The sequence below is a fragment of the Promicromonospora citrea genome, assembly GCF_013004695.1.
GTDB lineage: Bacteria > Actinomycetota > Actinomycetes > Actinomycetales > Cellulomonadaceae > Promicromonospora > Promicromonospora citrea.
In genome coordinates this window covers 1-50,333 of record NZ_JABEMG010000019.1, presented here as the reverse complement: position 1 = coordinate 50,333, position 50,333 = coordinate 1, and the positions used below count along the sequence as shown (strand labels likewise).

The 50,333-nt window shown below is 70.0% G+C and carries 56 protein-coding genes; 30 read left to right on the top strand and 26 right to left on the bottom strand.

The genetic code is table 11. The annotated features are described in order from the left end of the window. The 3 genes from HLB15_RS06135 to HLB15_RS06125 all read right to left on the bottom strand — a co-directional run. On the bottom strand, nucleotides 1-658 hold a 658-nt coding region (locus HLB15_RS06135), incomplete at its 3' end, for a PH domain-containing protein (protein WP_171104422.1). Nucleotides 659-708: 50 nt separating this feature from the next. After that, a complete protein-coding gene (locus HLB15_RS06130; protein ID WP_020013705.1) occupies nucleotides 709-879 on the bottom strand; it encodes a hypothetical protein in 171 nt (56 codons plus the stop codon). 95 nt (nucleotides 880-974) lie between these two features. Further along, a complete protein-coding gene (locus HLB15_RS06125; RefSeq protein ID WP_171104421.1) occupies nucleotides 975-1,751 on the bottom strand; it encodes an IclR family transcriptional regulator in 777 nt (258 codons plus the stop codon). Between the two features lie 87 nt (nucleotides 1,752-1,838). Between HLB15_RS06125 and leuC the strand changes: the two genes are divergently transcribed. Beyond that, entirely contained in the window at nucleotides 1,839-3,353 is a 1,515-nt protein-coding gene (leuC, locus tag HLB15_RS06120) for a 3-isopropylmalate dehydratase large subunit (RefSeq protein ID WP_171104420.1), read from the top strand. A gap of 14 nt (nucleotides 3,354-3,367) precedes the next feature. After that, nucleotides 3,368-4,003, top strand: a complete 636-nt coding sequence (gene leuD / locus HLB15_RS06115) for a 3-isopropylmalate dehydratase small subunit (protein WP_171104419.1) — start codon at nucleotides 3,368-3,370, stop codon at nucleotides 4,001-4,003. An 89-nt stretch (nucleotides 4,004-4,092) separates the two neighbouring features. On the opposite strand, the gene HLB15_RS06110 is transcribed toward leuD, so the two are convergent. Both HLB15_RS06110 and HLB15_RS06105 read right to left on the bottom strand, forming a co-directional pair. Beyond that, complete coding sequence (locus tag HLB15_RS06110; RefSeq protein ID WP_171104418.1) at nucleotides 4,093-6,240, bottom strand: acyltransferase family protein; 2,148 nt, start codon at nucleotides 6,238-6,240, stop codon at nucleotides 4,093-4,095. A gap of 58 nt (nucleotides 6,241-6,298) precedes the next feature. Beyond that, the gene (locus tag HLB15_RS06105; RefSeq protein WP_171104417.1) at nucleotides 6,299-7,150 is read right to left on the bottom strand and encodes an LLM class flavin-dependent oxidoreductase; all 852 of its coding nucleotides are present in this window, start codon (nucleotides 7,148-7,150) and stop codon (nucleotides 6,299-6,301) included. Nucleotides 7,151-7,269: 119 nt separating this feature from the next. Here HLB15_RS06105 and rnhA point away from each other — a divergent pair, with 119 nt between their 5' ends. From rnhA to HLB15_RS06085, 4 genes are all read left to right on the top strand, one after another. After that, nucleotides 7,270-7,719, top strand: coding sequence for a ribonuclease HI (gene rnhA, locus HLB15_RS06100; RefSeq protein WP_171104425.1), 450 nt, complete (start codon nucleotides 7,270-7,272; stop codon nucleotides 7,717-7,719). 76 nt (nucleotides 7,720-7,795) lie between these two features. Further along, nucleotides 7,796-9,199: a dihydrolipoyl dehydrogenase gene (lpdA, locus tag HLB15_RS06095; protein WP_171104416.1), complete on the top strand. Its 1,404-nt coding sequence runs from the start codon at nucleotides 7,796-7,798 to the stop codon at nucleotides 9,197-9,199. Between the two features lie 253 nt (nucleotides 9,200-9,452). Further along, nucleotides 9,453-10,004: a hypothetical protein gene (locus HLB15_RS06090; protein WP_171104415.1), complete on the top strand. Its 552-nt coding sequence runs from the start codon at nucleotides 9,453-9,455 to the stop codon at nucleotides 10,002-10,004. Continuing rightward, nucleotides 10,004-10,393 carry a hypothetical protein gene (locus HLB15_RS06085; RefSeq protein ID WP_171104414.1) on the top strand — a complete coding sequence of 130 codons (390 nt, stop codon included), beginning with the start codon at nucleotides 10,004-10,006 and terminating at the stop codon, nucleotides 10,391-10,393. Before HLB15_RS06090 ends, HLB15_RS06085 begins: the two co-directional genes overlap by 1 nt. On the opposite strand, the gene HLB15_RS25055 is transcribed toward HLB15_RS06085, so the two are convergent. The 4 genes from HLB15_RS25055 to HLB15_RS06070 all read right to left on the bottom strand — a co-directional run bounded on the left by HLB15_RS25055 (nucleotide 10,332) and on the right by HLB15_RS06070 (nucleotide 14,934). After that, nucleotides 10,332-10,799: a restriction endonuclease fold toxin-2 domain-containing protein gene (locus HLB15_RS25055; protein WP_505909235.1), complete on the bottom strand. Its 468-nt coding sequence runs from the start codon at nucleotides 10,797-10,799 to the stop codon at nucleotides 10,332-10,334. The two genes, HLB15_RS06085 and HLB15_RS25055, sit on opposite strands and share 62 nt — an antisense overlap. 62 nt (nucleotides 10,800-10,861) lie before the next feature. Then, a complete protein-coding gene (locus HLB15_RS06080; protein ID WP_171104413.1) occupies nucleotides 10,862-11,392 on the bottom strand; it encodes an SMI1/KNR4 family protein in 531 nt (176 codons plus the stop codon). After that, complete coding sequence (locus HLB15_RS24730) at nucleotides 11,389-13,968, bottom strand: DNA/RNA non-specific endonuclease (protein WP_171104412.1); 2,580 nt, start codon at nucleotides 13,966-13,968, stop codon at nucleotides 11,389-11,391. The genes HLB15_RS06080 and HLB15_RS24730 overlap by 4 nt, the downstream gene beginning before the upstream one ends. Before the next feature lie 372 nt (nucleotides 13,969-14,340). Beyond that, entirely contained in the window at nucleotides 14,341-14,934 is a 594-nt protein-coding gene (locus HLB15_RS06070; protein WP_171104411.1) for an N-acetyltransferase, read from the bottom strand. A 145-nt stretch (nucleotides 14,935-15,079) separates the two neighbouring features. Between HLB15_RS06070 and HLB15_RS06065 the strand changes: the two genes are divergently transcribed. Further along, nucleotides 15,080-15,730: an ankyrin repeat domain-containing protein gene (locus HLB15_RS06065; protein WP_171104410.1), complete on the top strand. Its 651-nt coding sequence runs from the start codon at nucleotides 15,080-15,082 to the stop codon at nucleotides 15,728-15,730. 102 nt (nucleotides 15,731-15,832) lie between these two features. Here HLB15_RS06065 and HLB15_RS06060 read toward each other — a convergent pair whose 3' ends face one another. The 6 genes from HLB15_RS06060 to HLB15_RS06035 are packed head-to-tail and all read right to left on the bottom strand — an operon-like array spanning nucleotide 15,833 to nucleotide 24,723. Beyond that, the gene (locus HLB15_RS06060) at nucleotides 15,833-17,143 is read right to left on the bottom strand and encodes a plasmid pRiA4b ORF-3 family protein (RefSeq protein WP_171104409.1); all 1,311 of its coding nucleotides are present in this window, start codon (nucleotides 17,141-17,143) and stop codon (nucleotides 15,833-15,835) included. Nucleotides 17,144-17,185: 42 nt separating this feature from the next. Then, entirely contained in the window at nucleotides 17,186-18,043 is an 858-nt protein-coding gene (locus tag HLB15_RS06055; RefSeq protein WP_171104408.1) for a hypothetical protein, read from the bottom strand. 57 nt (nucleotides 18,044-18,100) lie between these two features. Then, nucleotides 18,101-19,324, bottom strand: a complete 1,224-nt coding sequence (locus HLB15_RS24725) for a Wadjet anti-phage system protein JetD domain-containing protein (RefSeq protein ID WP_212759553.1) — start codon at nucleotides 19,322-19,324, stop codon at nucleotides 18,101-18,103. Beyond that, nucleotides 19,321-22,701, bottom strand: coding sequence for an ATP-binding protein (locus HLB15_RS06045; RefSeq protein ID WP_171104407.1), 3,381 nt, complete (start codon nucleotides 22,699-22,701; stop codon nucleotides 19,321-19,323). Before HLB15_RS06045 ends, HLB15_RS24725 begins: the two co-directional genes overlap by 4 nt. After that, entirely contained in the window at nucleotides 22,694-23,287 is a 594-nt protein-coding gene (locus HLB15_RS06040; protein ID WP_171104406.1) for a DUF4194 domain-containing protein, read from the bottom strand. The genes HLB15_RS06045 and HLB15_RS06040 overlap by 8 nt, the downstream gene beginning before the upstream one ends. Further along, nucleotides 23,284-24,723: a DUF3375 domain-containing protein gene (locus HLB15_RS06035; protein ID WP_171104405.1), complete on the bottom strand. Its 1,440-nt coding sequence runs from the start codon at nucleotides 24,721-24,723 to the stop codon at nucleotides 23,284-23,286. Before HLB15_RS06035 ends, HLB15_RS06040 begins: the two co-directional genes overlap by 4 nt. 396 nt (nucleotides 24,724-25,119) lie before the next feature. Here HLB15_RS06035 and HLB15_RS06030 point away from each other — a divergent pair, with 396 nt between their 5' ends. Genes HLB15_RS06030 through HLB15_RS06010 form a run of 5 tightly spaced genes read left to right on the top strand, consistent with a single transcriptional unit; the run spans nucleotide 25,120 to nucleotide 28,782 of the window. Further along, nucleotides 25,120-26,208 (top strand): tetratricopeptide repeat protein, encoded by a 1,089-nt coding sequence (locus HLB15_RS06030; RefSeq protein ID WP_171104404.1) that lies wholly within the window; start codon nucleotides 25,120-25,122, stop codon nucleotides 26,206-26,208. Continuing rightward, a complete protein-coding gene (locus tag HLB15_RS06025; protein ID WP_171104403.1) occupies nucleotides 26,205-26,870 on the top strand; it encodes a hypothetical protein in 666 nt (221 codons plus the stop codon). Before HLB15_RS06030 ends, HLB15_RS06025 begins: the two co-directional genes overlap by 4 nt. Beyond that, the gene (locus tag HLB15_RS06020; protein WP_171104402.1) at nucleotides 26,867-27,346 is read left to right on the top strand and encodes an adenylyltransferase/cytidyltransferase family protein; all 480 of its coding nucleotides are present in this window, start codon (nucleotides 26,867-26,869) and stop codon (nucleotides 27,344-27,346) included. Before HLB15_RS06025 ends, HLB15_RS06020 begins: the two co-directional genes overlap by 4 nt. Continuing rightward, a complete protein-coding gene (locus HLB15_RS06015) occupies nucleotides 27,343-27,900 on the top strand; it encodes a 2'-5' RNA ligase family protein (protein ID WP_171104401.1) in 558 nt (185 codons plus the stop codon). The genes HLB15_RS06020 and HLB15_RS06015 overlap by 4 nt, the downstream gene beginning before the upstream one ends. A 36-nt stretch (nucleotides 27,901-27,936) precedes the next feature. Beyond that, nucleotides 27,937-28,782 (top strand): class I SAM-dependent methyltransferase, encoded by an 846-nt coding sequence (locus tag HLB15_RS06010; RefSeq protein ID WP_171104400.1) that lies wholly within the window; start codon nucleotides 27,937-27,939, stop codon nucleotides 28,780-28,782. Between the two features lie 5 nt (nucleotides 28,783-28,787). On the opposite strand, the gene HLB15_RS06005 is transcribed toward HLB15_RS06010, so the two are convergent. Beyond that, on the bottom strand, nucleotides 28,788-29,789 hold the full coding sequence (locus tag HLB15_RS06005; protein ID WP_171104399.1) for a class I SAM-dependent methyltransferase: 1,002 nt from the start codon (nucleotides 29,787-29,789) through the stop codon (nucleotides 28,788-28,790). Between the two features lie 54 nt (nucleotides 29,790-29,843). On the opposite strand from HLB15_RS06005, the gene HLB15_RS06000 reads away from it, so the two are divergent. The 4 genes from HLB15_RS06000 to HLB15_RS05985 all read left to right on the top strand — a co-directional run bounded on the left by HLB15_RS06000 (nucleotide 29,844) and on the right by HLB15_RS05985 (nucleotide 33,499). Beyond that, entirely contained in the window at nucleotides 29,844-31,112 is a 1,269-nt protein-coding gene (locus tag HLB15_RS06000) for a tyrosine-type recombinase/integrase (RefSeq protein WP_171104398.1), read from the top strand. A gap of 29 nt (nucleotides 31,113-31,141) precedes the next feature. Next, nucleotides 31,142-31,750, top strand: a complete 609-nt coding sequence (locus HLB15_RS05995) for a hypothetical protein (RefSeq protein WP_171104397.1) — start codon at nucleotides 31,142-31,144, stop codon at nucleotides 31,748-31,750. 481 nt (nucleotides 31,751-32,231) lie between these two features. Then, nucleotides 32,232-33,122 (top strand): hypothetical protein, encoded by an 891-nt coding sequence (locus HLB15_RS05990; protein ID WP_171104396.1) that lies wholly within the window; start codon nucleotides 32,232-32,234, stop codon nucleotides 33,120-33,122. Nucleotides 33,123-33,292: 170 nt separating this feature from the next. After that, a complete protein-coding gene (locus tag HLB15_RS05985) occupies nucleotides 33,293-33,499 on the top strand; it encodes a hypothetical protein (protein ID WP_171104395.1) in 207 nt (68 codons plus the stop codon). Nucleotides 33,500-33,516: 17 nt separating this feature from the next. Here the strand turns inward: HLB15_RS05985 and HLB15_RS05980 are convergent, their stop codons facing one another. Beyond that, nucleotides 33,517-33,870 (bottom strand): class I SAM-dependent methyltransferase, encoded by a 354-nt coding sequence (locus tag HLB15_RS05980; protein ID WP_171104394.1) that lies wholly within the window; start codon nucleotides 33,868-33,870, stop codon nucleotides 33,517-33,519. Between HLB15_RS05980 and HLB15_RS05975 the strand changes: the two genes are divergently transcribed. Next, complete coding sequence (locus tag HLB15_RS05975; RefSeq protein ID WP_171104393.1) at nucleotides 33,864-34,268, top strand: hypothetical protein; 405 nt, start codon at nucleotides 33,864-33,866, stop codon at nucleotides 34,266-34,268. The genes HLB15_RS05980 and HLB15_RS05975 overlap by 7 nt on opposite strands. Here HLB15_RS05975 and HLB15_RS05970 read toward each other — a convergent pair. From HLB15_RS05970 to HLB15_RS05950, 5 genes are all read right to left on the bottom strand, one after another. Further along, the gene (locus tag HLB15_RS05970) at nucleotides 34,265-35,506 is read right to left on the bottom strand and encodes an MFS transporter (RefSeq protein ID WP_229785624.1); all 1,242 of its coding nucleotides are present in this window, start codon (nucleotides 35,504-35,506) and stop codon (nucleotides 34,265-34,267) included. The two genes, HLB15_RS05975 and HLB15_RS05970, sit on opposite strands and share 4 nt — an antisense overlap. Before the next feature lie 118 nt (nucleotides 35,507-35,624). Continuing rightward, entirely contained in the window at nucleotides 35,625-36,002 is a 378-nt protein-coding gene (locus tag HLB15_RS05965) for a hypothetical protein (RefSeq protein ID WP_171104392.1), read from the bottom strand. A gap of 10 nt (nucleotides 36,003-36,012) precedes the next feature. Continuing rightward, a complete protein-coding gene (locus HLB15_RS05960) occupies nucleotides 36,013-36,174 on the bottom strand; it encodes a hypothetical protein (RefSeq protein ID WP_171104391.1) in 162 nt (53 codons plus the stop codon). Nucleotides 36,175-36,378: 204 nt separating this feature from the next. Further along, nucleotides 36,379-37,092 (bottom strand): hypothetical protein, encoded by a 714-nt coding sequence (locus tag HLB15_RS05955; RefSeq protein WP_171104390.1) that lies wholly within the window; start codon nucleotides 37,090-37,092, stop codon nucleotides 36,379-36,381. Beyond that, a complete protein-coding gene (locus HLB15_RS05950; RefSeq protein ID WP_171104389.1) occupies nucleotides 37,089-37,829 on the bottom strand; it encodes an ATP-binding cassette domain-containing protein in 741 nt (246 codons plus the stop codon). The genes HLB15_RS05955 and HLB15_RS05950 overlap by 4 nt, the downstream gene beginning before the upstream one ends. A gap of 129 nt (nucleotides 37,830-37,958) precedes the next feature. On the opposite strand from HLB15_RS05950, the gene HLB15_RS24720 reads away from it, so the two are divergent. Next, nucleotides 37,959-39,137 carry a sensor histidine kinase gene (locus tag HLB15_RS24720; RefSeq protein ID WP_171104388.1) on the top strand — a complete coding sequence of 393 codons (1,179 nt, stop codon included), beginning with the start codon at nucleotides 37,959-37,961 and terminating at the stop codon, nucleotides 39,135-39,137. After that, on the top strand, nucleotides 39,134-39,820 hold the full coding sequence (locus HLB15_RS05940; protein ID WP_229785623.1) for a response regulator: 687 nt from the start codon (nucleotides 39,134-39,136) through the stop codon (nucleotides 39,818-39,820). Before HLB15_RS24720 ends, HLB15_RS05940 begins: the two co-directional genes overlap by 4 nt. 6 nt (nucleotides 39,821-39,826) lie before the next feature. Here HLB15_RS05940 and HLB15_RS05935 read toward each other — a convergent pair whose 3' ends face one another. After that, nucleotides 39,827-40,363, bottom strand: coding sequence for an SMI1/KNR4 family protein (locus tag HLB15_RS05935; RefSeq protein ID WP_171104387.1), 537 nt, complete (start codon nucleotides 40,361-40,363; stop codon nucleotides 39,827-39,829). Between the two features lie 18 nt (nucleotides 40,364-40,381). Continuing rightward, a complete protein-coding gene (locus HLB15_RS05930) occupies nucleotides 40,382-40,936 on the bottom strand; it encodes a YbhB/YbcL family Raf kinase inhibitor-like protein (protein WP_171104386.1) in 555 nt (184 codons plus the stop codon). Here HLB15_RS05930 and HLB15_RS05925 point away from each other — a divergent pair. The 7 genes from HLB15_RS05925 to HLB15_RS05895 all read left to right on the top strand — a co-directional run bounded on the left by HLB15_RS05925 (nucleotide 40,935) and on the right by HLB15_RS05895 (nucleotide 46,010). Further along, on the top strand, nucleotides 40,935-41,381 hold the full coding sequence (locus tag HLB15_RS05925; protein ID WP_171104385.1) for a MarR family winged helix-turn-helix transcriptional regulator: 447 nt from the start codon (nucleotides 40,935-40,937) through the stop codon (nucleotides 41,379-41,381). The genes HLB15_RS05930 and HLB15_RS05925 overlap by 2 nt on opposite strands. Beyond that, nucleotides 41,378-42,766, top strand: a complete 1,389-nt coding sequence (locus HLB15_RS05920) for an MFS transporter (RefSeq protein WP_171104384.1) — start codon at nucleotides 41,378-41,380, stop codon at nucleotides 42,764-42,766. The genes HLB15_RS05925 and HLB15_RS05920 overlap by 4 nt, the downstream gene beginning before the upstream one ends. Nucleotides 42,767-43,024: 258 nt before the next feature. After that, nucleotides 43,025-43,240, top strand: a complete 216-nt coding sequence (locus HLB15_RS05915; RefSeq protein WP_171104383.1) for a hypervirulence associated TUDOR domain-containing protein — start codon at nucleotides 43,025-43,027, stop codon at nucleotides 43,238-43,240. Continuing rightward, the gene (locus tag HLB15_RS05910; protein WP_171104382.1) at nucleotides 43,237-43,557 is read left to right on the top strand and encodes a DUF3140 domain-containing protein; all 321 of its coding nucleotides are present in this window, start codon (nucleotides 43,237-43,239) and stop codon (nucleotides 43,555-43,557) included. The genes HLB15_RS05915 and HLB15_RS05910 overlap by 4 nt, the downstream gene beginning before the upstream one ends. 506 nt (nucleotides 43,558-44,063) lie before the next feature. Beyond that, nucleotides 44,064-44,555 (top strand): GNAT family N-acetyltransferase, encoded by a 492-nt coding sequence (locus HLB15_RS05905; RefSeq protein WP_171104381.1) that lies wholly within the window; start codon nucleotides 44,064-44,066, stop codon nucleotides 44,553-44,555. Between the two features lie 218 nt (nucleotides 44,556-44,773). Further along, nucleotides 44,774-45,346: a hypothetical protein gene (locus HLB15_RS05900; RefSeq protein ID WP_171104380.1), complete on the top strand. Its 573-nt coding sequence runs from the start codon at nucleotides 44,774-44,776 to the stop codon at nucleotides 45,344-45,346. Nucleotides 45,347-45,467: 121 nt separating this feature from the next. Then, nucleotides 45,468-46,010: a histidine phosphatase family protein gene (locus tag HLB15_RS05895; protein ID WP_171104379.1), complete on the top strand. Its 543-nt coding sequence runs from the start codon at nucleotides 45,468-45,470 to the stop codon at nucleotides 46,008-46,010. A 43-nt stretch (nucleotides 46,011-46,053) separates the two neighbouring features. Here the strand turns inward: HLB15_RS05895 and HLB15_RS05890 are convergent, their stop codons facing one another. Then, the gene (locus HLB15_RS05890; RefSeq protein ID WP_171104378.1) at nucleotides 46,054-47,037 is read right to left on the bottom strand and encodes an HNH endonuclease; all 984 of its coding nucleotides are present in this window, start codon (nucleotides 47,035-47,037) and stop codon (nucleotides 46,054-46,056) included. Between the two features lie 104 nt (nucleotides 47,038-47,141). On the opposite strand from HLB15_RS05890, the gene HLB15_RS05885 reads away from it, so the two are divergent. From HLB15_RS05885 to HLB15_RS05875, 3 genes are all read left to right on the top strand, one after another. Then, nucleotides 47,142-47,681 (top strand): hypothetical protein, encoded by a 540-nt coding sequence (locus HLB15_RS05885; RefSeq protein WP_171104377.1) that lies wholly within the window; start codon nucleotides 47,142-47,144, stop codon nucleotides 47,679-47,681. Then, nucleotides 47,681-48,316, top strand: a complete 636-nt coding sequence (locus HLB15_RS05880; RefSeq protein WP_171104376.1) for an ankyrin repeat domain-containing protein — start codon at nucleotides 47,681-47,683, stop codon at nucleotides 48,314-48,316. Before HLB15_RS05885 ends, HLB15_RS05880 begins: the two co-directional genes overlap by 1 nt. A gap of 106 nt (nucleotides 48,317-48,422) precedes the next feature. After that, entirely contained in the window at nucleotides 48,423-48,977 is a 555-nt protein-coding gene (locus HLB15_RS05875) for a GNAT family N-acetyltransferase (RefSeq protein ID WP_171104375.1), read from the top strand. Between the two features lie 44 nt (nucleotides 48,978-49,021). Here HLB15_RS05875 and HLB15_RS05870 read toward each other — a convergent pair whose 3' ends face one another. Further along, on the bottom strand, nucleotides 49,022-49,228 hold the full coding sequence (locus HLB15_RS05870) for a tautomerase family protein (protein WP_171104374.1): 207 nt from the start codon (nucleotides 49,226-49,228) through the stop codon (nucleotides 49,022-49,024). A 114-nt stretch (nucleotides 49,229-49,342) separates the two neighbouring features. Here HLB15_RS05870 and HLB15_RS05865 point away from each other — a divergent pair, with 114 nt between their 5' ends. Then, nucleotides 49,343-50,203 (top strand): helix-turn-helix transcriptional regulator, encoded by an 861-nt coding sequence (locus tag HLB15_RS05865; protein WP_171104373.1) that lies wholly within the window; start codon nucleotides 49,343-49,345, stop codon nucleotides 50,201-50,203. Nucleotides 50,204-50,333: the final 130 nt, after the last annotated feature.

Genomic DNA, 50,333 nt, shown 5'->3' with positions numbered 1-50,333 from the left:
GGAGCTCGATGCGCTGGGTGGGCGGGTTGCTGCGTCGGCCGATGCGCGGCATGAGCGCGGGCGGCGCCGCGGCGGGCGCGGGCTCCGACGGCGGCACCACGATCGGCCGGCTCGACGTGCCGGCCTGGGCGGCGGCCTCGGCCTCGGCGGCGTCGGGGTGGAAGAGGGTCGCGATGATGAGGCGGTAGCGCGCGTCGGGCCGGGGCATCCAGGCGACGCGGTCGAGCGCCTGGTCCTGGCCCGCCGTCTCGAAGATGAAGGTGCCGTAGCCGAGCACCTGGCCGACGGGGGTCCGCTCGTAGCCGAGGTCGGTGACCTTCTCCGAGGGCATCATCGCCACCCGGTGCACGAGGAACCCGTCGAGCAGCAGCAGGCGGCGGTCCGTCATGACGAACCACTCCGACCGCCACTCCAGCCACTTCCACAGCAGCCGCGCGCCGAGCACGAGGAACGGGAGCCAGACCCAGCCCATCGAGTCGCGGACGCCGGGGTCGACGTTCACGAGGATGGCCAGGGCCAGGACGAACGCGGCCGACGTCGTGAGGATCGGCTCCCAGAGCCGGGCCCAGTGCCGGTGGGTCGCGACGACGACGCGCTCGTCGGCCAGGATGTACCGCCGCAGGGCGCGGTTCGGGACGAAGTCCGCTGCGACGCTCATGCGGGCCTCCCGAGGGGTGCGGTCGGTTGCTCGACGCCGACCCTACGTGGTCACCGGCCGATCGACCCGGTGAAGAGCTCCTCGAAGAAGGTGCCGATGTTGGCGATGGCACCCCAGATCACGTCCCAGAGGGCGAGCACGACGTCGGCGGAGCGCTCGGGGTCGTTGATGACCGAGTAGAGCAAGAAGATCACCACGACCCAGATGATGATGAGTCTCACCTTAGGCGGCATCAGATTCCTCCGACGTAGGCGCGTGCGCACCCGGCGTGCACACGTCCCGGACGACACTACTGACGCGACCCCGACCTGGGGAATCACCAGGCCCGGCGTGGCGGCCCAACACTCACGGACCGCTCACGGCGCACACACGTCGTCCGCACGGCGCGGTGCAGCACCTCGGTGAGCTTGTTCGCCGCGGCGACGACGGCGGCCGAGTGCAGGCGACCCGGCTGCCGCGACAGGCGCTCGACGGGTCCGGAGACGCTCACGGCGGCGACGACGCGACCCGACGGGCCACGGACCGGGGCCGAGACGGACGCCACGCCGAGCTCACGTTCCGAGACGGACTGGGCCCAGCCGCGGCGTCGGACGCCGGACAGGATCGTGGCCGTGAACGTCGCGTCGCGCAGCCCGCGGTGCAGGCGGTCCGGCTCCTCCCAGGCGAGGAGCACGTGGGCCGCCGAGCCCGCGCTCATGCTGAGCGTCGCGCCCACGGGGATGGAGTCGCGCAGGCCGACCGGGCGCTCGGCCGCGGCGACGCACACGCGGTGGTCGCCCTGCCTGCGGTAGAGCTGCGCGCTCTCGCCCGTGTGGTCGCGCAGCGCGATGAGCACCGGGTTCGCTGCCGCCAGGAGGCGGTCCTCACCGGCGGCCGTGGCCAGCTCGTTGAGGCGCGGACCCAGCACGAAACGGCCCTGCATGTCTCGTGCCACCAGCCGGTGGTGCTCGAGGGCGACCGCGAGGCGGTGCGCCGTCGGACGGGCCAGACCGGTGGAGGAGACGAGCTGCGCCAGGGTGGCAGGGCCGGCCTCGAGAGCCCCGAGGACGGACGCCGCCTTGTCCAAGACGCCGACTCCGCTAGTATCGTCCATACCGCGATATTGCCGTCTCGGAACGTGAGATTGCAAGTCGAGGCCCCAAGTTGTTTCTGGCAGAGGTAATCACAGGAGGCGAACCGCATGGCCGGCACGCTGGCGGAGAAGGTCTGGGAAGCGCACCTCGTGCGCCGAGGCAAGGATGGCTCGCCCGACCTTCTCTACATCGACCTGCACCTGGTGCACGAGGTCACGAGCCCGCAGGCGTTCGAGGGGCTCCGCCTCGCCGGGCGGCAGGTACGGCGACCGGACCTGACGATCGCCACCGAGGACCACAACACCCCCACGCTCGACATCGACCGGCCGATCGCCGACGAGACGAGCCGTACCCAGATCGAGACGCTGCGCCGCAACGCGCGCGAGTTCGGCGTCCGCCTGCACAGCCTCGGCGACGCCGACCAGGGCATCGTGCACCAGGTGGGTCCGCAGCTCGGCCTGACGATGCCGGGCCTGACCGTCGTGTGCGGCGACTCGCACACGTCCACGCACGGCGCGTTCGGCGCGCTGGCGTTCGGCATCGGCACGTCCGAGGTCGAGCACGTGCTCGCCACGCAGACGCTGCCGCTCGCGCCGTTCAAGACCATGGCGATCACGGTCAACGGCACGCTGCCCCCTGGCACGACGTCGAAGGACATCATCCTGGCGATCATCGCCAAGATCGGCACCGGCGGCGGTCAGGGCTACGTGCTCGAGTACCGCGGCGAGGCCATCCGGAACCTGTCGATGGAAGCCCGGATGACCATCTGCAACATGTCGATCGAGGCCGGTGCCCGCGCGGGCATGATCGCGCCCGACGAGACCACGTTCGAGTACCTCAAGGGCCGCCCGCACGCGCCCGAGGGCGCGGACTGGGACGAGGCGGTCGAGTACTGGAGGACGCTGCGCTCGGACGACGACGCGCAGTTCGACGCCGAGGTCGTGCTCGAGGCGGCCGACCTCGAGCCCTTCGTCACGTGGGGCACGAACCCGGGCCAGGGCCTGCCGCTGTCGGCGTCCGTGCCCGTGCCCGCCGAGATCGCGGACGAGGGCGAGCGCTCCGCCGCCGAGCGCGCCCTGGAGTACATGGGCCTGGACGCCGGCACGCCGCTGCGCGACATCAAGGTCGACACGGTGTTCATCGGCTCCTGCACCAACGGCCGCATCGAGGACCTGCGGTCGGTGGCCAAGGTCGTCAAGGGCCGGACCAAGGCGGAGGACGTGCGCGTGCTCGTCGTGCCGTCGTCGGCCCGGGTGCGCCTGCAGGCCGAGGCCGAGGGGCTGGACGTGATCTTCAAGGAGTTCGGCGCCGAGTGGCGCAACGCCGGCTGCTCGATGTGTCTGGGCATGAACCCCGACCAGCTCGCGCCGGGGGAGCGGTCCGCGTCGACGTCGAACCGCAACTTCGAGGGCCGCCAGGGCAAGGGCGGGCGCACGCACCTGGTGTCGCCGCTGGTCGCCGCGGCGACGGCGATCCGCGGGACGCTCTCGAGCGTCGCCGACCTGGACCTGCCCGAGGGCGTCGACATCACCACGTTCGACGGGTCGCCGCTCGACGGCGTGGGGGCCCCGTCGGTGGGCGAGTCCGTCGTCGTCGACCTGCCGCTGCCCGTCGCACGCTGAGAGGACTGCTGACCATGGAGAAGTTCACCACCCACACCGGCGTCGGCGTGCCGCTGCGGCGCAGCAACGTGGACACCGACCAGATCATCCCGGCCGTGTACCTCAAGCGGGTCACGCGCACCGGCTTCGAGGACGCGCTGTTCGCCGCCTGGCGCGGCGACCCGTCGTTCGTGCTCAACCAGGAGGCGTACTCGGCCGGCTCGGTGCTCGTCGCCGGCCCGGACTTCGGCACCGGCTCCTCGCGCGAGCACGCCGTCTGGGCGCTCAAGGACTACGGCTTCCGCGTCGTGCTGTCCTCGCGGTTCGCCGACATCTTCCGCGGCAACTCGGGCAAGCAGGGCCTCGTGACGGGCGTCGTCTCGCCCGAGGACATCGAGATCCTGTGGAAGATCCTCGAGACCAAGCCGGGCACCGAGGTGACCGTCGACCTCGACGCGAAGACGGCGACCGCCGACGACGTCACCGTCCCCTTCCAGATCGACGACTACACGCGCTGGCGCCTCATGGAGGGCCTCGACGACATCGGCCTCACGCTGCAGAACGAGGCCGACATCACGGCGTTCGAGCAGACCCGTGCGGCCTGGCGGCCGAAGACGCTGCCGGCGAAGCACCTGCCGTCCGTCGAGATCGAGGCGGCGCGGCCGGTCTGACCTGACGCCGCCTGCCCGCCCGAGCCCGCCGAGACCTGGTCCCGGGGGGCTCGGCCGTTTTCCGGCCGTTTCCCGGCCGGGGCCGGGCGTCAGGCGTCCGCGAGCAGGGGCGTGATCGCGTCGGCGAGGTAGGGCGCGAGGGTGGCCGCGAAGGTGTCGGTGAGGTGGTCGTCGTCGCGGTAGACCGTGGCGCCGCCGATGACGGGGAAGCACTCCGTCGCGTCGCAGAACACGTCCGTGAGGTCGACCAGCCGCACGTCCGGCCGGTCCAGGCGCGCGGCGGCGCCGCGCTGCGGGTCGACCGGGCGGGTGGCCTCGTCGCGCGGCACGCGGCAGTCGGTGGCCGGGTCGGCGCCGGGCTCGCTCAGGCAGTCGATGACCTTCGGGTCCGGCCGTGGCGTGTCCGCGAGGGCGAGCACGGGCAGCCCGGCGTCGGCGAGCCGGCCCCACAGCGTGACGAGGCCGTCCTCCGCGATCCGCTCCTGGCTCGTGCCCGGCGCCGTGCCCTCCGGCGGCACCCACTCCTTGCCGCTGATCTGCGACGTGACGACGACGTCGTAGTCGCCGTCGAGCAGGAGCTGCTCGGCCCGGTCGACCCACGCGATGCAGGCCGGGGTGATGACCTCGTCCTGGACCCGCATGACGTCCGAGAACGCGCAGCCCTCCTTGGTGTAGAGGTCGAGCAGCCAGCCGTTGGCCTCGGCCGCCTCGACGAGGCCGCTCGCCCAGTGGGCGGCGTGCGAGTCGCCGACCAGGGCGACCCGGACGTCGCCGCCGCGGTCGCCCCGCTCGCAGCGCGCCGGGTCGGGGCTCTTCCGGGTGGTCCAGCGGCACTGGTCGGGGCCCTCGGCGTAGGGCTCGGGCGTGTCGTCGTCGGCGGCCTCCGGCGCGGGGACCGCGAGCCCGGCGAGGTCCGGGTTGACGCAGGGCGCGCCGTCCGGCGGGCGCGCCGCGGCGCCGAAGCACTCGGCGCTCCGGGCGCTGTCGGCGGCGGCGAGGGCGGCGGCGGCCTGCTGCCGCGCCGTCTGCACCCCGGCGAGGCTCGCGCCGACCACGAGCGAGCCGACGACCGCCGCGGCCACGAACGTCGTCCGGGGTGCGAACCGCTGCCGGTGCCGCAGGACAGGGCGCTCGACCCAGCGCCGGGTGGCCCATGCCAGCAGGAGGGTGACGGCAGCGATCGCGAGCTTGTCCAGCGTGCGCAGGCTGTGCCCGGTCGCGGACGGGAGCAGGACGATCAGGGGCCAGTGCCACAGGTAGACGGCGTAGGAGACGTCCCCGACGAGCTGGACCGGCGGCAGGCCGGCGAGCCGCTCGGTGAACCGGTCGGTCGCCTGCGCCCAGATGACCAGCGCGGTACCGACGACGGGCAGCGCGGCCCAGGCACCCGGGAACGGCGTCGCCTCGGTGAGCACGAGCGCCGAGACGACGATCAGGCCCAGGCCCGCCCAGGCCGCGACGGCAGGAAGGATCGTGGCGCGCCCGCCCGTGGTGCCCGCGGGGGCGAGGTACCGGCTCAGGCTCGGGACGAAGGCCAGCAGGGCTCCCGCGCCGAACTCCCAGGCGCGCGTGGGCGTCACGAAGTACGCGTACGCCTGGTCGGAGCTCGTCCACACGACCGAGGCGACCAGCGAGGCGACGACGACGAGGGTCAGCAGCGCCGCGGCGACCGGCCGCCACGGCGCGCGCCCGGCGCCGTGCGCGCCGTGCCGTGAGCGCGCCGCGCGGCGGGCCCGCCCGGACGTCACGAGCAGCGCCGCCCCGATGAGCAGCGGCCAGACGAGGTAGAACTGCTCCTCCGCCGACAGCGACCAGTAGTGCTGCACGGGGGAGGGCTCGTTGTCCGCCGCGAGGTAGTCGACCGCGTCGGTGGCCAGGAGCCAGTTCTGCGCGTACAGCCCCGAGGCGGCGATCTCGCGGAACCACTGCTCCCAGTACTGGCCGGGTGCCAGCCACCACACGGCCGCCGCCGTGACGGCGAGCACCAGCAGGGAGGCGGGCAGCAGGCGCAGGATCCGCCGTGCCCAGAACGACGTGACGGAGAACCGCCCGGCCTCGGCGTCGCGCAGGATGTGCGACGTGATGAGGAAGCCCGAGATCACGAAGAACACGTCGACGCCGACGTAGCCGCCGCCCAGCCGGTTCGGCCACAGGTGGAACAGCACGACCAGGAGCACGGCGACGGCCCGCAGCGCCTGGATGTCGGCCCGCAGCGCTGTCGGGCGGTCGCTCGTCACATCGTCTCCTGTCAGGGAGTGCTGCCGTGCCTGCCTCGCGTCGGTGCGGGGCAGCCGGTCAGATCTGCGGCGGCCCCTGACGCACCTTGTCCCGCAGGGACGCCGCCGTGTCCGTGGCCGGGTCCCACCACGACTCGATCCACCACGTCACGCCCGCCTCCGCCATCGCGGCGACCTGCTCGGTGGCCTTCCCGGCGTCGGGCGAGAGCTTGCCCTGCAGGATGACCTCGAACGGGCGGCCGGTGTCGCCGTCACGGTGCTCGGTGAGCCAGGCGACCAGACCGGCGACGTCCTCCGGCGTCAGGTCGTCCGCCGTGCCGCGCAGCTGCGGCACGATCCCGTCCCACCGTAGCGCGCGGCGCAGGTTCTTGGCGGGCGGACGCTCGGCGTCCCACACCCCGACCGGCCAGACCGGGATGCGCCCGCCGACGGGGCGCTCGGGGAACCGGAACGGGCCGGTGCGCACGTGCTCGCCCGCGTACTCGAACTCCTCGCCGGACCACGACCGCTCGAGCCACTCCAGCGTCTCGTCGAGCAGGGCTGCCCGCTCCTTGAGGCCCGTCTCCTGACCCGGCACCGAGGTGAAGCCGCGGTCGTCGGTCACGCCGATGCCGACGGGCAGCACGAGGCGCCCGCCCGACAGCCGGTCGACCGTCAGGGCGCGCTGCGCGAGCTCCCACGGGCGGTGCCGCGGGACGGCGAACACCATGGCGCCGAGGGTCACGCGCTCGGTCCGCGCCGCGACGGCCGCCAGAATCGAGAACGGGTCGTAGACCGGCATGGCCCACGCGCCGTCCATGCTGACCGCGTCCCACGTGAAGAAGCCGTCCCAGCCGTGCTCCTCGACCTCGCCCGCCAGGGCGACGTGCTCGTCGATGGTGCCGAAGCTGCTGATGAAACCGAACTTCATACCGTTCCTCCGAGAGTGGTGCTGGGGCTCGTCCGACGTCTGCCCGCAACGCTACGCGGCACCACTGACACGGCTAGGGTGAGGCCGTGACCGACAGCAGCACCGTGCAGGCGGACGAGATGCCGACGCCCCTCCAGGGCACCGTCGAGATGTGGACCGACGGCGCCTGCAAGGGCAACCCGGGCCTGGGCGGCTGGGGCGCGCTGCTGCGGTTCGGCGAGCACGAGAAGGAGCTGTTCGGCGGCGAGAAGGTCACGACGAACAACCGCATGGAGCTCACCGCCGTCGTCGAGGCGCTGCGGGCGCTGACGCGGCCGAGCACGGTGATCATCCACGTCGACTCGTCGTACGTCATGAACGGCATGAAGAGCTGGATCGCCGGCTGGAAGCGCAACGGCTGGAAGACGGCGTCCAAGCAGCCCGTGAAGAACGTGGACCTCTGGCAGGCGCTGGACGCCGAGGTCGCGCGGCACCAGGTGAGCTGGGTGTGGGTCAAGGGGCACGCCGGCGACCCGGGCAACGAGCGGGCGGACGCCCTGGCCAACAAGGGTGTCGACACCGTGCGTTGACGTGCGTTCCCGCGTGTCCACGCAACGAGACCGACGTCACGTCACCGGGGTTGGCGCGCCCTAATACCCTTGACCCATGGCTTCCCACTACGACGTCGTTCTCCTCGGCGCGGGACCTGGTGGCTACGTCGCCGCCATCCGCGCTGCCCAGCTCGGTAAGTCCGTCGCGATCATCGAGGAGAAGTACTGGGGTGGTGTCTGCCTGAACGTGGGCTGCATCCCCTCCAAGGCTCTCCTGCGCAACGCGGAGCTGGCCCACATCTTCAACCACCAGAAGGACTTCTTCGGCATGTCCGGGGACGTCTCGTTCGACTTCGGGAAGGCCTTCGACCGGTCGCGCTCGGTCGCGGACGGGCGCGTCAAGGGCGTGCACTTCCTCATGAAGAAGAACAAGATCACCGAGTACGACGGCCGCGGCACCTTCCGCGACGCGAACACCATCGAGGTGGCCCTCAACAAGGGCGGCACCGAGACGGTGACGTTCGACAACGCGATCATCGCGACCGGCTCGCAGGTGCGCCTGCTGCCCGGCGTCGAGCTGTCGGAGAACGTGGTCACCTACGAGAAGCAGATCCTCACGCGCGAGCTGCCGAAGTCGATCGCCATCGTCGGCGCCGGCGCCATCGGCATGGAGTTCGGCTACGTCCTCAAGAACTACGGCGTGGACGTCACCATCATCGAGTTCCTCGACCGTGCCCTGCCGAACGAGGACGCTGACGTCTCCAAGGAGATCGCCAAGCAGTACAAGAAGCTCGGCATCAAGGTGCTGACCTCGACCGCCGTCCAGACCGTGAAGGACGACGGCTCCTCGGTCACCGTCTCCTACAAGGGCGTCAAGGACGACAAGCCGGGCGAGCTCGTCGTCGACAAGGTGCTCATGGCCGTCGGTTTCGCACCCAACGTCAGCGGCTTCGGCCTCGAGAACACGGGCGTGCAGCTCACCGACCGCGGCGCCATCGACATCGACGACTACATGCGCACCAACGTGCCGCACATCTACGCGATCGGCGACGTCACCGCCAAGCTCATGCTGGCGCACGTCGCGGAGGCGCAGGGCGTCGTCGCCGCCGAGACCATCGGCGGGGCCGAGACCCAGACCCTGGGCGACTACCGCATGATGCCGCGCGCGACCTTCTGCTCGCCGCAGATCGGCTCGTTCGGCCTCACCGAGCAGCAGGCCAAGGACGAGGGCTACGACGTCAAGGTCGCGACCTTCCCGTTCATGGCCAACGGCAAGGCCCACGGCCTGGGCGACCCGACGGGCTTCGTGAAGCTCGTCGCGGACGCCAAGTACAACGAGATCCTCGGCGCGCACATGATCGGGCCGGACGTCTCGGAGCTGCTGCCGGAGCTGACGCTGGCGCAGAAGTGGGACCTGACCGCCGACGAGATGGCGCGGAACGTGCACACGCACCCGACGCTGTCGGAGGCGCTGCAGGAGTCGATTCATGGGATTGCTGGGCACATGATCAACTTCTAGGTTCGTCCGCCCGGATTTTCGGGCGTCGTGGCTGGTGAGAGGCCCGGACTCGCGGAGTTTCGTGGGTTCGGGCCTCTTCGCGTGTCGTGATGTCCTGATGTCGTGATGTTGACCCATGAGTGGAAAAATTCTGCAGTTGCGTCCGGTACCTACGCCCGGTAGATGTTGGTGCGGGCGGATGGGGCGTCGTGTTGGAGGGAATGTGCGCCTGAGAGTTGCTCGATGCACTGTCGCGGTCTTCGCGACCGTATCGATGCTTGCTGTCGGTGGCACTACTGCGGTCGCATCGACGCAAAGTGACAGCGCGGCGCTGATGGTCGAGGAGGGTTCGAGCCACAGTTGGGTCGCCGATGTGAGCGATGCCGATAGTGACAAAGGGCTGGCGCCTCAGGCCACCTGGGGTGCTTGCGGGATCTTCGACGAGAACCTCAAAGTCGTTCGAACGTTCACGAACCGAGCACCAGGAGCAGGGCTGCCGGGCGGTTCGTCCACTCTCAACTGCGGCAGCGAGAACTGGGGTTATCGGCACACCGTAAAGAATCATCTGAGTCAGTGGCAAGCAAAAGCGGCCCTGGCCCGGGAGAACTGGCGCGACATCGCGGACTATGGAATTTTGTGGGCCTTCAAGGATCCTGACAAGGTCACGTACAGGGGCTCGAACGACACGTACTGCTATTCGCGAAAGATCAATCTGGTGAACGAAGATACCGGCGAGGTTGTGGGAAACTACTATCCAGACGTTGCAATCGCGCGTGTCAGTAAGCGGATTATCACCGCCATCCCGGCAAGTGCACAGTGCCGCTGATGCCAGACACTGCTGCGATTGAGATCGCCGTCCGCCTTGCATCGAGAGTCGGAACGCCGGTAGCGGATGCCGAGGTCGACGGCGCGATGGTTCGCCAGACGGTTCGGCTCGGAGACGATGAGATCCCTGTCGAGTTGCTGCTCGACGCAAGGGGAATGGATCCGCTGATCCGGTCGAGGCAGGCCGACGCTCGTGACGTGTTTCCTGACGTCGACGAGAACGAAGGAGCCCTGAGAGTCGCAGCAGAGAACCTCATGGCAACGATCGTTGCCGGACCTGCTTTTCGCGCGGGTGTTGACCAGCACGGCAGGATCTGGCGAAGCGACGTCAGCGACCCGCCGACATCCGATGCGTTGGAGGGAAACTTCCGATGGGAATCGGGCGGGTGATGCGGCGCCCGTCGAGTTGCCGCTGATCCGACGTCGTTCGCTGTGCACCGATCGAGGGGGCGCCACACGTATGACCGGGTGTAGTCGCAATAGTCGTGTCCCCTGCTCCAGGTCCTGCAAGGATCTCCGTTATGGAGACGGTGCAAGGATCACCAACCGCTACACCACTACCGGGGACTTGACCCACCGCGTACCCGCGGAGGAACTTCGGGAGCGTGTCAAGAATGTAGGAGTTGGTCGTTGTGCCGATGTGCTTTGCGTCTCCGACGGCGCCGTACTGTGAGGTGAAGCCGTCCGGGTGGGCATGAGCCACCTTGCCCTTGGCGTTCGTGCCGATGGGGATGCTTCGTTGGTTCTCGCCGTAGATCTTGATCCGGTAATCCTCAGCGGCGCTTGACCTGTTCACGGTCGTGGAAGCATACGAGTCATGTCGGACGGCTGCGACTGCTTGGTTCGTCTGCTTGGCCGTCACGCTTGCTGGGTGTACGGGCGGAATACCTGTTCTGTATCCATGAAGAGGTCCGAGAAAAGCTGGCTCTTGACTGTTCCGTGCAGGATGCCGAGCAGAAGATCAGTGGTCGACAAGTCGAATCTCTCCCACCGCGCACCGTCGCCGTCCTCGACGTAGATCGGATACACGCCGGAGGAGTTCCCGGCATCGACGCGCCAGAAGAGCGTCTCACCGTGACCGGTGGTTGCCCAGGCAATCAGCCGGGCGTCCTCGGGTAGGTCCGCGGGACGGAGCTCCGGGTCGTCTTCCCAGAGGAGCAAGAGATCTTCGAAGACGCCGTTCGATTCCAGTAGGTCATGACTCCGCAGGGGATCGCCGGGCGAGTAGAGCCGTAGGTCGTCGAACCAGACGCCCGCCCCGCCCGCGGAGACGAGTTCACGGTAGTCCGCAGGCAGCCGCAGATTGAGGTGTTGCTCGGCATGCACCCAGTCCACCGGCTGTACGGGGGGCCTGAGGTGGGCAGCGTCGATCAAGTTCTGTGTGCTCATGCTCGGTCCCTTGTGCCGAAGCGGAAGCCGTGCTCGTTCTTTGGAAGATTTCCGGCCTTGACCTCGGCCGAGTAGAGGGGCAGGTCCTTGTTCGGGAGAGTGTAGTCAAGCCGGTACCCGTCCGAGCCCTCGGCCCGGATGTGGATAGTCGAGGGGACGACGGCGTCGCCGTCGTAGGCCGGGGTGACCTTGTAGGTGACGTCTTCACCTGCCTTGACCACCCTGGATACTTCCCGCTCGATCATGCGCTGCCACGGATTGTTCGACCGTTCGTACTGTGCGACGAAGTTCGCGGCGTGATCGTTGGACCCACCGAGCAGCGCGCCATGAAGGTGGCCGGCGTGCAATCCATCCGCAGCACCGAGAGGTGTGACCTTCGGATCGGTCGCGCCGCCGATCGTGTCCTTGGTCAGCTTTGCCTCGATCCCAGCGGGTCGGCCGAAGTCGTCGACGCGGTACAGGGCTCCATCCAGGTCGTAGGTGTGGCCCTTGATCAGGTCGGCGGGGTTCCGTGGATGTCGTTTGAGGAGGAGCGCCGGGTTGATCGCGCCGGTCTCGTCCGCCCAGTCGAAAGCGTCGCGGCGTGCAGCCCACCACAAGCCGGGGTCGGCGACCAGGTCGTCCGCGGAGTTGCGCACGATCCGTCCGGCCGCGGCGCCGGCGAAGTTGCCGGGCGCGAACGTCAGGGCGACGCCGAGCGTGTCGGCAGCGAGCTGGGCCGGCGTCGCGGTCGCGAAGTAGTCGCGGGTGGCCTGCCGCGGGTCGCGGACGAAGGTCGCGATCCCTGCTGACTTGTCCAGGCCCCAGGTCAGGACGCCGGAGATGCCCAGGGCAAGTCCGAGCGACCCTCCGGACAGGACGATGAGCGCGGCGATCCCTGCGCCGATCGCAAGCTGGGTGAGCAGGGGCTGGTCGTGCCACCAGTCGGCGAGCGCGTCGAGCACGCCGGCCAGCCACTCACCGGTGTCGGGGCTTGGCGGCAGGCTCGGGAACACGAAGTCCGGGTCGAGGGACGGGAAGTCGTCCGGATCGAAGGTCGGCTGGGTGCTCGGTAGGTCGGTCGGAAGCCCGGTCGGGAAGCCGCTGGGCAGATTCGTCGGCAGATCTGTGGGCATCTGCGGGGGCAGGTCCAACGGCGGGACCGACGGAAAGTCCGAGGGCAGCCCGGTCGGCCGGCCCGTCGGGACACCGGACGGCGCGTCCGTGGGGTTGGGGCCCGGCAGCTGGAACTGGTCGTTCGTGGAAGTGCCGATCTCGCGGGCCGTGGCCGGCGCCGCGGCGAAGACCAGCCAGCCGAGTCCGGCCAGGACGGCGACGGCCGCGAGCCGTCGCGTCCACGGGTGGACACGTGCCGAGGCGTGCTCGTAGGCCAGCTCGCGTAGCGCTCGTTGCCCCGAGACGAGTGCCGCACCACGTGCCGCGGCGACCCGCCGGGGCTCGGCCGGCTCGTTGCCGTCCGTTCGACGTCGGGCGTGCCCGGCGATGGCCTGTGCGAGGTCGCGTCCGATGATCCAGACCAGACTGGTGATCGCGCCGGCGATCGCGCTCACGACAACCGGTCCACCCGGGACCAGCCGGGCGACCCAGGCGGGTACGGGCCGCCCGGTGAGGTTTGCGGCAGGGCGGGCCGCGAGCCGGGCTGCGTCGACCAGGAGGCACACCAGCACCAGGAGCAGGAAGACCGGGACGCGCCCGTGCCCCTGGCCCAGGAACGACCAGGGGACGCGCAGCCACCAGGGGATGGTCGTGGAGTCGGGATCCAGCCAGGCGGGGGTGTCGCCGTCGCCGGGCAGAGCGCTGAACAGCTCCATGCCGGCGTTGTACATGGCGTGGTCGGCGATCGCGGACCACAGCACCACCACGGAGGACGCCGCCAGGGCAACCCCGGTGAGCCGACGGCGAGCCTGCCAGGCCGCGACAGCGAGCCCGGCCACGCTGGTGACCAGAGCGGTCATGATCGCGTGCCCGCCGAACTCCCCGGCCGACGTCGGCGCCAGCAGCGCTCCCTCCGCGCTCATCGGGGTCGGGATCGGCGTCAGCCCGAACTGGACGTACCCCGGCGGCAGGACGGCGTCGGGTGCGAGGCCGAGCAAGGAACCCAAGCCCGCGTTGCCGGTCGCCAGCGCTGTGCGTCGGACGGCTTCCTCCACGGCGAGGAACGCCGTGCCGGACGCCAGGCCCAGCAAGAGCCAGTCGACGGCCGCGAACCGGGCGGCCCGCCGTGGCGCGAGCAAAGCCAGGACCACGATGGGCACGAGCTTGCCGGCCTCCTCGACGATGCCGGCGATGGCGACCTGGGCGCCGGTCTCCGAGACGGCGAGCAGATCGATCTGTGCGACCTGGCCCGCCATGATCGTCGTGACCAGGCCGATGCCGACCGACCACGGAACGCACAGCGCGAAGAATCCCAGGAACCCGGACCAGGTCAGCGTCTTGGTCCGCGCGAGGGCGAACCAGGCGACCACGACCCACAGACAGCCGAGATAGGCGCGCATCCCCAGGCGCAGCTCGGGGAGGAACAACCACAGCCCGAGCAGCCAGAGCAGCGACCCGGCCAGCACGACGGTCCGGGCCACCGCCCACACCCGGGCAGCACGCGGGTGCGAGCCGAGCCAGCGGGAGCGCCAGACGGCCAGGTGCTGCCACCATTCCCTGGGTGCGGGACGAGAGCTCGCGATCGGTGGCGAGGTCGGTGCATGCCCTAGCGGTGTCGCAGTCATCCTCAGCCCTCTACCCCCCGTAACCCGGGCAAACCGTACGGTGGAGGCGGGCGTGGCGGCAAGGAAGACCATGACGACGACGCGGGGAATCCGTCGGCGCTCGGGCGGTCTGGGCAGCTAGGGGCGCGGCCCAGCTGGTTCGGAGGACGAGTCCCGCGGGACGCACTCCGGCATCCCTCTCCGCGCCAACCTCTGCCGTGTCACCCGTTGACGGCCGTTCGGCCTGTCTCAGCCGTACACCAGGTAGACCCCGGACTTACCAGGCTCGACCAGCTCGAACCTGCGCGTCAGGTCGGTGCGCTCGATGAGGTCGACCTGCTGCGTGAACTGCTCGTTGGTGACGAAGACGGTGCGCTCGAGCTTCCAGGCCTCGGCGAACCAGGCGCGCAGCGCGTCGAGCAGGCGTCCGTCCAAGCCGGTCTCCATGCGCGACCGGCGCACCCAGAAGTAGACGACGGCCTGCACGTCTGCCCACACGTCGGCGCCCGCCGGCGTCACCATCGCCTTGGCGAGGAAGGTGGCGTCCGTGGGGAAGACGTAGACGCAGCCCAGGCACGCGCTGCCGAGCGGGTCCAGCACCGTGTACGCGTCGGCGCGACCCGCCGTGTGGCGCTGCTCGAGGTCGACAAGATCCTTGCGGTTCGCCTCGACGGTGAAGTCGTCCTCCGGCCGCGACGACTGCTCCCACAACCGCAGATCCTCGCGCGTCTCCATGACGGCGGCGTGATCCATCGCGGCGTCGTCGCCGGTGATCGGGCGCAGGACGAACTCCCTGGTGCCCAGCTCGGCAGGCACGGGCTCACGTAGGCTGACCGCCGACATGCATGCCTCCTCGTGCGTGCGTTCGTGGCGTCGTCGAGCGTGCCATGCGGGATGGTGCCGCACCACGTGATTTCCGCGTCGCGCACGCGAGCCTCGACCAGCTGGCCATCACCGCGGCACCGTGAACCGGTGCAAGACTCCTGCGATGGAACCTCTCCACTGGCATGCGTCGATGGACCGCGACGCGTACGCCGAGCCCTTCCTCGCAAGGATCGACGCGATCGCCGACGCCGCACGCACCGGGCAGTGGCGTGACGTGATCGCCACGTTGGACAGCGAGCCCTCGGACGGAACCATGTTCCATCCGAACGTCTGGCGGATCGGTGGGGACTCCGGATTCACGTCGCTGCACCAGGCCGCGTGGCACGGGGCTTCGCCCGAGGTCGTCAGGGAGCTCGTCCGACGAGGCGCCTGGCGGACGCTTCGTGCCGCGGACGGCCGGGACGCAGCGACTATCGCGCGTGAGCGGGGGCACGAGGAGCTCGTATCAGAACTGCAGTCACCAGGCCCCGCGCGCGACCTCCAGTTCTCCGTGCTGGACGGGCACCTCATGGGCCTGATCGAGGCACGCGTACGCCCGGCGCTCGCGATCAAGCTGCGGTACCCGCAGGCCGCCGTCGTCCATGAGGCGGGCACGATCTGGTACCCGGTCCCGGGGATGTACGGAGGGTTCCTGCTCAAGGCGATTCCGGAAGGCGTGAAGGCGGAGAGCTGGATCCGGGTCGTGGGCGGCTCCGGTCAACGGCACGTCATCAGCCGCAACGGTTGTCAGCTGGTGGAGGAGGGGTTTGTGTGAGCCTCCGGCTTGCGTGACAAGTGCAGCGGCCCTCTGGTGAACGGGTGCTGCGAAAGGCCTCGTTCACGCGGCCGGTAGCGAGGTGGACGAGGTCGCTGGACCTCAATGCTGCAGAGCCGCGTTGGCCAGTGCGGCCGCGACTGCACTGATCTGACTCCGCGCTCGACGCCCGGATGGCGGTTCGGCGATGTTGACGAGCGCGTGGTGGACGGTGGACTCGTACAGGCGAAGGTCGCGTCTGGCGACCGGCTGTCCGTCGTCGTGCTCGTAGCCGAGGTCGGTCAGGTGGGCCGCAATCCGGTCCAGGGGCAGTTCGCCGCCGGGTGTGACCGCCGCGTAGGCGAGGACGAGCAGGTCGGCGTCGACGGTGAACCGTCCGCGCTCGTGTGGCGGGGCGATCGACACCGCGATCCGGTCGAACAGCACGGCGGGACGGTCGCGCGCGGCGGCGCCGGCGCGGGTCAGGTGCAGCGCTCCCTTGAACTTGCGCAGGAGCTTGAGCTTCTTGACCAGCGCCTCGCGGAAGGCCGCTACCGGGTAGGTGAGGTCCTCGCGGTTCGCCTTGCCGATCCAGTCCGCCATCGTGGGGATCCAGGTGGCTGCTTCTTCCACCAACGCTGGGCGCAGGTAGCCCGCCGCGGTGAGCGGGATGCCGCCGCCGCCGGCCTGGTCGAGGAACCACAGGTGAGCACCGAGCGCGGTACGGAGGTCGTCGTCGGACGGGCGGGTGGGTTCGTCCGGGAGGGCGGCGAGCCGGGTGCCGAGCTCGGCGCCGTCGTCGGTGAGCGAGAGCATGTTCACCAGTTCCAGCAGGCGTGGGTGCAGGCCGCGAGCGCGCAGCATGTACCAGGGCCGGCCGAGCCGCTCGTTCACCTCGGCGGGGTTGAACCGGTCCGGGTCGTCGACGAGTGCGGCCAGGCCGTCATTCATGTACTCGAACCGGGAGTCCTCCGGCGGCGCGGCGCGCTCTCCGTCCACGCACACCGCCGGGGGTGTGCCCGGCTCGGTGGGCAGGGTCTGCTCCAGGCGGAGCGTGAGCTGCCAGTCGTCGCCGTAGTCATACACGTACCGCAGCACGTCGCCGGGCTCGCTCAGCACCTGGTCGAGGCGGACCTGTTCCTCCGGGGTGCCTTCGTCCTCGCCCTCGGCGACGTCGAACGGGCACAGGAAGAGCTGGGCGTAGCGGTCCCACACGCTGCCGCCGACCGCGAACCGGTGCAGGTGGGCGTCCTCCCACCCGAAGGCGTCCTGGATGACCTGGTGCACGACGTCGAGCGTGAGGTCGGATCGCAGATCGAGTCGGCGCCAGATGGGTGGGTGTGCGTCGACGAGGTCGATCCGGATCCGGAGCACGGTCGGGGAAGCTCCCGCCGTGGTCCCGGGGGTTGGCGAGGGGGCGGGGTGATCGCTCACCCGGTCACGGTACCGACCACGGTGGAGAGGTGCTCCACACGGTCAGAGCTCGTCTCTTTCCTGCTTGCGCTTCGCGGCAGCGTCCAGGAGCTCACCGATCGTGCGCGTACCTTCGGCCGCCGTGTTCGAGGCAGTACCGCCGAGCCGGCGCAGCAGCCTGGCTCTCGCCGCGGCATGGTCGCCCGCCAGCAGCGCGACCAGCGCGTCGTCCTTCACCTTCGTGGGCAGCGCGGTCACCCATTCCCGCGGGGCGGGCTGCCCGACGGCGTCGCGGGGCCGGCTCGTGCTTGCCGCCTCGGCCAGGAGGTCGGTGTCCAGGCGGAGGAAGGCGGCCAGTGCCTGCTGCGCCCCGGTCAGCTCTCCGAGTCCATCTGGGACAGGAGGTTCAAGGACGTCCCCGTCGGCGTAGTCGAACGCGTCCTCGTCGATCGCCCACACGCCGATCGCGGCAAGGAACACGAGGTACAGAGGCCGGAGGTCGCCGTCGAGCAGCTCGGCCCGCAACGCCGCGAAGCCGCCGATCGTCCATTCCTCGTCCTCGTCCCAGTAGTCCTCGGTATCGCCCTCGGAGCCGAGGTCCAGGATCAGGTTCTTCCCGGACCGGCGGGCGTCCATGTGCTCGCCGACGACGTACTGGTCCAGATCCACCCCGGACAGCGCGACCGCCGGGATCTTGAGCACCAGGCGTCGCGTGCCCCAGTTCGCGTAGTACAGGTGGAGGTCGTAGTACTTGCGCACGAGCTCGTCCGGAGAGCCCTTGAAGTCGCCCCATTCGTACTCGTTCACGAACGAGGTGGACGTGATCCGTGCCCGCGTCGACAACGCCCGCACCGAGGCCTGTTGGTCAGCAGTCAGCGGCCTGTCGACCGCGAGGAACTCGTAGAACTGGTACTCGCTCACTGTGGAAGGCTCCGGTTCGGGGGGCATCGAGAGCCGAAACCTTATCGGCAGGGGCCGTCACCTGCGCAGACGGAGTTCCCCGGGTACCCCGCCGGTGTGTCCGGCCGGCAGCCGGTGGGACGCCCACGCCCAGTCGATCCGCTCCTGCTCCAGCCGAACCCGTGCCCCGTACCGGTCGCTGACGAGGTCGGCATAGACCGCCGCTTCGGCGTCGGTCAGGCGGGTGAGCGCGGCCGACGTCGGACGTTCTTCCCGTCCCCAGCGGCCCTCGTGGGCCAGGAGGGTGTCCCGGTCCATCAGCACCGAGCGCGCCTGCGGGAGCCACGCGCGCAAGCGGTCGAGGATCGCGAACCCGTGGGTGTCGAGGTCGCCCCAGTAGGTCACGTCGGTGTTCCGGAGCCAGGGGAGCGAGGCTGGCTGGTCGACGTCGAACCCCTTGCCCCACAGGACCAGCCCGCCGCGAGGGACCGGCACGCTCAGGTAGGTGATCTCGTTCTCCACGATCAGTGCCTGCGTAACGACACGGGGAGCGAGTTGCCGGGCCTCGTCCAGGCGCAGCGTCACGTCCGTCACGACGTCGGGCAGGCCGAGTAGGCCGGGTGCGCAGCGCAGCCGGACCACCGTGGGCTTGCCGGACAGGCCGAGGTCGGCGATGAAGCCGGCGGCCCGCGAGCTGACGCCGAGCAGCTCCGCGAGGACAGCCCGGTGTCGCTCGACCAGCTTGGTGTCCACGCCAGGTGCGTCGACCTGGCGCAGGTACCTGCCGGAGCCGCGGTTGTCCCGTAGCCACCGGTAGGCGGCGGTGATCGCCGGCCACTCTGGTTCCAGTGCCAGGGCCCGCAGAGGCTTGTCCAGCACCCAGGTGCGGACGGCGGCGTCGGGCAGGAGGGCGTCGGCGGTCGTGAGCACGCGGCCGAATGCGGCGACGTCGTCGAGGACGCCGAGCAGGCGCCAGGCCTGGTCGAACGACGTGACCACCGCGCGTCCCGGAACTTCGGTGCGGCCGAGATCCCGGCCGCCGACGCTCGTGCTGACCAGGTCGTACGCCCGGCCGCCACGTGAGCCGGCGTCCAAGGCCGCCAGCCAGTCGCGCGCCTCGTCGAAGCGCTCACCGAGGTCTGCGGCGGACGGGCCGTGGACCGGGACATCGAGCACCGGGAACGGGTCGCCCGCCGCGAAGGCGCGCAACAGCGCGCCGTCGTCCCACCGGCGCCGCACCTTCGCCGCGATGTCCGACGGCGCCGTCCAGCGCTTGGCCGGACGCACCGCCCGGCCGCTCACGCGCCTCCCTGCCCGGCGTGCTCGCGCCGCCGCTCGTGGTACTCCTCGATGGTGAGGGTGTGCACGCGGGAGGAGGCACCGGTCGGGTTGTCGACGAATCCGATGGAGTGCACGTACGGCTCGATCACGTGCACCTTCTGCAGCGGGGTCACGATCAGCAGCTGGAGGCCGAGCTTGGCGAACAGCCCGAGCGCGTACCGGGTCGAGGCATCCGAGCCACGGCCGAACGCCTCGTCGATGACGGCAAAGCGAAAGTCGCGCGAGGCCTCGGCGCCCCACTCCAGGCCGAACTGGTAGGCGAGCGACGCGGCCAGGATCGTGTAGGCGAGCTTCTCCTTCTGCCCGCCGGACTTTCCGTCGGAGTCGGTGTAGTGCTCGTGCTCGACACCCGTCTCCCGGTCCTGCTCGGAGGCGGCGAACGTGAACCAGTTGCGCACGTCCGTCACCCGTCGGGTCCACGCCTTGTCGCTGTCGGCGTGGTTCTCTCGGCCGCGGAACCGTTCGATGATGCGGCGCACTTCCTCGAACCGCTGCTCCGTGTACGCGTCGTCCGGGCTGAGCACGTTCGTGGTCGCGGCACGCAGGTCGAACCGGAACTGCTTGATCTCCTGGTTCGGCGTGGGTTCCGCGACCAGGCGCACGATCCGGCCGGGGCTGTAGTCGATCGCCGAGAGTGCCTCGTTGATCCGCTCCACCCGGTCACCGATCTGCTCGGCCTGCCGGCGCAGCCAGGAGAAGAACTGGGTCAGCTCGCGGACGGCGTTGGTGTTGAGCTGGTGCTTGAACTCGGCCTCGAACCGCGGCAGGTCGTCCCGGCGCACCCGGTCCCGCAGGCTCCGGTACTCGCCGATCGCCGCGACGTTGGCGTCCATCTCTGTGGTCGCCTCGGGCCAGCGTCGGCGGACCTCGGACATCTGCTGCTGGATGCTGGTCACGTAGCCGTTCATCTGGCGCTGTGCGTCGTCGACGGCCGCGTTGATGGCGCGCGGGAGCGTCGCGGCGGTCGCGTCGCACTCGTCGATCGTGGCCGGCACCTTGCGACCCAGCCGCTCCTCGAGCAACGGGTAGCAGGCGCGGGCATCCGCGAGAGCGGCCTCGTCGAGCGCGTCGAGGGTGGAGCGTTCCCGGTCGAGGCGGCGCTGCGCGGCCGTGACGTCGCTCTTGAGGCCGCCGATCGTCTCGCCGACGCTGCCGATTCGCTGGGTCAGCTTGTCTTCCCGCTCGGCGAGCTCGCTGAGCTGTCGGTCGATCTCCGTCAGCCGCGACGATCCGGCCACCAGACGGTCGCGCTCGCCGGTGAGAGCCGTCAGGGCGTCGCGGGCCTCGTCCACGTCGACCTCGCGCCAGGTCGTGTACTGGGCCAGGCCAGCGAGCGCGGCGGCGCTGTCGTCAAGGGCGTTCCGCCGCGTGTCCAGCGCAGTGAGCTGGCCGTTGATGCCGGTCAGCTCTCCCTGGAGCGTGCGGGCCTCGGCGTTGAGCGCCTTGATCTTCTGCTCGCTGCCGCGACCGAGCACCCAGGTGCGGGGGTCGTCCGCGCGGCTGCGATCGTCCTTCTCGTGCCGGTCGCGGTCCCTGACCAGACCCTCACGTGTGACGGCACGATCCTCCCGGCGCAGCTGGCCGACGTCGTCGACGCACCGGTGGTCGGCCCGGTGCGCCAGCTCGGCCGCCAGGTAGCCGGCGAAGCCGCCGTCCTCGACCTCCAGGACGTCGTACAGGCGGAGCCCCGGCCCGCGGTCCGCCGGCCGGGAGGGGACCCGGCGCTCCGCGACGCGCAGGTAGACCAGCCGGGTGCCGAGGTGGTTGGCGTTGACCCAGCCGGTCACGTCTTCATACAGGCGCTGGGGCACCAGGAGGTTCTGCGCGAAACCACGCAGGACCCGCTCCGCGGCACCGCGCCACTGCGCGTGCTGGTCGCGCACGTCGACGAGCTCGCCCGCGAACGGCAGGTCCGCCTCGTCGAGGCCCAGCTCGGTGCACAGCCGTTCGCGCAGCTCGACCAGGCGGCCGGGAAGGTTGTTGCGCCGGCGCTCCAGCCCGGAGATCTCCTTGAGCAACGCAGCGCCCCTGCGGTTGATCTCGGAGTGGCGCTCCAGCAGGGGCCGCCTGTCACCGTCGATCCGGCCACGCTCGTCCTTGAGCCCTTCGCGGCGGGCTGCGACGTCGGCCATGCGGCCCGCGAAGTCCGCCGCCGTCGTGACGTCGTCGAGGCTCGCCTGGTCGAGCAGGAGCGCGTAGGCCTGACGACGGACGGTGCGGTCCTGGAGCATCTGCTTGGCCTTCGGGATCGCCTCCTCCAGCTCGCCGAGGCGGTCACCGCCCGCGTTCTGCCGCTCGCCCACGAGGCGGTCCCGCTGCGGGGCGAGCGACCGCCGCTCACGTTCCAGGTCCCGCTGCTCGCCCTCGCGGGCGGTCAGAGTGGTGCGATCACGGTCAAGTGTGGCCGTGAGGATTGCTGCGGCCCGTTCGGCGAGGTAGGGGGCGACGGCGTCCCGCTGGCGGACGTGGGACCTGTGCCGTTCGACGGCTTCCTCGTAGCGGTCGCAGGAGTCGATCAACGGGTCGAGAGCAGCGAGCTGCTCGGTCGCTCGGCGGACGGCCTCGTGCGCCTTCGTGAGGTTCTCGAAGTGGTCGACCATGCCGCTCACACGGCTGGCGGCGTCGGCAGGCTCCAGCATGTGGCCGCGGACGAACTCGTTGAGGTTGCCCACCGACTTCATCGAGACCGTCTGGTGGAACAGCTCCATCGCCTGCTCCGAACGGATCCCGAGCAGCCGTCGTACCCGCCGGGAGTACTCGGGGAACGTCGTGTCGACGTGCGCACCCGCCGCGCGCAGCCGGGATCTGAGGGCCTTCAGGTCGGCGCCGAAACCGCTGAAGTCGGGGTCGACCGAGAGGTCTGCCTGCGCGGTGACGAAGAACCGGTCGGGCTGACCGGTGCGGTCCCGCTGGTGGAAGACCTGAGCGATCGTCACGGTCTCGTCGAACCCGGCGTTGCCGAAGACACCCAGGATCACCGAGTACGACGTGTGATCGCGCAGGCCGACGGGTCGCGATGCACCAGTGGTCTCGTTGCGCTCCGACTTGTAGTGGCCCAGCACGTACGACCGCAGCGTGCGCTCCTTGCTGTCGGCCCCCGCCGCCTTGTTGTACGCGATGCGGTTGGCCGGCAGCAGCAGGGTCGTCACGGCGTCGACCAGGGTGGACTTGCCGCTGCCGATGTCGCCGGTCAGCAGGGACGTCTGCCCTGCCGGCGAGAGCGACCACACGTGCTTGTGGAACGTTCCCCAGTTGTAGACCTCGATGCGTTGCAGGCGGTAGCCGGTGAGCTTGTCCGTCGACTCGACCTCCACCGCCGAGAACAGTGCGTCAGTCATCGGACCCGCTTCCCGTCTGAGCGTTCGCGTACTCGGTGAGCTTCGCGTCGAAGTCGCCCATGGTCGATGCGTCGACATATGCCTTCAGGACGCGGCGCACCTCCCACAGGTCTGTCTGGCCTCGCAGCTCGCGGAGGAAGCCCAGGTCCCTGACCTGGCCGATCGTCCGCACCGCCTGGTCCAGGACACGTGCTTCGTTGGTCGACTCCGCGAGGAAGACACGCAGCATCTCGACGATCTGGTCGCGGCTCAGGACGAGGCGACCCTCGCCGCCCGTCGCCTCGAACTCGGCGAGGCGCTTGCGCAGCAGCACGAGCAGCAGGCTCACGTTGTAGGTCAGGGCACGCCGGTTGACCAGGCGGGGGAGCGGCTCCTCGCCATCCTCCGCCTCTCGGGCGCGCAGGTAGGCGTAACCCTCGACGTCGTCGATCACCACATCGACGCCGATGGCAGCGAAGTGGTCGCGCACCGGCCCCGCATGACGGCCCAGCGCCACCCACCTGGTCTCGTCCGACTCGCGGTACACGACGCCACGCATCAGGCCGATCACGGCCGTGCCGATCGCCTGCTCCTCCGGGGTCCTCATCGGCGGGTCACCGTCACCTTCGGCATCGTGACCCGGCGCGGGACGCCGTCCGGGTCGGTGTACTCGACGACCATCTGCTCGGTGTCGTCCACGTCGACCGCGACCTGCTCCTGGTCGCCGAGCGACAGGTAGCCCACGATCTCGGCGACGCCCTGCTCGACCGGGTACATCAGCACGACGTCGCTGAGGACGGCGGTGCTACGCGGCGGCACCACGGCAAGGATGTTGTCGACCAGGCGCGCGGTGTCCACGAACCGCTGCTCCAGCAGGGCGTCGATCTCGACGGGGTCGGGCTCCTCGGGTGCGATCAGGCTGTCCACTGCCGACGCCGGGACCGTGTCGTACAGGGGGCGTTCGAACGGGAGCGCGACGGCGACCCCGGGCTGGTCGACCTCGAGGCCGACCCCTGATGAGTCCGGCGGAGGCGCGTTGCGGACCGCTATGGCGGTCGCCTCGATGGAGCGGACGAGGTCGAGGACGCGCCGGTTCTCCAGCCAGACGCGGTCCTCGAGGAACCTGCGCAGCTGCTCGGACAGGTTGCGGACGGTCTGCTGAGTGCGCTCGGCGGCGTCGGACCAGTCGTGGTGCACGGTGCGCAGCCGCTGGTCCGCGCCGATCCTCGGGATCGCCTGCACCTGGGCGAGAAGGCCGGCCAGCTCGTCCTGGCGGTCCTCGCTGAGCAGGAAGTCGTAGAACGCCTGGAAGCTGCGCCCCTGGTCGGAGGCGGCGATGTCGGTGCGGCTGCCGACCAGCTCGGCGAGCAGCCCGCCCTTGCCGCCGTCCCAGCTCGCGATCTTCTCGCGCGCCGACCGGTCCAGGGCCCGGAAGTTCTCCTCCACCTCGCGGAAGTCGGACAGCAGCTCGCGAGCAGTCGAGGAGAACTGCTGGTACCGGTCGCGGACCGCAGTCTCGTCCATGACCGCGACGTTCCCCGCCTCGACCTGTGCGATCTCCTCGTCGATCTCCGTCCGGCGCCGCTGCAGCTCGGCGAGCCGGACGGCCGGGTCCTCCTGCGTGCCGTGGACGATCTGCCGCAACAGCTCCACCAGGGTGTGCAGGCGGGACTCGGTGCCCACGAAGGACCGCGCCTGCAAGCCCTCGACCCACCGGTAGGCCCGTTCGAGCGCGGGCGTCGCGTCGTAGTGGATCTCGTCCGAGTCCGCCGGGTAGTAGCGCCGCAGCCAGCCAGACTCGGTGCCGGACCAGTCGTCGAGGTATGCCTGGGGCTCCGAAGGGTAGCGGTCGGGATCCGTGCGATGCAGGTCCAGTAGGACGTCGTCCAGGGCGGCCGTCAGATGACCGGCTGGGGTCGGGCCGCGGTTGGCGTCGATGAAGTGCGCGCCGAGGAAAGACAGGATGAGAGGGGCGTTGCGGGCGCGCAGCAGGCGCCACGCGGGGTGGCGCTCCCGGAGCTGATCGACGAGGTCAAGATCCATCGGGAGACAGAGTAGACGCGGCCACTGACAGTGGTATTGCGCGCGCAGATGGACCTGCGTGCAGGTCATCCACGGTCGCCAAGGAAACTGCCGGGGCCGAGACTCGTGCGGACCGCAAGCCAGGATTCTGGGGTCGCCGATGAATCCCGTTTCGATGATCTCGTTGGCGCAGTTGGCACCTCGAGCGGAGTGCCGATGGCCACCACGAAGTTCGCAACGTGGTAGGGGCGGGACGTACCTCTCTGGTGGCATCGCCGCCCAACTCACAGGGCCGCCAGCGGCCGACCTGGCCGACCAGACGGTGGCGACGTGGAGTCCATCGCAACATCATTGCGACTCGTGCGGGGCCGTCACCAGCCCAGGAGGGCATAGACGTGTTGACCGCCGACGTCGGCGGTGTCGTCCGAGCGACGAGTACCGGCGCGGCCGCGCGTAAAGCAGATCCCTGGAGTTGTCGACGCTACGCCGGGCGCCTCGGAGCCGGGCTTTGATCCATCGGGATACATCGACTTCGCGAACCTGACGATCGCCGTCGCCCTCGCGGCCATCACCGTGATCACGTTCGTCCTGGCGGTCGGGGCGGTGGTTGGGCTACGGACGCTCAATGAGGCGCGGCGCGACCGTGATGCCCTGCGGGCCGAGCTCGTGGAGGCGGCTCGGAGACGGTGGGAGCTGGATGATCGGTTGCGCGCGTTCGAGCAGGAGTCGGAGCGGATCGTCCTGGCGGCCCACCTCTACAACGAGGGGCAGTCGGCGTACATCGAGGCGGACTACGACCGGGCTGTCACCTACTACCAGCAGGCTCTGGAGATCCAGCCAGGCAACGGGCGGATCAGGGTGCGGCTGGCTCGCTCCTACATCAACAAGGGGTTGAACAGGCTCGCCGAGGCGATCCTCGAGGCAGCGGATCCGGTTGACGCCGACTCGGCCGGCACGTGGCGTGCGCTCGCGACGGCCTACCGATACGAGGCGCCGGATCGCGCGATGGACCACATCAAGAAGGCGATCCGTGCGGACGAGTCGTCGTACGAAAGCTGGGACTACCTCGGTTTGCTGCTGCGTGACCAGGGCAGGTGGGACGAGTCGCTCCAAGCGCACCGGACGGCGATGTCGCTGGCGCCGATGGAGCCGACATCGTTGTTCTTCGCCGCGCTGATGGCGCTGAGGGTGGGTGAGACCGCGGAGTCGAAGACGCTGCTCGTGGAGGCCGTGAAGTGCGTCCAGCTCAAGCGTCGGACCGGGCAGATGAAGAGGGCATGGGCCGACGTCATCGAGTGGGCTCACGAGTACTCGCGGGGCACGGTGTCATCACGGGCGAAGGCGCTGCGGATCGCCAAACAGATGCCACAGTACAGCGAGGCGCGGAATCGACAGGCCGTGCTCGGCCACATGGAGTTCTACCTGGTCGCGGGCGGGGAGAACCCGTCTGAGGACCTCTGCCTGCGAGCGTTCCGCCCGCCTGATCCGGAGGAGAGTCCTGCGTGAGCGTGTTGCCCCGCGATGTCGTGATCGAGTTCGCAGGCATGCCCAAGAGCGGCAAGACGACGGTGCTGGACGTGGTGTCGCACCGGATCCGGCGTGCGGGCTGGGCGGTGGGTGACTTCCATGGCGGCGGACGCTATGCGCCGATCGACAAGAACGACCTGGCGAGCCTCAATCTGTATCTGGCCGGCAGCGCGTTGCAGTACCTCGCCGCCGTCGGTGCCGACGAGCGGCCGCCGCGCTTCCATCTCCTGGACCGTGGCCTGAACGACCGGATCATCTTCTCCCGCGCGCTCAACGCCCTCGGCCTCGTCACCGATTCCCACCTTGCGGCTGTCGAGGCCATCGCGAGTGAGCCGGGCGTGCGGAGTCGCGTCCATGCGTGCTTCGTCTTCGTCACGACACCGGAGATAAGCCTGCAACGCGAGGCGGCCAACCGACTCACCACTGCGGAGGGTCGCATCATGAACACCACCAAGCTGGAGGCGCTCCGCGACGCCGCTCGAACGTTCGTGAAGGAGCCGACAACAGACGGCCTGCTGATCATCGAGCTCGACACGGCGCTCCTGGACGGGCGGGTCCAGGACACGGCCCGGTCCGTGTTGGCCACGATCGCGAGCCTGTTGGCTCCCGAGGTCGCCTCCACCCTGGAGGCCGCAGAATGAGGACGAAGCTGGCTCCTGCATCCCTGTTCGGTGACGAGGACTTCCGCAAGACGCTCGGCACAGTCGCCCTGACCAAAGGTGTCTACGACCTGACGCACGCCCGCCACGTCCGCTCCCTGCAAGCCGCACGCAGTCTTGGCGACAGCCTTGTGGTCGGCCTCGCCACGGACGAGTCGGTGCGGCAAGCGAAAGGTGCTGGCCGTCCGGTGCTGTCCTTCGAGGAGCGCGTGGAGATCCTCAGTGCCTTCGCGTGCGTGGACTACGTCGTTGCCTACGACGTCGGAGCCGTGGCCGAGGCGGTCCATGCCGTGCGGCCGAGCTACCTCTGCGCGAGCCGCTTCACCTTCCTCAGTGCTGCGGAGCGCGCCGACCTCGAGTCACTGGGGACGGAGCTGTGCACCGTGGAACGACCACCTGTCCGTTCGACGTCGGACCTCATCGCCTCGATCCTCGATCACGGGAAGGCCCGATCGTGACTGAACCGCTGAAGATCGGCGTGAGCTTCGCCGTCGAGGGACCAGCTGCCGATGACTGCGCCCTCATCAACGCCACGATCGATCAACGGCATGGGTCGCTCGTGCGTTACGGCGAGACGGGTAACAGCCGGCCCCACGTCACCATCGCGCTCGGGACCATCGACATCGGCGACCTCGACGCGGTCATCGCGATCCTTGCCGAGGCTGTGCCGCGCCTCAAGCCGTTCGTCCTGCGGTTCGGCGCACCTGTGCGCGAGACGGTCACGGGCCAGTACGTACTTGCCGACGTGAGCGCGCCCGTGGCCGTGCTGTCCTGGCGTGCCAGTGTGAGCGCGGCGATCGTCACGCTCATGAGCAGCCTCAGCCGGACCACCGGAGAACCGCATCTCACCCTGGCCGTCGTCGAGGACCATTTCGACGACGTCGACCGGCTTCTGGCTCGGTCCACCGCCAGAGTCCGGGACTGCGCCGTCCGATCCATCGACGTCGCGCATGCCGGGGCGAAGGGCATCAAGGGTGATCTCATCCAGCGGTTCAGGCTCAATGACGCCTGACCTCCTGTCGGCCAAGGGCGAGATGGTTCCTGGGCCGTGGGCGACACCATGAGATTCATCGCGCACGGCTCGCTGCTTCTTCTGGACGGCGATATGCTCGGGCCCCGAGCCATTGAGCACGGCGGACGGACCTTGTACCGGTTCATGGACTATCTCTATGTGCCCGTTCCTCCGGCCGATATGGATCCGCACCTCGTGCAGGAAGTGTGCGAGCTCCGGCTCAGCGAACGGGCACGTGTACTGGACCGCCGCATCCACGCCAGAGTCCAGGCAGCGATGATCAAGGTCGTCCGTGAATGCGGTCTGGCCCCGGGGAATGTCCTGGACTTTGGCACCGGCACTGGTGAGTCTGCCGAGACACTGCGGACCGAACTCACACCGCGCGTCGCCGGATGTGACATGAGCTGGGCGTCGCTGGCCGCGGCGCGCCCCCGGAACGCCGTCACGGTCGCGCCGCATGGCCCGCTGCCGTTTGCCTCCGGCACGTTCGACCTCGTGCACGCGCTGTTCGTCATGCACTTCAAGATTCCTGCCCCGATGCTCACCGAACTGCACCGCTGCACCGCATCGGGCGGAGGGCACCTTGTCGCCAACTGCTACGGCGACAGCATCGAGCCGTACCGCGAGCGGATGCGCGCAGCGAACTGGGGACTTGCCATGTCCGTACCGGTAACGGGGGTCGCGGGGCACGTGATCGACCTGTGGGAACGGGTTCGCCGTGTCGAACGGCCGCACTGTCGGGTCGATCAGATCGCTGGCACGAAGTCGGCTGGGGATGGCGGCTCCCGCATGGACGTCGAAAGGGCCGTGCCGAACTGCGACGCGAAACCTGTCACGGAGTCAGAAGGGCGGAGTCGCATCGATTGCTCCACTCCAGAGTGACCACATCAGCCGATTCCCGTCCCGAGCCACCCGATGGTGAGCGTGCCGTGCGGTCGTGGCAGAACCGCAACGGACGGTGGGACGTCGCCGGGATCGGTGCCGGTGGGCCACCATTGGAAGAGCGGTTCGGCGCCACGGTGGCGGGCTCCATAGTGGGCGATCGTATCCGCGAGCCGCTTGGTGAGGCGGGTTGCGTCGGGTCCCTTACCGATCGCGCCGACCTCGACTGTGCTCTCTGAGGCCGGACGACGGTGCAGGGCTGCGAACGAAGTCCCGTCGACCAGGGCCGGGTAGAACGACATGTCCGAGCCGCGGTCGGCCGGCTCCTCGGCCTCCATCGCGCATGCGCCCGGTTGGATGAGGAGGTAGGTGAGCAGGTCGAGCCAGATGGTGCGGTTCTTGTAGATCACGCCGGACCACGCGTCGATCGGGTCGGTCGCCAGTACGTCGTCCGACACCCCAAAGCGCTCGGGGACCTCACTGCCGGGAAACTTGAACGCGACCGGCTTGCCTGACGGGCCTGTCAGCAGGGCAGAGGCCGGGTTGAACAACCCCGAGCCCTGCAGCGGCACGAACCCGCCCGGCACGGTCGACTCCGTGACGAGCCGTCCATCCTTCTTGCGGAAGCCGATGATGCGCCGGAGCCCTGGGGCGATCTGGAGGGGGACGACCAGGATTCCGTCGGGTGCGAGCTGTTCGACCCACGTCTCGGGCAGAGACCAGGGGGAGACGGTGACCATGATCCGGTCGAACACACCGCGGCCGAGCGGTTCGGACGCGTCGGCGGTGACAACTTCGACACTTTTGGTGAGGCCGAGCAGTTCGAGTCCGGTGCGTGTGCGGGTAGCGACTCCCTTGTCGATGTCGACGCTCACCACTGTTCCTGTAGGTCCGACGAGGTGAGCGAGCATCGCCGCGTTCGGGCCTCCGGACCCGATCTCCAGCACACGCTGGCCTTCCTGGATCCGGGCCTGGTGCAGGTTCCCCGCGTGTCTTGTTGACCGCACTACTGGCGTGTCGTCCCCTCGGTGTGCGATGTCGGCCCTGACGCTGATGCCCTCTTGATCGATCGTGAGGGGGCGGCATCGATGATGCAGAGTGACGTCGATGGTGAGGGTGGCGGCCGTTCGGTCGCAGAACTCGTAGTGGTGCGCAGCGGCGCGGTCCGGTCGACGGGCGCGGCGGATCTGCCATGGGTCGTGATCGACGGTGCGGGCGTAGCGATCGAGCCGGTCAGTGAGTTCTTGCGCGAGCTTCTGGCGTGCGGGAACGGGGCATCTTCGTGTCGTTCGTACGGCTACGACCTGCTGCGCTGGTTCCGGTTCCTGGCCGCGGTCGAGGTGCCCTGGGACCGTGCGCAACGCGACGAAGTGCGCGACTTCGTGCTGTGGCTGCGCACGAGTGACAACCCCGCCCGAGTGCGAACCCGGCCGGATGCGCCTTCGCCGGGGTCGATCAACGCCAGGACCGGGAAGCCGTCGCTGTCGGCTGGGTACGCGCCGGCGACGATCAATCATGCACTGTCGGTGGTCGCGGCGTTCTACGCCTTCCACGTCCGGACCGGCAAGGGGCCGATCGTCTCGCCCGTTCCGCCGCAGTCTCGTCGCGGCGGGCGAGTCCACGCCCATCACAACCCGACGGAACCGTTCAGGCTGCACAAGCGGGGCAGCTACCGTCAGAAGCAGCCTGACCTGCCGCCTCGCGCGGTGCCCGACGACGTCCTGGACGACACGTTCTCCCGGCTGGAGTGCAACAGGGACCGGGCCATGTTCAGCATGTTTCTGTCCTCTGGTGCCCGGGCCTCGGAACTGCTGGGCATGAGTGTCGGGGATGCGTGCCCAGGCGAGGGGCGCATCTACGTGGCGACCAAGGGACTGGGCGGGATGAAGCAGGCCTGCCCGGCGGCGCCGGAGGCCTTCACGTGGCTTGCTCTCTACCTCGGCGAGCTCGCAGGTGAGGGGCACCGGCCCGAACCGGACGAGCCGTTGTGGTGGACCCGGCGCAATCCGTTGCGGCCGCTGACCTACACCGCTGTGCGCGCGGTGCTGCGACGCATCAACGACTCGATCGGCGCCAACATCACGCTGCACGACCTGCGGCATACCTTGGGGCTCCGGCTGATCGCCGACCCGCAGGTCACTCTCGTCGATGTCCAGCAGGTCTTGCGGCACCGGCAGGTCACCACGACGGGCCGCTACCTGCGGCCTCGCGTGGATGAGGTGATCGCCAGGGTTCATGAGCACTACCCCCGCCCGCGGCCCAGGCCGCGTCCGCTGGCGGGCTGGACGTATGACGAGCAGGACCTGTCCGACGTGTTCGGGGTGGACTGATGGTCGGCCGACACGGGCAGACGACTCGCGTGACGCGGGTCAGCCGCCGCGAGCCCGCCGTTCTCACCGCGCCCGCCGGTCCCGCCTACGTTCCCGCGGTGCCCGGCCGAGAGCATGAGACGCGGCGGGCGCTTGCCGAGGCCATGGTCACCCTGCTGGACGAGCAGCCGACCCACGCTGAGCGGCATTTGCACGAGCTGGCGCTCACGCGCGTGTTGGACTGGCTGGAGACCTTCGCCGGCGAGGACTGGCAGGACCGGTGGCTGCACAGCGCTTCCGACCAGCGTGGTCATGGTTGGTTGCCGGACGTTCCCACCGCGCATCGCTACTCGCTGACCCGAGGTATCAGGATCCTGATCGTCCTGCGCGTGATCCGTCCCAGCTACGCATGGTTCTCCGCCAGCCGTCTGCTCGGGGTCTACTCCCAGTTCCGCCGGCACAACCACGCCGCCGCCTTCGTTGCCATCGAGGCGCGCACGGCTCGCGCGGACGCTGCCACCTACGGCACCTACGCATTGAACCTGCTGACGCACATCGCGATCGCCACCGGGAAGTCGCCCCGAGACTTCGACATGGTCGACTTCAACACCTACCGGGCTGCAACCTCGACAGATGCCCGATTAAGGCACCTTGTCTAGTGCGGAGAAGCTGCGCAAGGCGGCCGAGCGAGCCGATCTGCGCGACGTCGACGGAACACCGCTGCGGTTCACCCCGCACGACTTCCGCCGCGTGTTCGCCACCGAGGCCGTCAACGGGGGACCTGATTTTGGCTCATGCGTTCCCCACACGTCGCCACAACGGCGCCTGCGTCGGAAAGTCGGTGCAGCGAACACAACTATGTGAGCCGCCCTCGCAGCGGCGGACGCGGTCGCCGACAACCGGATCGCCGCATCGAGTCGCTGCCGACTCCCTGCCGACCACAGGCATACCACGGCTTGGGAAAAATTCACCCGCAGAAACCCCCACAGATGTCACACAACACTCATACGGGCGAATACGGTTGCCTCGGGCACCCCCAACCAGGGTGCCATTGGATCAAATAGAGGAGAACCTTTGAACTCCCCCGATCGCAATCCTAGGAGCCGCGCCGTAGTGGCGCTCCTCGCGACGTCCGTGGCCATGAGCGCAGCGTCCTTCCTGCCGGTGGGCGAGAGCGTGGTCGTCGCCCTACGCCTGGGCGGTTTCGCCCTGCTGCTCGTCAGCTTCGTGTTCGCGCTCCTGAACCTGCGCCTCGCTCAGAACTCACCCCAACGGCGGCTTGCCGTCGGGGCAGGTGTGACGGCCGTGGCCGTGATCTTTGCCCTGGTCGCCTACGTCGCTGTCCGCCCGGCGCACGAGGGGGCGCCGGTTCCCACCGCGTTCGCGCTCAACCTGTCCGAGAGTGGCGTCAGCCAGGTCTCGGAGCGAACGGTGACGCCTGACAGCGTGGATCAAGAACACGCGATGGACGTGGCAGTCCAGCTTGACGAGCAGGGTGATGAAGTCGCCGGTGGTGCCGGCGACGCGCTGGTCACAGCCGCTCAGGACGCGGGGTACGAGCCGCGCAGCGGGCTCAGCCCCGACTGGGATGCTGCGTTGGTCACCGAGACGGCTGGCATCTACTTTGTCACGGTGCCATTGCTCGGTACCGATATTCCCGAACTGACGAAGGTTGTCTTCTCCCACGACAACGGCACAACCACCGTGGTTGAGATGTCAGCAAGCTTCTCCGATGTGGCGCACGCTCAACTCGACGTCTGGCAGAACGGCGCCCACACCGACGCCATCACGGCAGAGAACCCGGAGTTGATGGAGGCTGACGGGAGTGTTGCTCAGGTCGGCTGGTGGGACAGGTTGAACAGCTGCCTGTCGAGTGCGGGCATCAACTGGGCCGTGATCACGCTGGTCTCAGCTGCGTGCGCCGCTGCATGCGTCGTGACAGCAGGCACCGCATGCCTCCTCTGCATCTCCGCGGTGATTGGTGGCTCGACCGGAACCATCGCTGGATGCATTCAGCAGGCAAGCAGCTGACCCTCTGAGCCAGTCAATGGAGTACGTTTGGGCGGGTGTGTCAGGCGCCTCGTCGGCGCCTGCGCGCCCGCCCTTCATGACGCGACACGGCGGTTGCTGACGTGGCGAAACCACCCGTGCGGATGGCTGGCGAGAGCCTGCCCACAGAGTTGACGAAGCGAGGATCTGCGGTGACTGACCGGAAAAATGCTGCGCCCACCCGGAAGCGACGCGGCAGGCCCGTGGTGGCGCTCATGTTCCTCGCAGTTGCGCTGATCGCAGCCTCGCAGATCGACGCCTTCGCCCAGTTCGCGCTCGTGCTCTGGCTTGCGGCGTTCGCGGCTGTACTTGTTGCCCTGCTCCTTGCCGTGCGCGAATGGCGAGCAACTCGGAGGTAGACCTGCCTGGGGCCAGGTCATGGAGCCTGGGGAAGGCGGAGGCGCGACTGCAACATCTTGGCCGATCGACCGGCAGGCTCCGGAGCTGCGGCGTTAGTGCAGAGAAGCATCACCGGTGCGGACAGCGAAGACAGGATCCTGCCGTCCTCACTGAACCTCGTCTCGACGACGTCGTTGATCGCGTACGGCAGCTCGGCCGGAGTGCCGGCTGGTGCGAACACCTCGCGCGGCACGGCACGGAACGCGGCCTCGATCGCGGGGTCCGTGAGCACGCCCGACCCGATGAGCTCAGCGATCATCCGCTCGCGCAAGGCTTCGAAACTCAACGTCCGGTCAGCCTCGATGCCGGTCTGCGCATCGGCCTGTGTCATGCGTTCCCCCTGTCAGTCGCCTGTTTCGCCTGATCAGTCCCGAACAGTTGGCGGACCGACGAAACTCCCTCGAGCGCGATCTCTGGACGCAATTCCTCCGAGCGGGTGGCCCATTGTTTCCCGACCTGGACCTGAACGACCCGACGTGGGGCAACCTCGAAGACCCGGACTGGTCGATAGAGTTCAACATCGGCCGTGAGGACCCGGTGGAGTCGATCATGCTGCACGTGCGGGGCGGTGGGGACGTCGTCGAGGTGATCCAACGGGCCGCACGGGCCCTCGGGTGTCGTGCGCTCGATGGCTCGTCCGGTGAGTTCATCGAAGACGGCGGCGCGGACGGCTGGGCTGACTTCCAGGCGTACCGGGACAGCGTGCTCGGCCAGGGCGGCGTCAGCTAGCGACCGAGCTCGTCCTCGACGAAGGCGGGCCGCGCCAGCGTGATCGCCGGGATGGTCGCCACGAGGGCGACAGCGGTCAGGAACAGCAGCGGCACGGTCCACCCGCCGCTGGCCTCGTGCAGCAGCCCGACGAGCAGCGGCCCGAGCGCGCCGAGCGCGTACGCGACGCCCTGAGCGAAGCCGCTCAGCGCGACGGTGCCTGCGGGGGTGCGGGTACGGACGTTGATGAGCACGAGGCTGACCGGGAACAGGATCGACCCCGAGCCGATGAGCAGCACCCAGACCAGCGTGAGCGTCGCGGGCGCGAGCAGGAGGCCGGCGTAGCCGAGCACGAAGCTCGCGATTCCGACGGCGAGCAGCCACCCGACGTTGCGGACCCGCGCGACGAGCAGGGGCGCGACGAGCGCGATGGGCACGCTGATCAGGCCCGTGACGGCGAGCAGCGCCCCGGCCTCGGTCGGCGTCGAGCCGGCGACGTCGCCGAGGATCTCGGGCAGCCACGCGAAGGCCGCGTAGGTGCAGATCGTGCTGGTCGAGAAGGCGACGGTGATCGACACCGCCACGCGTGACCGCCACAACCGTGTGACGGGGGCGGCAGGTGCGGGAGGCGGGGACTCGGCGGCGGGGACTCGGCGGCGGCAGCCGCGAACCGCTGGTGGCGTTCGCGCGCGATCACGACGAGCCACGGGCCGAGCGCGACGGCCGAGGTGGCCGCCCAGATGCCGAGCGAGAACCGCCAGCCGACCTGCTCGGCGATCGGCGCGGCGAGGGCGGCGGGCACGGCGGTGCTCACGCCGACGATGCAGCCGTACACCGCGGTCAGCAGGGCGACCCGGTCGGGGAAGTAGCGCCGGACGACAGACGGCAGCAGCACGTTTGCCGATGCCCGTGCCGGCGAACGCGACGATGCTGCCGACGAGCAGCACCGCGAAGGCCGGGGCGAACGCGCGCACGAGGTGGCCCGCGGTCATGAGCAGCAGCGCCAGCACGATGCCGCTGTCGAGACCGATGCCGCGGGCGACGCGCGGCGCGATGAACCCGGAGACCGCGAACAGGATCGGCGGCAGCGTGCCGAGCAGCCCGACGCCGATGGTTGAGATCGGGACATCCACCCGGATGTCGGCGAGGATCGGCGAGATCCCCGCGACCGCCTGGCGCAGGGTGAGGGCGACGAGAACGATGCCCAGCAGCGCGGCGGTACGTCCCGCCCACAGCGGGAGGGGGCGGCCCTCGGGCATCCTGCGAGTCTAGGTGCACCCCGTGAGGTGTTGGGCGAGCGGGCAGCCTGAATCAGTAAGGGACTCGCGATCTGGAGGGCCGACGGTTCGTCCAGCGACTCCCGGCGAGCTCCGACTGCTAACCGTGTAGTGCCTGGACTTCAGCCGGAGCCATGTTCGGCCGAAGGGCAACGATGTCGTCGGCCCAGTGCACGACGACGATCCCGTCGTCCGGGAATGTTGTGTGCTGGGCCAGGAGGGCGATGAACTCGGCTTCGAGCTCGTCGTCGCCCTCGACTCCGATGGCCTGGTTGTCCGCGTGGAAGTTCGCCACCACGACGTGCCGACCATCTCCGATCGTGAGCTGCTTGGACAGCAGGCGGGCCAGGTCAGCGAGTTCAGGACCTGTGATGTCGACGTCCTCGGCGGACGGCCATCGCCGCACAGCGGCAGCGGCGATCCGATCGGAATCAAACCTGTGTTCACCCGGGGTAACTGCCACCAGAAGGTCTGTCATGGATCTCCAATCACTCCGGGACGATCCGAACATATCCTCGGATGCCGAGTTGCTTCATCCGGGCCTCGATGAACTCGGCGGCCTTCGTGCTGTTCGTCGTCAGTTCGACCACGCCGTCACCGCCCATCACCTCGTCACCGGCCTTCTGCAACCTGAGCAGCGTCTCGTCCATCTCGTTGATCGCAGCCTCTCGAAGAAGTCGCTGCCACCACTCGCGGGCTACGGGACGGGAGCTCGCGACCGGTGGGGGTGCCGGCGCATGCCCGAGCGGCATCGTGGGCATCCTCACCCCCGGTAATTTGGGCAAACCGTACGGCGGCGGTGGTCGTTGGGGGCAAGAACCCACGGCGCCCCCGTCCTCAGAGAAGCACCCGCCTCACCGCACCTCCCCCCGCGTGACCCGAACCAGCCCGACGACGGCAGGAACGACCACCCAGGCCGCCAGCCCGCTGAGGAACCGCCCCAGGTCGCCCGGGTCCACCCCGTCCGCGAACCCGGCGACCGCCGCGCTGTCGAGCCACGGCAGGACGGGGACCAGCGCGGACACGTTGGCCAGCATCCCGGTCATCATCGGCCACACCAGCACCAGGACGATCGCCGCCGGTGCGTTGCCGATCGCCAGGCCGAGCGCCCACCCTGACAGTGCGCCGATCACCGTCCCGGCGGCCCAGCAGGCCAGCGTCGCCGTCTCGACGGACCAGTTCGCAACGTCGCCGGTCACCAGGGCGCCGACCGGCACGATCACCGTCGCGGCCACGACGGCGAACACGACGACCAGCAGCCCGAGCGTCGCCGCCGCGACCGCCTTGGCCGCAGCCACCCGCCGGCGGTGCGGGGTCACGGTGTAGGTGACCAGCGCCGTCCGGTGGCTTCCCTCGGCCGTGACCAGGAGGATCGCCATGACGACGACGAGCGTCCCGCCCGGCACCCCCGCCAGCTGCGCCACCTCGGAGAACGGCGCTCCCGGACGCAGGAGCAGCGCACCGCCGCCGAACACCCCGGCGAGCACCGCGGCGACGCCGATCAGCACGGCGCCCGAGATCGTGTCGACGAGCTTGCGCAGCTCGACCAGGCAGAGCCGGGCGATCATGCCGCGGTCCGTCCGTCGTGGGCGGCAGCCGCGCGGTCCACGCCGTCGGTCAGGGCGAAGTAGTGGTCGGCGATGCTGCCGTGCGCCGCGGCCAGGTCCGCCGTCGTGCCGGAGCTGAGGATCTGCCCGCCACCGATGATGACGAGGTGGTCGGCGAGGTGCTCCACCTCGGCGAGCTGATGGCTCGACAGCAGGACCGTGCGGCCCTGCGCGGCCTGGTCCCGGAGCAGCTCGGCGAGCCAGCGCTGGCCCTGGGGGTCGAGCCCGTTGGCAGGCTCGTCGAGCACGAGGACGTCCGGCTCGCCCAGCAGCGCGTGCGCCAGACCGAGGCGCTGCCGCATCCCGAGCGAGTAGCCCTGCACCCGCCGTCGTCCCTCGCGGCGGCTCAGCCCCACGAGGTCCAGCGCCTCGTCAACCCGGCGTCGCGGCAGCCCGAGCGCGAGACAGGTGAGCGTCAGCGTCTCGCGCCCGGTGCGGCCCGGGTGGACGGCGTTCGCGTCGAGCAGCACGCCGACGGTCGCCGCGGGGCGCTCCAGGAGGCGGTACGGACGACCGCCGATCGTGGCCTGCCCGTGGTCCGCCCGGGCCAGGCCGACGAGGATGCGCAGGGCCGTCGACTTGCCGGCGCCGTTCGGACCGAGGAAACCGGTGACCGCTCCCGCCGGGGCGTGGAGGTCCACCGCGTCGAGCACCACCTGGCCGTGGTACGTCTTGGTGACGCTGTCGAATCTGATCATGGCAGCACTGCACCACCGCCGACCGGCCGACGGCATCGGGCTCCCGGCTGGACGCCGTCGGCCGATGGGCCGGCGAACGCGAGCCGAAGGTCGCTAAGGCGCTCGCACGGCGATTCCTAGACTGACCGGGTGACCTCCCCGCAGCTTTCCGTGCCCGCGAGCCCTTCGGTTCCTGGTGACGCGGCGTCGACGCGCGCCGTCGTCGGCTGGTCGGTGGCGGCAGGGCTGTGGCTCTACTACCTGACGCCGGTCCTGGCTCGTCTCCCGGAGGTCCCCTGGCCGTTGGTGGCGCTCGTCGCGGGGAGCGGGACCGTCGGCGTGCTCGCCGTGCTGCTCCACCGCCGGCACCCGCTCGCCGCGGTGGTCGTCGCCGGGGTGACGCTGGTGGTCTCCCCGGCGGCCCTCGGCGCCGTCCTCTACTGCCAGGCGTCGCTCGCGCGACGCGGCTCCCGGCAGGTCGCGATCGCCGCGGGGGCGGGCGTTGTGGCGCTGAAGCTGGTCGGGCTGCTCATGCTGGCGGCCGACGAGCCGTGGAGCTCTGCTTCGACCTTCGAGCTCACGCTGACGGTCGCGGGCACGGCTCTGGCGACGCTGACCGGCTGGCTGGTCACGAGCCGGACGGCCGAGACGCGGCAGCAGTCGGCGGCCGCCCTCGCGCGGCGCGAGGCCGACGAGGCGCGGCTCGAGCAGGCACGCATGGCCGAACGGGAGCGCATCGCGCGCGAGATGCACGACGTCCTGGCCCACCGGCTGTCGCTCGTCGCGCTCAACGCGGGTGTCCTGGCCTACCGCACGGACCTCGACTCCGGCACGGCCCGGGACACGGCCGCGCAGATCCAGTCCGACGCGCGCCAGTCGCTGGCCGACCTCCGCACGGTGCTCGGCACCCTGCGCCGGAAGCCCGATGCCGAGCCCGAGGCGCCGCAGCCCACCCTGCTGGAGCTGCCCGTCCTCGTCGCGGAGGCGGAGGAGTCGGGCCAGTCGATCGACCACCGGATCACCGGTGCGGGGACCGTGCCCGAGTACGTGAGCCGCCAGGCGTACCGGATCGTGCAGGAGGCGCTGACGAACGCGCGCAAGCACGCACCCGGCGAGCCCGTCACTGTGCGGGTCACGCACACCGGCCACGAGGTGCGGATCCGGGTCAGCAACCCCGTCCCCGCGACCGGCGTCCCTGGTGGGCAGCCGGGGTACGGGCTGGTCGGCGTGGCCGAGCGGACCGCGGCCGTCGCGGGGACGGCCCGGCACGAGATCGTCGACGGCGATTTCGTCCTGGACGCCGTCCTGCCCACCGGGGAGGTGCGGTGAACGCGGACGAGGTGCCCGGGCAGGTCTCGATCCTCCTGGTCGACGACGACCCGATGGTGCGCAGGGGCCTGCGTCTCGTCCTCGGCGGTGACCCCGGCCTGGTGGTCATCGGTGAGGCAGCGGACGGCGCCGAGGGACTGGCGCAGATCGAGCGTCTGCAGCCGGACGTCGTGCTGCTCGACATCAGGATGCCGGTGCTTGACGGCCTCGCCGTGCTCCGCCGCCTGCGGAGCCGCACGACGCCGGGCCCACGCGTCGTAGTGCTCACGACCTACCACACCGGCGACGACGTCCTCACGGCCCTGGCCGACGGCGCGGCGGGGTTCCTGCTCAAGGATGCCGAACCGCCCGAGATGATCGCGGCCGTCAAGGCGGTGCACCGGGGCGACCCGGTGCTGTCTCCCGCGATCACGACGACGGTCATCGCCGCGGCCGCCCGCCGCCCCCGGACCGACCCGGATGCCGCGCGAGCTGCCGCCGAGCTCACCGGGCGTGAGCGTGAGGCCGCCGTGCTGATGGCCCGCGGGCTGTCGAACGCCGAGATCGGGAACCGCATGCACCTCAGCGTCGCGACCGTGAAAGCCAACCTCACCCGGGTGTTCGGCAAGCTCCGCGTCGACAACCGGGTGTCGGCGGCGATGGTGGTGCGGGACGCGGGCCTGCTGGACGAGACGGGGCGCTGACGCGCTCTACCGCCCGGCGTCGTACGGCCGGAAGACCTGGTCCGTGTCCATGAAGGAGGTCGGGATCAGCTCGCCGCCGACCGTCCCCCGCAGCACCCCGAGCAGGAGCTCCGTGGCGGACACGTCGAACCTCTCCCACCGCGCGCCGTCGCCGTCCTCCACGTAGATCGGGTACGGGCCGGACGAGTCCCCGGCGTCGATGCGCCAGAAGAGCGTCGCCCCGCTGCCGGTGTCCGCCCAGGCGACGAGGTGTGCGTCGTCGGGCAGGTCGGCGGGGCGGTGCTCCGGGTCGAGTGTCCAGAGGAGCAGCAGGTCCTCGAACACGCCGGCGGCCTCGAGGAGGTCGTGTCCCGCGATGCCCGGCGCGTACAGCCGGAGGTCGTCGAACCAGAGACCCGCCCCGCCCGCGTCGACGAGCCGGCGGTAGTCGTCCGGCACGGCCAGGCCGAGGTGCTGCTCGGCGTGCGCCCAGTCCACCGGCCGGGGGAGGGGCGTGAGGCGGGCGGCGTCGGCCAGGCCGTCGAGCAGGCTCGGTGCACTCATGGTCAGATCCTCGCGGACCTACCGCTGGTCCGTCCCGATGATCCGCCCCCGCGCGAGCACCGTCCCGTCTGCCGCCGCGAGCAGTTCCTGCACGCTCGTCACGTGGCCCACCGCCACCGACAGCGCGTAGACGGCGAACCCGTAGTGGTGCACCCCGTGCCCGACGATCGGCCGCGGCCCGTGGTACCCGACCCGCCCGAACGCGCCCGGGACGAACGTCGCGACCGCGCTGTCGGGGGTCAGGGCGTTCTCGGCGAGCGACGTGACGTCCGGCGGCAGTACCGCGATGGTGTGCACCAGCGGCCGCCGCAGCGGCACGTCCGTGTCGTCGATGACGAGCACGACCTGCCGCGTGCCGCCCGGCACGTCGCTCCAGGCCAGCGGTGGGGACTGGTTCGCCCCGGCGCCCTCGCCCCGGTGCGCCTCGGGTGGGATCTGCCCGCCGGGTGCGAACGCCGCGCTCGTGACGGTGAGGGTCTCGGGGCCCTGGAGCGCGGAGGACTCCCAGAGGCTTCGCGCATGCCCCGCGCGGACGCGCCGGAGCGACTTGCCGATGAACGACACTCGGGACATGGACGAGACGACGACGGAAGAGCCCGCACTGCGGCTCGCGCAACGCCTCCGTCTGGCGACCGACCGGCTGCGGCGCGTGGTCCGGCAGCCCGGGCGGCTCGACGGGCTGACGCGCTCCGAGGAGATGGTGCTGAGCAGGCTGTTCCGGCACGGGGAGCTCACGACCGCGGCCCTCGCGCAGCAGGAGGCGCTGCGCCCCCAGACGATGGGCGCCGTGGTTCGCGCCCTCGTGGAGAAGGGGCTGGTCACGAAGGTCCCGGACGAGACGGACCGACGTCGGGAGAACGTGCGGCTGACCGACGACGGCGTGGCCGCGATGGCACAGGTCAACGAGCGCCGCGACCGCGACCTGGCGAGCCTGCTCGAGCGCGAGCTCACGACGGATCAGCGGGCGCAGCTCTCCACCGTGCTGTCGATGCTGGAAGACCTCGGACACCACGCATGAGCGCGCCGTCGGCGGTCGGGTTCGGCGGGCGGTTCGGGGCTCCCGTCCTCATCGGGCCCGCGCTGAACCCGATCAACACGACGATGATCTCGGTCGCCCTGGTGCCGATCGCGAGGGCGACACACACCTCCGCCTCGGTCGTGATCTGGCTGGTCGCCGGCCTGTACATCGTCAGCTCGGTCTTCCAGCCCACGATGGGCAAGCTCGCGGACCTCTTCGGCCCGCGCCGCGTGTACCTCGCCGGCCTGGTTATCGCCGGCGTCGGGGGACTGGTGCCGCTCCTCGCCCCGACCTTCGCCGGAGCCCTCGTCGCGCGCCTGGCGATCGGGATCGGCACCTCGTCCGCCTACCCCGCCGCGATGACGATCATCCGGGATCAGGAGAAGCGGCTCGACCGCAAGGCCCCGCAGGTCCTCCTCTCCGGGCTGTCGATCTCCGGCCTGGTCACCGCCGCCATCGGCCCGGTGCTCGGCGGCCTCCTGCTCCAGCACTTCACCTGGCAGTCGATCTTCCTCGTCAACGTCCCCTTCGCGGCCCTGACCATCGTGCTCACCCTCCTGTGGCTCCCGTCCGACCGCACCCGCTCGGGCGCGCGAGGGACGGTCGGGGTCCGGTCGCTCGACCTCCCCGGCATGCTCCTGTTCGCCGTCGGGATCACCAGCGCCGTGTTCTTCTTCCTGCACCTCGAGACCCGCGCCCTGTGGCTCGTCGCGGTCGCCGTCGTCGCGCTCGTCGGACTCGTGCTGTGGGAGCGCGGGCAGCAGGCGCCGTTCGTCGACGTGCGGATGCTCGCGTCCAACCACGCGCTGACCGCGACCTACGCGCGCCTCTTCCTCGTCTACACCGGCATCTACCTCGTGGTGTACGGGTTCACGCAGTGGGCCCAGGCCGTCGCCGGATACACCAGCGACGCCGCCGGGCTGCTGCAGCTGCCCTCCGCCGTCGGCGCCGCCGTCACCTCGCTCGCCATCGCCCGCACGCCACGGGTGCGCGGCCCCCTCCTCGTGGCGGCCACCGCCTCCGTGGTCGGCGGCGTGTTCCTGCTCTTCCTCGACGTCGGATCGCCCGTCTGGTTCCTGCTCGTCATCATGGGGCTGTTCGGCGTCGCGCAGGGGCTCTCCTCGGTGTCGAACCAGGCGGTCCTGTTCCGCCGCGCGCCGGCCGCGCAGATCGGCTCGGCCTCCGGGCTGTCCCGCACGTCCGTGCAGATCGGCGCCATCGCCGCCTCGAGCATCCTCGGGCCCGTGTTCGGCGACGCGCCGTCCGACCAGGGGATGCACGTCATCGCGATCGTCGTCCTGGCGCTCGCGGCCGGTGCGCTGCTCGTCACGGTCGCCGACCGGTCGCTCCGGCGGAGTGTCAACGAGCCGTCAGCAAGCCTGTGATGCGCAGGGCGCGGGGGCTTACCTAGCATGGAAGCCTGTCCGCACGCGAGGGGGTCGGTGATGGCTGGTCTGTGGGGTCGTCAGTCTCGGGCGAAGAGCTGGAAGCGAGGCTTGTGGGGGAGCACGACGAAGGGCCGCAGCAAGGATCTGACCAAGCGGCTGTGGGGGAGCAGCAGCAAGCGTCGCAAGGGCGGCGGCCTGTGGTGAACAGGCCTCGTTGCTGATGCGAGCCGCGGCGGGCCTGCACACCCTGAGGTCATGAGCGACGACACCTACCGCACGGGCGACGAGGTCACCTGGCGCAGCCACGGGCAGACCGTGCACGGCGAGGTGGTCGAGGAGATCACCGAGGACACGGAGGCCGCGGGGCGGACGGTCCGCGCGTCGGAGGACGACCCGCAGTACCGGGTGCGCAGCGACAAGACCGGCAAGGACGCGGTGCACAGGCCGACGGCGCTGGACGAGGACGCATGAGCGACGAGGCCGACGACGAGTTCGGCGAGGCCGTCAACATGACCGCGGGCGAGCTGGAGACGTGGCTCGACACCGACAAGTCGAAGGCGGTCGGCCAGTCCGACGGCGGCGAATCGGTGGGACACGAGTCCGGACGACGCATCGTGACGCTGCTGCGCACCAAGAAGGCCGACCTGACCGACGACGACCGGGCGCACATGCGCAAGGTCGTCGGGTACGTGCACCGGCACCTGGCGCAGCGGCCGGACGGTGACGTGACGGAGACGCCGTGGCGGTACTCGTTGATGAACTGGGGGCATGACCCGCTGAAGGGGTGAGGCGCTCACGTGCGCTTCGCGCGCTGTCGGCGTCGCGTTCGTGCCTCCACGAGGCGGGCGTAGTTCAGTTGGGTGGCTGGTGACATGGCACCGAAGTCGTGCATCCTCTGGGACTCGGCTCGGCGCTCTGATTCTGCGGTGACCCAGCGCTCGATGACCCTACAGGCGCCTTTGACCATGCCAGCGATCTCTTGGACGCACCGCCCTGCCACTAGAGCGCATGCCGTCAGGAAGACGAGCCTTGCACCGTTGGTGGAGGCGAGTGCTGCGATGAGTAGGTCGGTCACGAGAGAATCGCTCCTTCACAGGTCGTTTTGCCAAAGGAAGGTGCGGTCAGGGCTGATTGGGTGACTGAGAACCTGAATGTTCGACAGATTCCCTTCATGTACAGGGAGGTGTGCGGCACCCTGGTCGAGTGACAGCCCATGAGGGAGCCATCTCCGCTGACGCGACCACTGGAGTGAAATCGCTTCGTCGTGCGGAGGCGACCATGCCATCGTGACCCGATGAGCGAGCCACGCGTCCGCCCCGCCACCCCTGATGACGCCCGCGCGATCGCCGTCGTGCACCACACCGCCTGGGTGGAGACGTACTCCGGCTTGCTGCCGGCTGTGCACTGGGAGACCGACACGGTCGAGCACCGCACGGAGCGATGGCAGGCGCGGCTGATCGAACCGGGGGCGACGCCGCCGTCGGTCGCCGTCGTCGACGGGCGGGTGGTGGGGTTCGGGAAGGCGTCGGCGACGCGTGTCAAGGAAGGCATCCCGCCGGTTCGGTCCGACGAGCTGTGGTCGCTGTACGTGATCGGGGAGTGCCACGGGACCGGGGTCGGTGCGCTGCTCCTCGACGCCGTCCTGCCGCCGACCCGGCCCGCCGAGCTGTGGGTCGCGGAGGGCAATCCGCGGGCGCGGCGGTTCTACGAGAAGCACGGGTTCCGGGTCGAGGGGGCGGAGTTCACCGACGATCTCGGCATCGTCGAGATGCGGATGGTGCGATGAGGCGGGCGTCCGGGCCTCGCGTCGACCCTTACGGGCGCGGGCTTGTTGCTCATCGACCTCGGCTAACGTGCGTTCGTGTCTCGGTATAGGTGGAGCGACGGCGACCATCCACGATCTGTGGTCGGTGCCCGATGAACGACGTCGACCGGCTGCTCGCACAGTGCTCCTGGCTTGCGGAAGACATCTCCGTAGGAGGCCCGCCCGAGCAGCACCGGCCCGTGAAGCTTCCGGGTCTGCCCGCGTTCTCGCGCCTGCTCTCGACGGCGACGACTACGCCGGTGCGCATCGACGGCGTCGGTCACGAGCTGCTCGCCTGGGGGCCGGCAGCCGCGCGCCGAGGGTGGCTCTGCCGGTCCCCCGAGCCCGATGACAACGGCGCCGAGGTGCCGGAGACCCTGCGGTCGGTCTGGACGGCCACAGGAGGGATCGTGGGGCACTTCGGCGAGCCCACGAGTCCCTGGTGGTGGATCAACTGCGATGCCGTCCTGACCCGAGAGGCAGCCGGCAGCGGGGTGGACGGTGTGTTCGCCGCCTACCGATGGATGTGGACCGACGAGGGGCTCGAGGTCCCGGTCAAGTCGGAGGACTTCGTGGTCGTGGCGACCGAGGCGAACGGGAACCTCACGCTCGCGCACCGGCGCACGGGAGAGATCATCTGGTTCGCGCCAGATCATGCCGAGTCCGGCGTCTCCGTACTCCCTGGGTGTCCGGAGTACACGCTGTACACCTTCGACGCCGCACCCGACCTGCCGTCGTGGGTCGAAGCAGGCGCGACCCAGTGGGGGAGTTGAGTCGTTGCCCGGCTGATCGCGGCACCCGGACGGGGCACGGCGCGCAGTGCGCGGCACTCGACGTCGTCCGTGGTGTGCTGGCGTCCTCAGAGAGCGACAGACGGACATCTACGCTGACGTCGTGGTGCTCTACCTGGTCCGGCACGGTCGCCCGATCATCGACCCCTCCGTCCCGTCCTCGGCCTGGGTCCTCGATCCCGACCACGAGCATCTCGTGACGGAGCTGGCCGCACGTGCGCCGTGGTCGGCCGACGCCGTCTGGTTCTCCTCGCCCGAACCCAAGGCCGTGCGGACGGCCCGATTGCTCGCAGGTCGGGACGTCCCGGTGGTGCGGGACCTGAGGGAGCACGAGCGCCAGGCGGCGGGACTGGTGCCGGACTTCGTCCGTGCGATCGCCGAGGCTTTCGCGACCCCGGACGCAGAGGTTCGTCCGGGGTGGGAGCCGACGGCCCGTACGCAGGCGAGGACGGTCGTGGCGGCCGGGCGGATCATCGAAGACCATCCCGGGCGAGACATCGTTCTGGTCGGGCATGGCACGGCGTGGACACTGCTCGCCGCCGCGCTGACCGGGTCCGAGCCGGATCTGGGGAGGTGGCGAGCGCTCTCGATGCCCGACGTGATTACCGTGGACACCACCGAGGGTGGCAACGCCGGGAAGGCGTGATTGCTGAAGGCATGCCGGTCTGGCGGGCGTTTCGGCGGTGGCGTCACACACGGTGGAAGCCGGACGCCTCCCGATGTTCCTGCCAGTGCCGGTCCAGCCATTCGGCCTGTCCCGTGCGCAGCTCGGTCATGAGCTCCCTGTCGTGCAACGCGGCATACTGCGGATACGTCGACAGATCGGGGGCGACGTCGATCCGCAGGCGCGTGGGTTCGACCGAGAGCAGGCCGTCGTCGAAGAGCCGATGAATGTCCCGGCGCAGCATCAGTCCGCCGTACTCGACGTGCTCGCCGAGCTGGGCGTAGCTGTACAGGTGGCCCGCTTCGAGAGCATTCGGTGGAGCGTCGCCGGTGAAAGCACACCGGCTGCCCTGGCTGGCGAGAATGTGTCGGCGGAACTCTCGCTGCCCTCGTCGGACCCGGACGATCGACTGGTTGAAACCGTGGGCGAGCTCGATCTGCGGTTCGGTCGGCAGGCGATAGGACAGGTCCGGAACTCGAGCAGCGATCCGGCCGAGAGCACGCCGGGCGCCCTTGGCTGCGAGCAGGTTCTCGAACGCAGTCCAGTCGAGTTCACGGATAGCGTTGAAGCTGGCGCTCTTGAGGAGGAACGGCCGGATCTCGTCCCGGTTCACGAGGCTGTCGAGTGATGTCCAGCCGGCGTCGTACACGGCCGCGTACCTCGTCACCTCGACGGTCTCGATGACGGGCGTGTCGAACGACTTCCTGCATGTCGGCCTCGAGCACCGGAACTGCGGATTCTTCGTCGAGGGCGGGTTCGGGCGGGTCCGCCCGCACTCCGGGCAGCGATACAGCGTCTTCGTGCCGGCCTCCGACGTGATGTCCTCGATCACGGAGATACCCAAGAGCTGCTCGCCGTCCCACAACGCGATCGGGTCGCCCTGCTTCAGCCGCTTGTAGTTCTGGACATTGCTGTCGTACGGGTACTCGATGCCGAGTCGGTCGTCGTACAACGACCCGCCCTCGGTCGACATCAGCAGCCAACCGCGTCGGTGGTCAGGGGCGTCCATGAGTCTCAGCTTCGCACGGCCCGGGTGGGTCGAGACGGGTCGTGACCCGCTCCGGGGCGGGAATCACCCTCGGGGCTGTCGGTGGTGAACCCCATACTTTGCTCATGCTCCCCACCCCACCCGACATCGACCTCGACTCCCTCTTCCGCGTCCCCACAGGCAAGATGCTCCACGCCCGCGAGTGCCAGCACCTCACCGAGAAGTCGCTCGCGCTCCTGGAACCGGCCACCGAGCTCGACCTCGCCAAGCTCCCCCTCTGCTCGTCCTGCCGCGACGCCCTGAGCACCGGCGGCCGCGCGCACTACACCTCGTTCGACGCCGCCCTCGAGGCCCTCCCGGTGCCGGTCGAGCACCGCCCGCACATGCGCGAGGTCGCCGCGGCGCTCGACACGGCGCAGGTCTGGATCCCGGCGTCCCGCTCGTACATCGCGGTGTCGGCGGGACCCGGCATCGAGGCGTCGGCGTACTTCCACAAGACGTTCGTCGACGTCCACCAGGAGGACGGCGGCTACGTGCGCGAGTGGGTGCCCGGGCACCGCACCACCCGGTCCGCAGGGGAGGCCGCGCCCGCCCAGCTCCCGGCCGTCTGCCCGACCTGCTTCGTCCAGCTCCCGGCGAGCGGCCGCTGCGACGAGTGCGACTGATGGACGCCCGCCACTGGCCCGCCGCCACCGACCGCGACGCCTACGCTGAGCCCTTCCTCGCCCGCGCCGACGCCGTCGCCGACGCCGCCCGCTCCGCGCGCTGGGACGACGTCTTCGCCGCCCTGGACAGCGGGGACGACCCGGACCACCCGAACATCTGGCGCATCGGCGGCGCGTCCGGCTTCACGCCGCTCCACCAGGCCGCCTGGCACGGCGCGCCGGTCGAGGTCGTCCGCGAGCTGCTCCGGCGGGGCGCCTGGCGCACGCTGCGCACCGCCGACGGCCGGACCGCCGCCGACATCGCCCGGGAACGCGGCCACGAGCAGCTCACCGAGGAGGTTCGGCCGGAGCCCGGAGCGCTCCCGTTCGCCGTCCTGGACGGACACCTCCAGGGCCTCGTCGAGGCGCGCGTCCGCCCTGCCCTCACCGTCAGGCTCCGCTACGCGCAGACCGCCGTCGTCCACGAGGTCGGCGCGCTCTCGTACCCCGTGCCCGGGATGTACGGCGGGTTCGCGCTCCGGGCGATCCCGGACGGCGTCGAGGCCGAGAGCTGGATCCGGGTCGTCGGCGGCTCGGGCCAGCGGCACGTCATCACCCGTGAGGGCTGCCGGCTCGTGGAGGAGGGATTCGTCTAGGCCGTCAGCGCGAGGTGCAGGACGCTGATGGAGCTGGTCCACGTACCGCGTCGTGGGGTGCATGCGTCAGATCCGGTAAGCCGCGGCGAGCCGCTCACAGCAGGCGATGACGACATGGCGACACGGAACGGGCCGAAGACCTGACCGCTGCATAGCCTGCCCTGATGATCCCCCACCCACGCCACGCCTCCGGTTCCGTGAGATGACCGCCGACGACCTCGACCACATGGCTGCCCTCCTCGGCGACCCGGAGGTGATGCGCTACTACCCGGCGCCGAAGACCCGGGCTCAGGCCCAGGCCTGGATCGACTGGAGCGTGCGCAGCTACGCGGAGCACGGCTTCGGGCTGTGGATCGTGGAGACGCACGACGGCGACTTCGTCGGGGACTGCGGCCTGACCTGGCAGTCCGTCGGCGGGGAGCGGCACGTCGAGGTCGGCTACCACGTCCGCGCGGGGCTCCAGGGGCGCGGGTACGCGACCGAGGCGGCGACGGCGTGCCGGGACGCCGCCCGCGCGGCGGGGGCAGAGCACCTGATCGCGATCATCCATCCGCGGAACGTGCCCTCGCAGCGGGTCGCCCGGAAGATCGGGCTGCGCCTGGAGCGGTCGGTGCCGCACGACGGCGGTGAGATCCTCGTCTACGGCACCGACCTGACCTGAGCCGGGACCCGCGGCCACCTCCATGTCGCCCGCGCAGGCTCGCCTCAGCTCACGCCCAGCACGTCGCGGTTGAGGATGGTGCCGCCGAGGCTCCACCCGCCGTCGGCCACCTCCTCCAGGATGACCAGCGTCGTGCCGCGGGCGCGCTCGCCGTAGATGGCCACGAAGGCCTCGGTCACGGCGTCCTGGAGCCTCTTCCTCGACTCGGGGGTGAGGGTGTCGGCGGGAACCTTGAGGTTGGCGAAGGGCATGGGAAACGACCTTTCTCGAAAGGGTTGGCCTGCTCACCTTCCGCCCGCCCCCGCGCCCGTACCAGGGGATGCCGTCCCCTGGGTCGCCGGCCACGCCTCGCGCACACTGGTCTCATGAGCACCACGAAGTACGCCGAGCTGGGTGCGTTCCTCCGGTCGCGCCGGGAGCGCATCCGCCCCGAGGACGTCGGCCTCGTCGCCGGCCCGCGCCGCCGCGTGGCGGGGCTCCGCCGCGACGAGGTGGCGCTGCTCGCGGGCGCGTCGGTCGACTACTACAGCGAGCTCGAGCGCGGCGCAGGCTCCCAGCCGTCCGAGCAGATGCTCGCCGCGCTCGCCCGGGCGCTGCGCCTCACCGCCGACGAGCACGACCACCTCTTCCACCTGGCCGGGCGGCCGGTGCCGGTGAGCGGCGGTCCGGCGGCGCACGTGCACCCCGGCATGACGGACCTGCTCACGCGCATGACGTCGACCCCGGCGCAGGTGATCACCGACCTGCACGTCACGCTCGCGCAGAACGCGCTCGCCGTCGCGCTGCTCGGGGACCACTCGCGGTTCCAGGGGCCGGACGCGAGCTTCGTGCGCCGCTGGTTCACCGACCCGCGAGCGCGCGCCCTGTACCCCGAGGAGGAGCACGCGACGCAGTCGCGGGCGTTCGTCGCGGACGTGCGCGCCGCCGTGGCCCGCCGTCCCGCCCGGGACGCCGAGGCGCGGTCGCTCGTCGCCGACCTCCGGGCCCGCTCACCGGAGTTCGCGGAGCTGTGGGAGCAGCACGACGTCGCCGTCCGCCGCGCCGACCGCAAGCGCCTGGTGCACCCCGTGCTCGGGCTGCTCGACGTGAACTGCCTGCACCTGTTCAGCGAGGACGGGCGCCAGCGGCTGCTGTGGTTCACGCCCGCCGTCGGGACGGACACCGCCGACAAGCTCGAGCTGCTCGCGGTGGTGGGCACGCAGGAGCTGGTGGGGGAGAGGGACTAGCCGCAACGCCGTTCGGTTAGTTGTTGGGTGTGGCTGTCAAGGTTGTGTTTGTGCTGGTGGGAGTAGTGAAGCTCCTGGTAGGTGAGGACTTGTCCGCCAAAGACGAGTCGTTCACACACCAGGAGCTTCG

Coding starts and splice junctions, on each gene's coding strand:
- HLB15_RS06125 (WP_171104421.1), bottom strand. CDS start 1,751: ATGGACGATACTAGCGGAGTCGGCGTCTTGGACAAGGCGGCGTCCGTC.
- leuC (WP_171104420.1), top strand. CDS start 1,839: ATGGCCGGCACGCTGGCGGAGAAGGTCTGGGAAGCGCACCTCGTGCGC.
- leuD (WP_171104419.1), top strand. CDS start 3,368: ATGGAGAAGTTCACCACCCACACCGGCGTCGGCGTGCCGCTGCGGCGC.
- HLB15_RS06105 (WP_171104417.1), bottom strand. CDS start 7,150: ATGAAGTTCGGTTTCATCAGCAGCTTCGGCACCATCGACGAGCACGTC.
- rnhA (WP_171104425.1), top strand. CDS start 7,270: ATGCCGACGCCCCTCCAGGGCACCGTCGAGATGTGGACCGACGGCGCC.
- lpdA (WP_171104416.1), top strand. CDS start 7,796: ATGGCTTCCCACTACGACGTCGTTCTCCTCGGCGCGGGACCTGGTGGC.
- HLB15_RS06090 (WP_171104415.1), top strand. CDS start 9,453: ATGCTTGCTGTCGGTGGCACTACTGCGGTCGCATCGACGCAAAGTGAC.
- HLB15_RS06085 (WP_171104414.1), top strand. CDS start 10,004: ATGCCAGACACTGCTGCGATTGAGATCGCCGTCCGCCTTGCATCGAGA.
- HLB15_RS06080 (WP_171104413.1), bottom strand. CDS start 11,392: ATGAGCACACAGAACTTGATCGACGCTGCCCACCTCAGGCCCCCCGTA.
- HLB15_RS06070 (WP_171104411.1), bottom strand. CDS start 14,934: ATGTCGGCGGTCAGCCTACGTGAGCCCGTGCCTGCCGAGCTGGGCACC.
- HLB15_RS06065 (WP_171104410.1), top strand. CDS start 15,080: ATGGAACCTCTCCACTGGCATGCGTCGATGGACCGCGACGCGTACGCC.
- HLB15_RS06045 (WP_171104407.1), bottom strand. CDS start 22,701: ATGACTGACGCACTGTTCTCGGCGGTGGAGGTCGAGTCGACGGACAAG.
- HLB15_RS06040 (WP_171104406.1), bottom strand. CDS start 23,287: ATGAGGACCCCGGAGGAGCAGGCGATCGGCACGGCCGTGATCGGCCTG.
- HLB15_RS06035 (WP_171104405.1), bottom strand. CDS start 24,723: ATGGATCTTGACCTCGTCGATCAGCTCCGGGAGCGCCACCCCGCGTGG.
- HLB15_RS06020 (WP_171104402.1), top strand. CDS start 26,867: ATGAGGACGAAGCTGGCTCCTGCATCCCTGTTCGGTGACGAGGACTTC.
- HLB15_RS05990 (WP_171104396.1), top strand. CDS start 32,232: ATGAGCGCAGCGTCCTTCCTGCCGGTGGGCGAGAGCGTGGTCGTCGCC.
- HLB15_RS05980 (WP_171104394.1), bottom strand. CDS start 33,870: ATGACACAGGCCGATGCGCAGACCGGCATCGAGGCTGACCGGACGTTG.
- HLB15_RS05970 (WP_229785624.1), bottom strand. CDS start 35,506: ATGCCCGAGGGCCGCCCCCTCCCGCTGTGGGCGGGACGTACCGCCGCG.
- HLB15_RS05965 (WP_171104392.1), bottom strand. CDS start 36,002: ATGACAGACCTTCTGGTGGCAGTTACCCCGGGTGAACACAGGTTTGAT.
- HLB15_RS05960 (WP_171104391.1), bottom strand. CDS start 36,174: ATGGACGAGACGCTGCTCAGGTTGCAGAAGGCCGGTGACGAGGTGATG.
- HLB15_RS05955 (WP_171104390.1), bottom strand. CDS start 37,092: ATGATCGCCCGGCTCTGCCTGGTCGAGCTGCGCAAGCTCGTCGACACG.
- HLB15_RS05950 (WP_171104389.1), bottom strand. CDS start 37,829: ATGATCAGATTCGACAGCGTCACCAAGACGTACCACGGCCAGGTGGTG.
- HLB15_RS05935 (WP_171104387.1), bottom strand. CDS start 40,363: ATGAGTGCACCGAGCCTGCTCGACGGCCTGGCCGACGCCGCCCGCCTC.
- HLB15_RS05925 (WP_171104385.1), top strand. CDS start 40,935: ATGGACGAGACGACGACGGAAGAGCCCGCACTGCGGCTCGCGCAACGC.
- HLB15_RS05930 (WP_171104386.1), bottom strand. CDS start 40,936: ATGTCCCGAGTGTCGTTCATCGGCAAGTCGCTCCGGCGCGTCCGCGCG.
- HLB15_RS05920 (WP_171104384.1), top strand. CDS start 41,378: ATGAGCGCGCCGTCGGCGGTCGGGTTCGGCGGGCGGTTCGGGGCTCCC.
- HLB15_RS05915 (WP_171104383.1), top strand. CDS start 43,025: ATGAGCGACGACACCTACCGCACGGGCGACGAGGTCACCTGGCGCAGC.
- HLB15_RS05910 (WP_171104382.1), top strand. CDS start 43,237: ATGAGCGACGAGGCCGACGACGAGTTCGGCGAGGCCGTCAACATGACC.
- HLB15_RS05905 (WP_171104381.1), top strand. CDS start 44,064: ATGAGCGAGCCACGCGTCCGCCCCGCCACCCCTGATGACGCCCGCGCG.
- HLB15_RS05890 (WP_171104378.1), bottom strand. CDS start 47,037: ATGGACGCCCCTGACCACCGACGCGGTTGGCTGCTGATGTCGACCGAG.
- HLB15_RS05885 (WP_171104377.1), top strand. CDS start 47,142: ATGCTCCCCACCCCACCCGACATCGACCTCGACTCCCTCTTCCGCGTC.
- HLB15_RS05880 (WP_171104376.1), top strand. CDS start 47,681: ATGGACGCCCGCCACTGGCCCGCCGCCACCGACCGCGACGCCTACGCT.
- HLB15_RS05875 (WP_171104375.1), top strand. CDS start 48,423: ATGACGACATGGCGACACGGAACGGGCCGAAGACCTGACCGCTGCATA.
- HLB15_RS05870 (WP_171104374.1), bottom strand. CDS start 49,228: ATGCCCTTCGCCAACCTCAAGGTTCCCGCCGACACCCTCACCCCCGAG.
- HLB15_RS05865 (WP_171104373.1), top strand. CDS start 49,343: ATGAGCACCACGAAGTACGCCGAGCTGGGTGCGTTCCTCCGGTCGCGC.